General features: G+C 32.7%; 54 protein-coding genes (2 of these 54 cut by a window edge). 18 read left to right on the forward strand and 36 right to left on the reverse strand.

Translation table 11 applies throughout. The annotated features are described in order from the left end of the window. The 7 genes from AWE51_RS15745 to AWE51_RS15775 all read right to left on the reverse strand — a co-directional run. Positions 1-303, reverse strand: partial view of a DUF2480 family protein gene (locus AWE51_RS15745; protein ID WP_066315198.1) — the 5' portion only. 207 nt of this gene lie to the left of the window's left edge; only the first 303 of its 510 coding nucleotides appear in the window; it begins with the start codon at positions 301-303; its stop codon lies beyond the left edge, outside the window. 39 nt (positions 304-342) lie between these two features. Beyond that, on the reverse strand, positions 343-669 hold the full coding sequence (locus AWE51_RS15750) for a DUF59 domain-containing protein (protein ID WP_066315201.1): 327 nt from the start codon (positions 667-669) through the stop codon (positions 343-345). Positions 670-726: 57 nt separating this feature from the next. Then, on the reverse strand, positions 727-1,149 hold the full coding sequence (locus AWE51_RS15755; protein ID WP_066315204.1) for a SufE family protein: 423 nt from the start codon (positions 1,147-1,149) through the stop codon (positions 727-729). A 38-nt stretch (positions 1,150-1,187) separates the two neighbouring features. Continuing rightward, on the reverse strand, positions 1,188-1,901 hold the full coding sequence (locus AWE51_RS15760) for a DUF4377 domain-containing protein (RefSeq protein WP_066315206.1): 714 nt from the start codon (positions 1,899-1,901) through the stop codon (positions 1,188-1,190). Positions 1,902-1,959: 58 nt separating this feature from the next. After that, complete coding sequence (locus AWE51_RS15765) at positions 1,960-2,964, reverse strand: zinc metalloprotease (protein ID WP_066315210.1); 1,005 nt, start codon at positions 2,962-2,964, stop codon at positions 1,960-1,962. A gap of 412 nt (positions 2,965-3,376) precedes the next feature. Then, entirely contained in the window at positions 3,377-4,372 is a 996-nt protein-coding gene (locus AWE51_RS15770; RefSeq protein WP_066315212.1) for a zinc metalloprotease, read from the reverse strand. A 220-nt stretch (positions 4,373-4,592) separates the two neighbouring features. Then, a complete protein-coding gene (locus AWE51_RS15775; RefSeq protein WP_066315218.1) occupies positions 4,593-5,807 on the reverse strand; it encodes an aminotransferase class V-fold PLP-dependent enzyme in 1,215 nt (404 codons plus the stop codon). Between the two features lie 100 nt (positions 5,808-5,907). On the opposite strand from AWE51_RS15775, the gene AWE51_RS15780 reads away from it, so the two are divergent. After that, on the forward strand, positions 5,908-7,260 hold the full coding sequence (locus tag AWE51_RS15780; RefSeq protein WP_066315222.1) for a serine hydrolase domain-containing protein: 1,353 nt from the start codon (positions 5,908-5,910) through the stop codon (positions 7,258-7,260). Between the two features lie 74 nt (positions 7,261-7,334). Here AWE51_RS15780 and sufD read toward each other — a convergent pair whose 3' ends face one another. From sufD to AWE51_RS15835, 11 genes are all read right to left on the reverse strand, one after another. Then, positions 7,335-8,648: a Fe-S cluster assembly protein SufD gene (gene sufD / locus AWE51_RS15785; protein WP_066315225.1), complete on the reverse strand. Its 1,314-nt coding sequence runs from the start codon at positions 8,646-8,648 to the stop codon at positions 7,335-7,337. Between the two features lie 57 nt (positions 8,649-8,705). Continuing rightward, the gene (gene sufC / locus AWE51_RS15790) at positions 8,706-9,458 is read right to left on the reverse strand and encodes a Fe-S cluster assembly ATPase SufC (protein ID WP_066315226.1); all 753 of its coding nucleotides are present in this window, start codon (positions 9,456-9,458) and stop codon (positions 8,706-8,708) included. A gap of 6 nt (positions 9,459-9,464) precedes the next feature. After that, positions 9,465-10,343, reverse strand: a complete 879-nt coding sequence (locus AWE51_RS15795) for an N-acyl homoserine lactonase family protein (protein ID WP_066315229.1) — start codon at positions 10,341-10,343, stop codon at positions 9,465-9,467. Positions 10,344-10,411: 68 nt separating this feature from the next. Continuing rightward, a complete protein-coding gene (locus AWE51_RS15800; RefSeq protein ID WP_066315231.1) occupies positions 10,412-10,813 on the reverse strand; it encodes a hypothetical protein in 402 nt (133 codons plus the stop codon). Positions 10,814-10,840: 27 nt separating this feature from the next. Further along, positions 10,841-12,286 carry a Fe-S cluster assembly protein SufB gene (gene sufB, locus AWE51_RS15805; protein ID WP_066315233.1) on the reverse strand — a complete coding sequence of 482 codons (1,446 nt, stop codon included), beginning with the start codon at positions 12,284-12,286 and terminating at the stop codon, positions 10,841-10,843. A 42-nt stretch (positions 12,287-12,328) separates the two neighbouring features. Next, positions 12,329-12,658 (reverse strand): HesB/IscA family protein, encoded by a 330-nt coding sequence (locus tag AWE51_RS15810; RefSeq protein ID WP_066315235.1) that lies wholly within the window; start codon positions 12,656-12,658, stop codon positions 12,329-12,331. Between the two features lie 133 nt (positions 12,659-12,791). Next, complete coding sequence (locus AWE51_RS15815; RefSeq protein ID WP_066315238.1) at positions 12,792-13,844, reverse strand: cytochrome-c peroxidase; 1,053 nt, start codon at positions 13,842-13,844, stop codon at positions 12,792-12,794. Between the two features lie 8 nt (positions 13,845-13,852). After that, the gene (locus tag AWE51_RS15820; protein ID WP_066315241.1) at positions 13,853-14,611 is read right to left on the reverse strand and encodes an MbnP family protein; all 759 of its coding nucleotides are present in this window, start codon (positions 14,609-14,611) and stop codon (positions 13,853-13,855) included. A gap of 60 nt (positions 14,612-14,671) precedes the next feature. Continuing rightward, positions 14,672-16,048 carry a hypothetical protein gene (locus AWE51_RS15825; RefSeq protein ID WP_066315243.1) on the reverse strand — a complete coding sequence of 459 codons (1,377 nt, stop codon included), beginning with the start codon at positions 16,046-16,048 and terminating at the stop codon, positions 14,672-14,674. Between the two features lie 23 nt (positions 16,049-16,071). Next, the gene (locus AWE51_RS27195; protein ID WP_066315246.1) at positions 16,072-18,879 is read right to left on the reverse strand and encodes a choice-of-anchor B family protein; all 2,808 of its coding nucleotides are present in this window, start codon (positions 18,877-18,879) and stop codon (positions 16,072-16,074) included. A 350-nt stretch (positions 18,880-19,229) separates the two neighbouring features. Next, entirely contained in the window at positions 19,230-20,471 is a 1,242-nt protein-coding gene (locus AWE51_RS15835; protein WP_066315248.1) for a choice-of-anchor B family protein, read from the reverse strand. A 167-nt stretch (positions 20,472-20,638) separates the two neighbouring features. Between AWE51_RS15835 and thiL the strand changes: the two genes are divergently transcribed. Then, on the forward strand, positions 20,639-21,685 hold the full coding sequence (gene thiL / locus AWE51_RS15840) for a thiamine-phosphate kinase (protein ID WP_066315250.1): 1,047 nt from the start codon (positions 20,639-20,641) through the stop codon (positions 21,683-21,685). Between the two features lie 10 nt (positions 21,686-21,695). On the opposite strand, the gene AWE51_RS15845 is transcribed toward thiL, so the two are convergent. Together AWE51_RS15845 and AWE51_RS15850 are read right to left on the reverse strand one after the other, a co-directional pair. Then, positions 21,696-21,962, reverse strand: a complete 267-nt coding sequence (locus AWE51_RS15845) for a hypothetical protein (protein WP_066315251.1) — start codon at positions 21,960-21,962, stop codon at positions 21,696-21,698. A 219-nt stretch (positions 21,963-22,181) separates the two neighbouring features. Continuing rightward, on the reverse strand, positions 22,182-22,961 hold the full coding sequence (locus AWE51_RS15850; protein ID WP_066315252.1) for an alpha/beta fold hydrolase: 780 nt from the start codon (positions 22,959-22,961) through the stop codon (positions 22,182-22,184). A gap of 37 nt (positions 22,962-22,998) precedes the next feature. Between AWE51_RS15850 and brnQ the strand changes: the two genes are divergently transcribed. Both brnQ and AWE51_RS15860 read left to right on the forward strand, forming a co-directional pair. After that, a complete protein-coding gene (gene brnQ, locus AWE51_RS15855; protein ID WP_066315255.1) occupies positions 22,999-24,279 on the forward strand; it encodes a branched-chain amino acid transport system II carrier protein in 1,281 nt (426 codons plus the stop codon). A gap of 407 nt (positions 24,280-24,686) precedes the next feature. Next, positions 24,687-26,072, forward strand: coding sequence for a cytochrome-c peroxidase (locus AWE51_RS15860; RefSeq protein ID WP_082832475.1), 1,386 nt, complete (start codon positions 24,687-24,689; stop codon positions 26,070-26,072). Here AWE51_RS15860 and AWE51_RS15865 read toward each other — a convergent pair. From AWE51_RS15865 to AWE51_RS15900, 8 genes are all read right to left on the reverse strand, one after another. Then, complete coding sequence (locus tag AWE51_RS15865) at positions 26,069-26,443, reverse strand: VOC family protein (RefSeq protein ID WP_082832476.1); 375 nt, start codon at positions 26,441-26,443, stop codon at positions 26,069-26,071. The genes AWE51_RS15860 and AWE51_RS15865 overlap by 4 nt on opposite strands. A gap of 197 nt (positions 26,444-26,640) precedes the next feature. Then, a complete protein-coding gene (locus AWE51_RS15870; protein ID WP_066315262.1) occupies positions 26,641-27,282 on the reverse strand; it encodes a hypothetical protein in 642 nt (213 codons plus the stop codon). Positions 27,283-27,335: 53 nt separating this feature from the next. After that, positions 27,336-29,192, reverse strand: a complete 1,857-nt coding sequence (locus AWE51_RS15875) for a hypothetical protein (RefSeq protein ID WP_066315263.1) — start codon at positions 29,190-29,192, stop codon at positions 27,336-27,338. Between the two features lie 33 nt (positions 29,193-29,225). Continuing rightward, positions 29,226-31,121, reverse strand: coding sequence for a hypothetical protein (locus AWE51_RS15880; protein ID WP_066315264.1), 1,896 nt, complete (start codon positions 31,119-31,121; stop codon positions 29,226-29,228). Positions 31,122-31,179: 58 nt separating this feature from the next. Then, a complete protein-coding gene (locus AWE51_RS15885; RefSeq protein ID WP_066315266.1) occupies positions 31,180-32,628 on the reverse strand; it encodes a hypothetical protein in 1,449 nt (482 codons plus the stop codon). A gap of 119 nt (positions 32,629-32,747) precedes the next feature. After that, complete coding sequence (locus AWE51_RS15890; RefSeq protein ID WP_066315268.1) at positions 32,748-33,050, reverse strand: hypothetical protein; 303 nt, start codon at positions 33,048-33,050, stop codon at positions 32,748-32,750. Between the two features lie 95 nt (positions 33,051-33,145). Beyond that, entirely contained in the window at positions 33,146-34,807 is a 1,662-nt protein-coding gene (locus AWE51_RS15895) for an AraC family transcriptional regulator (protein ID WP_066315269.1), read from the reverse strand. A 157-nt stretch (positions 34,808-34,964) separates the two neighbouring features. Further along, entirely contained in the window at positions 34,965-36,257 is a 1,293-nt protein-coding gene (locus AWE51_RS15900) for an aminopeptidase P family protein (protein WP_066315270.1), read from the reverse strand. A 269-nt stretch (positions 36,258-36,526) separates the two neighbouring features. Between AWE51_RS15900 and AWE51_RS15905 the strand changes: the two genes are divergently transcribed. Next, entirely contained in the window at positions 36,527-39,376 is a 2,850-nt protein-coding gene (locus AWE51_RS15905) for a WD40/YVTN/BNR-like repeat-containing protein (RefSeq protein WP_066315272.1), read from the forward strand. Positions 39,377-39,469: 93 nt separating this feature from the next. On the opposite strand, the gene AWE51_RS15910 is transcribed toward AWE51_RS15905, so the two are convergent. Together AWE51_RS15910 and AWE51_RS15915 are read right to left on the reverse strand one after the other, a co-directional pair. Next, entirely contained in the window at positions 39,470-39,670 is a 201-nt protein-coding gene (locus tag AWE51_RS15910; RefSeq protein ID WP_066315275.1) for a hypothetical protein, read from the reverse strand. A 145-nt stretch (positions 39,671-39,815) separates the two neighbouring features. Further along, the gene (locus AWE51_RS15915; protein ID WP_066315277.1) at positions 39,816-41,546 is read right to left on the reverse strand and encodes an AraC family transcriptional regulator; all 1,731 of its coding nucleotides are present in this window, start codon (positions 41,544-41,546) and stop codon (positions 39,816-39,818) included. 203 nt (positions 41,547-41,749) lie between these two features. On the opposite strand from AWE51_RS15915, the gene AWE51_RS15920 reads away from it, so the two are divergent. The 6 genes from AWE51_RS15920 to AWE51_RS15945 all read left to right on the forward strand — a co-directional run bounded on the left by AWE51_RS15920 (position 41,750) and on the right by AWE51_RS15945 (position 47,768). Continuing rightward, positions 41,750-42,688 (forward strand): helix-turn-helix domain-containing protein, encoded by a 939-nt coding sequence (locus tag AWE51_RS15920; protein ID WP_066315279.1) that lies wholly within the window; start codon positions 41,750-41,752, stop codon positions 42,686-42,688. A 165-nt stretch (positions 42,689-42,853) separates the two neighbouring features. Continuing rightward, on the forward strand, positions 42,854-44,413 hold the full coding sequence (locus AWE51_RS15925) for a fibronectin type III domain-containing protein (RefSeq protein ID WP_066315281.1): 1,560 nt from the start codon (positions 42,854-42,856) through the stop codon (positions 44,411-44,413). A 286-nt stretch (positions 44,414-44,699) separates the two neighbouring features. After that, the gene (locus AWE51_RS15930) at positions 44,700-45,269 is read left to right on the forward strand and encodes a collagen-like triple helix repeat-containing protein (protein ID WP_066315282.1); all 570 of its coding nucleotides are present in this window, start codon (positions 44,700-44,702) and stop codon (positions 45,267-45,269) included. 164 nt (positions 45,270-45,433) lie between these two features. Continuing rightward, positions 45,434-45,829, forward strand: a complete 396-nt coding sequence (locus AWE51_RS15935) for a DUF2721 domain-containing protein (protein ID WP_066315284.1) — start codon at positions 45,434-45,436, stop codon at positions 45,827-45,829. A 44-nt stretch (positions 45,830-45,873) separates the two neighbouring features. After that, entirely contained in the window at positions 45,874-47,325 is a 1,452-nt protein-coding gene (locus AWE51_RS15940; protein ID WP_066316320.1) for a sensor histidine kinase, read from the forward strand. A 29-nt stretch (positions 47,326-47,354) separates the two neighbouring features. Then, positions 47,355-47,768, forward strand: a complete 414-nt coding sequence (locus AWE51_RS15945) for a response regulator (protein WP_066315285.1) — start codon at positions 47,355-47,357, stop codon at positions 47,766-47,768. Between the two features lie 58 nt (positions 47,769-47,826). Here AWE51_RS15945 and pyk read toward each other — a convergent pair whose 3' ends face one another. From pyk to AWE51_RS15970, 5 genes are all read right to left on the reverse strand, one after another. Next, complete coding sequence (gene pyk / locus AWE51_RS15950) at positions 47,827-49,254, reverse strand: pyruvate kinase (protein WP_066315287.1); 1,428 nt, start codon at positions 49,252-49,254, stop codon at positions 47,827-47,829. Next, on the reverse strand, positions 49,254-49,745 hold the full coding sequence (locus AWE51_RS15955) for an IPExxxVDY family protein (protein WP_066315289.1): 492 nt from the start codon (positions 49,743-49,745) through the stop codon (positions 49,254-49,256). Before AWE51_RS15955 ends, pyk begins: the two co-directional genes overlap by 1 nt. A gap of 305 nt (positions 49,746-50,050) precedes the next feature. Next, the gene (gene rnc / locus AWE51_RS15960; protein WP_066315291.1) at positions 50,051-50,785 is read right to left on the reverse strand and encodes a ribonuclease III; all 735 of its coding nucleotides are present in this window, start codon (positions 50,783-50,785) and stop codon (positions 50,051-50,053) included. A gap of 2 nt (positions 50,786-50,787) precedes the next feature. Next, entirely contained in the window at positions 50,788-52,041 is a 1,254-nt protein-coding gene (gene fabF, locus AWE51_RS15965) for a beta-ketoacyl-ACP synthase II (protein WP_066315293.1), read from the reverse strand. 18 nt (positions 52,042-52,059) lie between these two features. After that, a complete protein-coding gene (locus AWE51_RS15970; RefSeq protein WP_024768509.1) occupies positions 52,060-52,293 on the reverse strand; it encodes an acyl carrier protein in 234 nt (77 codons plus the stop codon). Between the two features lie 183 nt (positions 52,294-52,476). On the opposite strand from AWE51_RS15970, the gene purN reads away from it, so the two are divergent. The 7 genes from purN to gwsS all read left to right on the forward strand — a co-directional run bounded on the left by purN (position 52,477) and on the right by gwsS (position 57,227). Further along, complete coding sequence (gene purN, locus AWE51_RS15975) at positions 52,477-53,070, forward strand: phosphoribosylglycinamide formyltransferase (protein ID WP_066315295.1); 594 nt, start codon at positions 52,477-52,479, stop codon at positions 53,068-53,070. A 16-nt stretch (positions 53,071-53,086) separates the two neighbouring features. Beyond that, entirely contained in the window at positions 53,087-53,722 is a 636-nt protein-coding gene (locus AWE51_RS15980; protein ID WP_066315296.1) for a ribonuclease H1 domain-containing protein, read from the forward strand. A gap of 456 nt (positions 53,723-54,178) precedes the next feature. Further along, positions 54,179-54,316 (forward strand): hypothetical protein, encoded by a 138-nt coding sequence (locus AWE51_RS26560; protein ID WP_157766132.1) that lies wholly within the window; start codon positions 54,179-54,181, stop codon positions 54,314-54,316. Between the two features lie 81 nt (positions 54,317-54,397). Further along, positions 54,398-54,967 (forward strand): hypothetical protein, encoded by a 570-nt coding sequence (locus tag AWE51_RS15985; protein WP_066315297.1) that lies wholly within the window; start codon positions 54,398-54,400, stop codon positions 54,965-54,967. 17 nt (positions 54,968-54,984) lie between these two features. Beyond that, complete coding sequence (gene gwsG, locus AWE51_RS15990; protein WP_066315298.1) at positions 54,985-55,965, forward strand: grasp-with-spasm system ATP-grasp peptide maturase; 981 nt, start codon at positions 54,985-54,987, stop codon at positions 55,963-55,965. Beyond that, positions 55,955-56,170: a hypothetical protein gene (locus AWE51_RS15995; RefSeq protein WP_066315300.1), complete on the forward strand. Its 216-nt coding sequence runs from the start codon at positions 55,955-55,957 to the stop codon at positions 56,168-56,170. The genes gwsG and AWE51_RS15995 overlap by 11 nt, the downstream gene beginning before the upstream one ends. After that, the gene (gene gwsS / locus AWE51_RS16000) at positions 56,151-57,227 is read left to right on the forward strand and encodes a grasp-with-spasm system SPASM domain peptide maturase (protein WP_066315301.1); all 1,077 of its coding nucleotides are present in this window, start codon (positions 56,151-56,153) and stop codon (positions 57,225-57,227) included. Before AWE51_RS15995 ends, gwsS begins: the two co-directional genes overlap by 20 nt. Positions 57,228-57,387: 160 nt before the next feature. On the opposite strand, the gene AWE51_RS16005 is transcribed toward gwsS, so the two are convergent. Next, positions 57,388-57,671: the end of a T9SS type A sorting domain-containing protein gene (locus AWE51_RS16005; RefSeq protein WP_066315302.1), read on the reverse strand. The gene runs 2,218 nt beyond the window's last position; 284 of the gene's 2,502 nt are visible here — the last part of the coding sequence; its start codon lies beyond the right edge, outside the window; it ends in the stop codon at positions 57,388-57,390.

Below are 57,671 nucleotides of genomic sequence, written 5' to 3' on the forward strand. Positions count from 1 at the left end.
TTCTAATGAGCCTACAACAACTCTCTTGACATGTGGTATTAATGCACTAGTTAGTAAAAGGTAGGCCCATCCCGGGATAATAGCATCTGTAGAACATGTTAAAGCTACATAAGATTCTTTATACTGACTCCAGTCATGATCGGCAACATGTTTTCTAAAGTCCTTTTCTCGTAAAATTAGCCCTTCAAAAAGCCAATCCTTGATGTCAAATAAAACCCGTCTTCCATTTGGGTAGTATTCTTCGAGATCAAAAGTGATTAGATTTTGATTATTTGCTACTCTATTTACGATTTCTTCTGCCATTGTAGTTTTATGTTGTCGCTGTATATTAGGTTTAGACTTTTAAAGCATTCCCAGCTCTAATTTAGCTTCTTCGCTCATTAGGTCTTGTGACCATGGTGGGTCAAAAGTAAGTTCCATTTCTACATCATTTACAGCATTAAGAGATTTTACTTTTTCTCTAATTTCTTCTGGTAATGATTCGGCTACTGGACAATTAGGCGAAGTAAGCGTCATAAGAATTTTAACATCATAATCTTCATTAACAAATACATCATAAATTAAACCTAACTCATATATATCTACTGGAATTTCAGGATCATAAATTGTTTTAAGAACTCCAACAATTTTTTCTCCTAGTTCATTCGTATCTATAGTTGTTTCGCTCATCTTTATTACTTTTTAATCAATTGTTACTGGTGTAACCAGACAAAGGAGGTAAATACTTTAGTTTAATTGTGTTTGATATGCAATAGCATACATTTTTAATTGTTTAATCATGCTTACAAGACCATTTGCACGTGTTGGTGATAAATGTTCTTTTAAACCAATTTCATCAATAAAATCAGTATCCGCATCGATAATGTCTTTTGGGTGTTGTCCAGAAAAAGCGCGAATTAAAATTGCAATTATTCCTTTTGTGATAATGGCATCACTATCTGCTGTAAAATCGATTTTATCATCTTTCATTTCGGCATGAACCCAAACTTTACTTTGGCACCCTTTGATAATATTGCTATCTGTTTTATATTTTTCTTCAACAAGGGGAAGTGATTTGCCTAGCTCGATCATATATTCATATCGTTGCATCCAATCATCAAACATACTAAACTCGTCTACAATCTCTTCCTGAATATCTTTTATGGACATCGCTTAATTTTTGTACAAAAGTACAACAACAATTGTTGCTATTCAATACTTTCTGACAATGATAGTATAGTCTTAACTAATTGTTTTATTTCTGAAGGAGGGTGGCCATGGTCAAAACTATTTGAAGTAAATGTATTTTTATCTGAAGTAATCTTTAAAATACTGTGTGGAGCTCCATCAAAAAGACGTTTTTCTGTTGGGGCTTCCAATTCGCTAATAGTTTTGATACTGAGATCTTTTAATAAACCAACAATGGTATTCCAGTCTTCTTTTGAACATTGTTTTGAGGAAATATTCTGTAGGTTCCTGTCTTTAGTTTTCTGGATAAGCTTTTTATCAATTTTTATGTTTAGAAATGAACCTCTTGATGCCGCTTGATATTCAACAGTAATAATGTTTTCTTGAGGTTTTGATATTTTATTGGGAGTATGCTGTGCTATCGTATTGTTTTGTTTTTCTTTTGATAATACCTTAACTAGGGTGTATTGTATTGCAGAAGCATCTGCAAGTGGTTTATCTACTTTTTTTACTAGAACCTCGAGCTGGTAAGAGAAACCTTCTTCATACTTAAAACCATCTATCTGATCGTAAAAATATGACCACTCATCACTACTATTTTCTTTGTAAAGCATACATTTTTGAGGGGCTACTCCTTGGCAATCTATTAGATGATCGGCTATATATACCTTTTTGGTTTCTTGACAAGAAGATAAGAAGAAAAATGTGCTAAAAATGAGCATTATTGTTTTCATATTATTACTTTTTTTAAAAGTATTAAAAAATGAAATCAAGAAAAAATTGTTTAGATGTCTATTTGATAAAACTTTGCCTTGGACCTCCCTCGGCAAATACAGCTCGCATTCTATCCTTTTGACCTTTAGAAAACATATACATACATGTATCATCTACATAATCCATATAGTTCATACTCATATCATTTGTATTACAACTAAGTACTGGATATTCTGGACAACCATAATTTGGTTGATCGGCAGATGGAGTATCATCTACATAATCATCTTTCATACAACGCCCATCTCCCCAGATATGTCTTAAGTTAAGCCAATGACCCACTTCATGTGTAGCGGTTCTACCACGATCAAAAGGAGATAAGACATACCCTTCTGAACCAAAATATTGAGGTGATATTACAATGCCATCTGTTAATGGGTTATCTCCAGGAAATTGTGCATATCCCAGAGCTTCTTCTCCGATATTACAAACCCATATGTTTAAATGACTTTGGGGGGTAACAACGTTTGACCCACCACTAGAAGAAAATTTCATTTCATCTCCAGTTCCCCATTCTGTTCTTTCAGAAGAAACGCGTATTACTTTTTCAAGATTAAAATTAATTTGAATGTTCGCTGCAAGAGGCAAAAATTCTTGCGGAACCTGATCACGATCAAGGTTTGTTTTGGTAAAATCTTGATTTAGAATATCAATCTGGGATTTTATTTGTGTATCGCTTATATTTTCGTTTTCATTGTTATAGATAACATGTACTATTATTGGTATTGATATGGTATTTAAGTCTTTTGTTTCACCACTTTTTCTTGATTTGATAAATGCTTCACATTGCTTTTCTATAGTTATCATTTTTGCTCGTAAATCAGGAGTCTCGGTCAAATGCTTTTTAAGAATATCCATAGTACTACATGTTCTTGTAGGGCGTTTTCTGGTTTGATCTACGGCTGCAATTTCCTTAAGATTATTCGCTTCTTCATCATCTTCTTTTTTGGAATCTATGCAACTAATAGTTAGTACGCTAATTAGTAATGCAATAAAAGCATTAATAGGGGTTTTTGGTATCATTATTACGGGGTTTGATAGTATACTAAGATGCGATTGTGTTACTTTTCTTAATTTAATAACGAAAAAATAATTTAGTTGTTTCTTTTTTAACAAAAATTTTCACTATTTCATTTTTTGGTGTTTTCTAGTTTTAAAGGGTTACTAATAAAACAGTTTAGCGTTAGAATACCCTACCCATTTTCTAGTCTTTTGTACGATTTAAGTTAAGTCAAACAAATAAAAATAATTATAAAACACTGATAATGAGATTTTTATTTTTTATGAATGCAAAGTATAAAACGGGTATGTATAAATAGATAATTATAGTTTTAAGGGAAAGAACTTTGGCAAAATAGCAGATATAAATAGTGTTGTATCTAAAACCCTATGTTAAAAAATGGCTTTTTTTTAACAATATACTCAAGATAACAGACTAAAGAAACGATTCTCTAGGTCCTCCATTAGCAAAAGTTGCTCGCATTCTATTTTTTTGCCCATTGGTAAACATATACATACAATTATCATCAACATAATCCATATAATTCATGGTCATGTTATTTGATTCGCATCGTATTGTAGGATAGTCAGGGCAACCAAAATTTGGACCATCAGAAGAAGGGGTGTCTTCAACAAAATCGTCTACAGCACAGTTACCATCACCCCATATATGTCTTAGGTTTAGCCAATGGCCAACTTCATGAGTGGCTGTTCTACCTTTATCAAAAGGAGGTGAAATAAACCCTTCGGTTCCAAAAAATTGTGGAGAAATTACAATACCATCGGTAGCAATTGCATCTCCAGGAAACTGAGCATATCCCAAAATTCCATTACCGATATTGCATACCCAAATGTTGAGATGTTTTGTAGGGTCAATTCCATCAGAACCCCCATTAGATGAAAATTTCATTGAATCTCCAGTTCCCCATTCTGTTCTTGTAGAAGAGACGCGTATAATACTGTCAAGACTAAAACGGATGTTTATATCACTTGCACTATTTTTAAATTCTTGAGGTATTTGATCGATATCTTTATTTGTTTTTGAAAAATCTTGATTTAAAACTTCAACCTGCGAGAGAATTTGTTGATTACAAATATTTTCCTCCGTCTTACTGTAAATCACATGCACAACTATAGGAATTGTGATAGTATCTAAATCGGTTATTTTGCCACTTTTACTTAAAGCGATAAAGGCTTGACACTGTTTTTCGATAGTGTCCATTTTTGATTTTAATTTTGTGTTTTTGATAAGATGTTTTTCAAGAAGATTCATGGTGCCACATCTTTTGATAGAATCTTTACCGGTTAGTTTATATAGACTTCTGGATTTTTCGGTATCCATACATTGTGGATCATCTACTTTTTTGTCGGCAGGACAGCCTAAGAAAAAAAATGATAAGAGGATTATACCAGAAATTGCTAACTTTTTCATTTTAAGAGTATTACATACAACAAATGAAAAGATAGTTCTTTTTTCTAAAATATATAGAAGCTTTTGTTAATTTAACAAACTGATAGTCAAATATTTATAACTAAATTAACATCTTTTTTATACAATCTAAAAAAAGCATATTATGCACTTGCACATAAAAAAAGAATAATCTAAAAACTTGAGTGCGTAAAAAAATGGCAAAAATGATTCTTGAGTAATACTAACTTAACATCATTTGAGCTTTTTTAACAGCTTCAACAAGAGCATCGATTTCTTCTTTGGTATTATAAAATGAAAAAGAGGCGCGTATAGTTCCTGGAATTTTATAAAAATCCATTATTGGCTGCGCACAATGATGGCCTGTTCGAACAGCTATTCCAAGTTTATCTACTATGGATCCTATATCATACGGGTGTATATTTTCTAAATTGAAAGATATAACCGAGGTTTTGTTTTTAGAAGTACCATAAATTTTTAACCCATCAATTTCTAATAGTTTTTGAGTTCCGTAATCAAGTAATTCATTTTCATAAGCTGCAATAGCGTCAAAACCGATACTATTCATATAATCTAGAGCCACACCAAATGCAATACCACCGCAGATATTAGGAGTTCCTGCTTCAAACTTATGAGGAAGACCGGCATAGGTCGTTTTCTCGAAAGTTACCTGGTCTATCATTTCACCACCACCTTGATAAGGAGGAAGTTTATTAAGCCATTCTTCTTTTCCATAAAGAAGACCAACACCAGTAGGTCCGCAAAGTTTATGTGCTGAAGCTACATAAAAATCAACATCCAGATCTTGTACGTCTGGTTTAATATGCGGGCAGGATTGTGCTCCATCTATAAGGACTGCTGCTCCTACTTTATGAGCTTTAGTAATAATTTCTTCAATAGGATTAATAGTTCCTAATGCATTAGAGATGTGATTAGTGAAAACCAGTTTAGTTTTGTCAGAAAGTAACTCATCATAAATATCCATTCGTAATTCTCCTTCTAAATTCATAGGAATTACTTTAAGAAAAGCACCTGTACGTTCACACAGCATTTGCCATGGTACAATGTTAGAGTGATGCTCTAGTGCCGAAACAATGATTTCATCCCCCTTAGAAAGAAAACTAGTAAATCCAGTAGCTACAATATTAATACTATGCGTAGTTCCTGAAGTTAAAATAATCTCATGAGCATGTTTTGCATTAAAATGGTGTTGTATTTTTTTTCTTGCAACCTCATAAGCATCTGTTGCTTCTTGAGATAATGTATGTACACCTCGATGTATATTGGCATTATAGTTACTATAATAGTCTACAATGGCATCGATAACTATTTGTGGCGTTTGAGAAGTAGCCGCATTATCAAAATACACCAAAGGTTTTCCGTTTACTTCTCTATTAAGAATAGGGAAATCTTTTCGGACTTTCTGTACATCAAGCATAACAATTTCTTTTTGCAAAAATAATAATACCAAATGTTATATTGGTGATTTTCTAATCAGGATTGCTTATTTTTAGATAGACTATAACTCTTTATATCCTATGAAACGATTTAAAAAAATTTTTGGCATTGCACTTCTTCTATTAGTAGTACTGGTTTGTGGTGCTGCAGTAGTTAATTATCCAAAACTTGAAATTATTTCGGGCTTTTCTGCAAAAAACATGAGTTCTTCTGTTTTTCTTGGAAATAGAAGTCTTGAGTATACTGATAAGACTGATCATAATGTTCCGATGGTAAAATTGGCAACTGATGAAATTGATCTAGATAAAAAGTATGCGATAGCTAATGTATACGGACTCAAAGAGCGTAAAGCAATATACAGAGAAGGATTAGGAAGTATTTTAGTCGATGAAGATTTTGATGAAGACAAACCTTTTTTGGCACCAAACAGGACATTTTCTAAAATAGACGAGCCTTATCCCTATGGTGCTTTACCTCAAAAAGATACAGTTTTTGAACAATTAGATTATAAAAAGATAGAAAGTACGGTAGCCTCTATATTTGATACTAATGGAGTAGAAGAAAAGAAAACACGAGCAGTTTTAGTGTTGTATAAAGATCAAATTATTAGTGAACGATATATAGACGGTTTTGACAAAAACTCTAAGTTATTAGGTTGGTCTATGACAAAAAGTATTCTGAGTACGATGTATGGCGTGTTACAATCTCAAGGTAAAATTGATATTAATAGTAAAGCACCTATTGCCGAATGGCAAAATGACGAAAGAAAAGAGATCACGATAAATAATTTGTTACAAATGAATAGTGGTCTTGAATGGGATGAAGATTACGGTTCTATATCTGATGTTACAAAAATGTTGTATATCGATAAGGATATGACCACTCCTCAGATTCATAAAAAAGCAATTCATAAACCCAATGAAAACTGGTATTATTCTTCTGGTACATCTAATTTATTATCTGGTATTTTAAGAAAACAATTTAATACCTATCAAGAGTATCTTGATTTTCCGTATCGTGAATTTATAGATAAGATAGGTATGCATTCTATGCTCATAGAAACTGATATGGCCGGGAACTATGTGGGATCATCTTATGGTTGGGCAACCGTTAGAGATTGGGCCAAGTTTGGGTCACTATATCTTCATAGAGGAAATTGGAACGGAACTCAAATTTTTGACCCTTCTTGGGTAGATTATGTAACTACGCCAAGTCCCACTTCTGATGGAGATTACGGGGGTCATTTTTGGTTAAATTCAGGAGGATTCTACCCTGATGCTCCGAAAGACATGTTCTCTGCAAATGGATATCAAGGACAGCGTGTTTTTATTATTCCGTCTAAAGATTTAGTTATTGTGCGATTTGGGCTTATAGGAGATGCTGGAGTTGACTTCAATAATTTCTTAAAAGAAATGGTTAGTGCAGTAAAATAAATTCAAAAAACTAAAGCCTATTCTTGAATATGAATAGGCTTTATATGTATAATTGTTTGATTTGAATCTACTGTTTACAAATCAAAACCAAGATTAACTCCAAGTTTTGTGGCAATTAACTTGTTGATTCTAGTTTTTAGCTGAGGTATTTTTACACTTTCTAGTACGTTATTTGCAAAAGCATACATAAGTAGTGCTTTGGCTTCTTTTTCTGCAATACCTCTCGAACGCATATAGAATAAAGCATTATCGTCTAGCTGTCCTATTGTGCACCCATGCGAGCATTTTACATCATCTGCAAAAATTTCTAGTTGTGGTTTTGAGTTTATTGTTGCCTTATCACTTAGTAAGATATTATTGTTAGATTGAAAAGCATTAGTTTTTTGAGCTTCCTTGTTTACAATAATTTTTCCGTTAAAAACTCCTGTTGCTTTTTCATCAAAAATACCTTTGTAATCCTGATGACTTTCACAATTAGGTTCTGTATGATGTACTAGTGTATTGTGGTCTACATGCTGTTTTCCTTCGATAATAGTTACTCCATTAAGGATAGAGTCTATTCCTTCACCTTTCTGATAAAAGTTTAAATTATTTCTGGTGATGTTTCCTCCAAAAGCAAAAGTGTGAACAGATGCTATACTTTGGGCATGTTGATCTATATATGTATTGTCTATTAAAGAAGCATTTTGATTATCATTTTGGATTTTATAGTAATCTACAATTGCTCTTTTATCAGCAAAAATCTCTGTAACCGAATTTGTTAACACAGGGTTGTCTGTGAGACTTTGATGACGTTCTATAATTTGAACATGAGAATTTTCTTCTACAACAATTAAATTTCGAGGTTGCAACATTTGTGCAGCTTCTTTTCCTGTAGAAAAATGTATAATCTGGATTGGCTTATCGGCCAATTTGTTTTTTGGAATATAAATATATGCTCCTTCTCTAGAAAATGCTGTATTTAATGATGTAAGACCATCTTGCTTTGCTATTTTATTAAAATAGTTGTCGATAACAACCTTATATTTATCATTAGAAAGTGCAGAAGACATCAAACACACGTCAATTTTATCATGAGTAGTCTCAGACAAGTGCGAAGAATATTTACCATCTATAAACACAATTTTATAGGTGTCAAGATCATTAATAAAGAATCTTTTGACATCTTTAAATTCTAATGCATTCTCCTCATCAGGAAAAATACTATAATCGTGTTTTAATATAGCATTTAGAGAAGTGTATTTCCACGCTTCTTCTTTTTTGGTAGGAAACCCTTTTTCTTCAAAGCTTTTTATTGCCTGGCTTCTAATATCATGTATAGGCGCGTCTACGTCTACTGTATTTTCAAAAGCCAAAAAAGAAGATACTAATTTATCTTTCAATTCCATATTCTCGTTCCTTGTTATCTGCTAAGTATTGTTATTTACTAATGAACACTTAACTTATTATGCGTTTATTTCTTCTTTAATCCAATCGTATCCTTTTTCTTCAAGCTCTAGAGCAAGTTCTTTGGTTCCAGATTTTACAATCTTTCCATCATATAGTACGTGTACAAAATCAGGAACGATATAATCAAGAAGTCTTTGGTAATGTGTAATTACGACAATAGCATTATCGTTACTTTTTAGTTTGTTAACACCATTAGCAACAATTCGTAATGCGTCAATGTCTAATCCAGAATCTGTTTCATCAAGGATGGCTAATTTAGGTTCCATCATTGCCATCTGAAAAATTTCATTTCTTTTTTTCTCTCCACCAGAGAATCCTTCGTTTAGAGATCGTGATAAGAATTTACGATCGATCTCTAGCAATTCAGATTTTTCGCGAATCTTTTTCAGCATATCTTTTGCAGGCATTTCTTCAAGCCCCTGCGCTTTTCTGGTTTCGTTGATTGCAGTTTTCATGAAGTTAGTTACTGTTACTCCAGGAATCTCTACAGGATATTGAAAAGATAAGAAAACACCTTTGTGAGCGCGTTCTTCTGTAGCTAATTCTTCAATGTCTTCTCCATTTAAAAGAATTTCTCCATCAGTTACTTCGTATTCTTCTTTTCCTGCAACGATATTGGCCAAAGTACTTTTTCCTGCACCATTAGGTCCCATTATAGCATGAATTTCTCCAGCCTTAACTTCTAAGTTAAGTCCTTTTAAAATTTCTTTCCCTTCCACGCTTGCGTGTAAATCTTTTATTTTCAGCATCTTCTCTTAATTTAAATATTTAGGTGCTTTTGGCAATTTATTAAAATCTTCTTTTTGGTGTTGTAAGTAAACTTTTGCTTTATTTTCTTCAGCAAAAGCTTCAAATTTGTCCATACTTTCTAAAGTTTGATCTACATCAAAATTGAAAATAGGGATTCTTTTATGTTCTCTATTTTCATATAAATGGTACAAGTCTCCTGATAATAAAAGAGGACCATGTTCTGCTAAGTCAAGATATAGAACCTGATGACCAGGAGTATGGCCTGGCATTGATTTGATAACAACACTACCATCACCAAAAACATCAAAATCACCATTAAGTTTTTTAGTGGTGGTTAGTTCTTTTATGGCATTGTAGTTATCGGCATTTATTTTTTGACTTGTAGGACTTGTTATAGAATCATATTCTGTTTTCTGCACTAACCATGTAGAATTCTTGAAAGTATTGGCATGTCCTGTATGATCAAAATGTGTATGCGATAACGCAATATATTTGATATCTTGAACAGTCATTCCTATCGATTTTAACTGATTAACTACAGAATCTTTTCTTGATACAGTGAACGCTCCACTTGGGTCTGTAAAAGGTTCTGGTAGACCAATTAGAGTCTCTGGTAAGCCTGCATCCCACATCAAATTACCCTTTGGGTGACTAACTACATAAAAAGCATCGGCAAATTCTTTGCTTTGACCATGATAAGTAGTGTCTTGAGAAAAAAGCTCTAAATTATTTACCAATACTTTACCACCGCTAAATGTATATAGCTTAACTTCCGGTTTTTTAATTTCTTCTGAAACGACTGTGGTTTCGGATTTTTCTTTTTTAGTCTCTTTACACGCAAAGAGAACAACGGTAAGAAATAATAAGGCTATATATTTTTTCACTTTTTAGTTTTACTTAATTGCTTAAAAGTTCTAAGAACCATATAAGCGTATAATTGATATTAATTTTTTTATTCTGTACTATCAGTAGTGGCTTGTGTATTTTCTAATGATTTAATTTTGGCGGGCAACTCTGAAGTTGGCGCACTTACCCCAATAATTTCGGTTATTTCTACAATTTCTTCCCAGCCTTGATCAGGATTAGGTTTTATAACACCTTTAACCACAACAGGAACCATATCATATTCTTCTCTTTGAAGGGGTTCAACTTTTTGGGCTAGTTCTTTGGTGGCGTCGTTAATTACTACTCCATAAATAAAATCATTACCCTTAATTACTGCGGCACCATCAATCAGTATAAATTCACCGCGAATGAGGTTGGCTTCGCTATCTGATTCTGATGTTTTTGATTTTTCATTCTTACAAGATAAAACTAGAATGCTAAGTACAATTAAAGAAATTACGTTTTTCATTAATGAGGATTTGATGGTTAATAAGATTTACCCTACAGAACCTTCTAGAGATATTTCCAGAAGTTTTTGAGCTTCTACTGCAAATTCCATAGGTAATTTATTAAGAACTTCTTTACTAAAACCATTAACGATTAATGCGATTGCCTTTTCGGTATCAATTCCTCGTTGATTACAGTAAAAAATCTGATCTTCACCTATTTTACTTGTAGTCGCTTCATGTTCTATTTGAGCGGTTTTGTTGTTTGCTTCTATATAAGGAAACGTATGAGCGCCACATTCATTGCCCATCAATAATGAATCACATTGTGAAAAGTTTCGTGCATTAGTGGCTCTACTGTTTATTTGTACTAATCCTCTGTAGCTATTTTGGGATTTTCCTGCAGAGATACCTTTTGAAATAATAGTACTTTTAGTGTTTTTACCTAAATGAATCATTTTGGTACCTGTATCGGCTTGCTGAAAATTATTGGTTACAGCAATTGAGTAAAATTCTCCTACTGAATTATCTCCTTTAAGAATACAAGAAGGATATTTCCAGGTTACTGCAGAACCAGTTTCTACTTGTGTCCAAGAGATTTTAGCGTTGTTTTCACAAATCCCTCTTTTGGTTACAAAATTATAAACACCACCTTTTCCTTCTGCATTTCCTGGGTACCAGTTTTGTACTGTAGAATACTTTATTTCGGCATCATCTAAAGCGATTAATTCTACAACTGCAGCGTGCAATTGGTTCTCATCTCTAGAGGGAGCAGTACAGCCTTCTAGGTAGCTTACATAACTACCTTCATCTGCAATGACCAATGTACGCTCAAATTGTCCTGTTCCTGCTTGATTAATTCTAAAATACGTAGACAATTCCATAGGGCAACGAACGCCTTTAGGAATATAACAAAAAGAACCATCGCTAAATACCGCAGAGTTTAGAGCTGCATAGAAATTGTCTTTTTGAGGTACAACAGAGCCAATATGTTTCTTTACTAATTCTGGATGTTCTTTTATTGCTTCAGAAATTGAGCAAAAAATTATTCCTTTTTCTGCAAGTGTTTCTTTGAAAGTTGTAGCAACAGATACCGAATCCATTACAATATCAACTGCTACTCCAGCTAGTTTCTTTTGTTCATCCAGAGATATTCCGAGCTTTTTAAAAGTTTCAAGTAATTCTGGATCTACTTCATCAATACTGTTGTATTTTGGTTTTTTATTAGGAGCAGAATAATAAGATATGCTTTGAAAATTTGGTTTTTCATAGTTTACATTAGCCCATTCTGGCTCTTCCATTTTCTCCCAAACGCGGTAGGCCTCTAATCTCCATTCAGTCATCCATTCTGGCTCTTCTTTCTTCTTAGAAATTGCACGAACGATATCTTCATTTAATCCTATCGGAAAAGTATCTGATTCTATATCAGTATAAAATCCATACTCATATTCCTTAGTCTCTAATTCTTTTTTTAAGTCGTCTTCAGTATACGCCATCTTCTATTCCCTGATTTTGATTCAGGATCTTTCTTTAAAAATTTATAATGAAAAACTTTCTCCACAACCACATGTTCTACTTGCGTTGGGATTGTTAAATACGAAGCCGGTTCCATTTAAACCGCCAGAATACTCTAAAGTTGTTCCTATCAGATATAGAAAACTCTTTTTGTCAACAATAATTTTTACACCATTATCTTCAAAAACTTTGTCTCCTTCTTCTTGTGCCTTATCAAACTTTAAGTCGTACGATAAACCTGAGCATCCTCCACTTTTTACACCTACACGAACATAGTCGGTAGTTGCATTGTATCCATCCTCAGTCATTAATTCGACAACTTTGTTTTTAGCTATGTCAGATACTTTAATCATACTTCTTTATAAATAGATTAATTCTAAATGAATTGCAAATATAGTACATAAGTAGATTTTATTGGCAAAACCTAACATTTATCTAACATATATTAAAATAAGGAAAAGTTATAGTAGTAATTTATAGATGGTATTAAAACTCTGAAAAACGATCATCATTTAAGAAATTGTCGTCTGTTAGGGTTTTTAGAAAGGCAATTATTTGTTGTTTCTCTTCTGTCGTCATTGGGATTCCAAGAGTTCCACTTTGATTTTTAAACAGTGGTTCTAACGTTTCAGAATCAACTACGCCATCACTATAATGATTTAATACATCATCTAATGTCTTTAATCGACCATCGTGCATGTATGGAAAAGTGAGTTCAACATTTCTTAGTGTAGGCACTTTAAACTTGTGCATGTCTTCTGCAAGTCCTGTAACTCTGTTTCTACCTATATCATTATATAACGGGTCGACAGCTAAGCCATTATTGCGATAGGATTGATCTGTGAATAATGTTCCTGCATGACATGAAGCACATTTAGATTTAAAAAGCTCAAAACCGGCGGCTTCATTATCTGTAAATACAGAACCTTCGTTTCTTTCTATTTTGTCATACTTAGAATTTGAAGAGATCATCATAATCATAAATTGAGAAAGAGCCTTAAGGATATTTTCTGAATTGATTTTTTGGTTTTCAAAAGCTGCTGCAAAAAGTTGTACGTATTCTGGCTTTTCTTCTAATTTTTTAATGATACTGCTAAATGTTTCATTCATTTCGACTTCTGCAGTAATCGGTATGATAGGTTGTAGGTCCAAATGCCTTGCAGCACCATCCCAAGTAAATTCTTTCATAAACGCCAGATTATGTAAGGGTTGCGCATTACGCGTACCCAAAGCCCCATCGACTCCATGACTTACAATATGGGTGTGATGTGTAAATGCGAAATCTTGAATATGACAAAAACCGCAAGAGATTACACCATCAGAAGATAAACGACCATCATAAAATAGTTTTTTTCCGAGCTCAAATCCTTTTTCGGTTGGAGGATTAAGAGATACGTTATAACTAGGGTTGGGGAAATTTGCTGGTATTGTAAATTCTAGTTTTTTGTTTTCGGGCACAATAGGTACATAATCATCCTTTTCGGAACTACAGGCAGTTCCGAAAAGGATAATGATGATATAATAGGATAGTAGTTTCAATTTAATTTTTAGTTCGTTACACTTGTTACGCTAAACATAGTACTTATATTTTCGGCAATTTGCGGGGCAAGAACAGGGTCGACCTGTACATCACTTTTAGTAACTAAAGAGTGCGTATTTGTACTGTCAAATATTTTTGCAATATCAGCATTTACTGCAACTTCTTGTGATTTTGATGCCGAAATAGTTAATGTGCTAGGCAAATCAAGTGTTACTTCTTTATAATTGTCTAATGCTGTACCATGACTTCCTACATGAATCAAGAATGGAGAGTCTGAAGTGCCAAAAGTACCTTCAAATTTAATAAATTTATATCCGGCAGACCAACTCCATAACATACCGCTTTCTTCTGCTGTAGGTATAAAATTTGCCATACCATTAAGAGGATATTTTGATTGATCTACACCAATACCAAACTTGATTTTAGTGTATTCTCCCGATGGGATATCTGCAAGAGAGATATTTTTACTATCTACAACTTCTTCATTAATTAAAAAATACCCTTCGTCTACAGGATACTTGAACTCTTCTCCATTAGCTTTGATAAGTACAACATTACTAATAATATATTTTAATTCTGAGATTTTGTAGATTTCACCACTTCCATTGGTATAAATATCTGTGGTTAATTCAATACCATTATTATCAATAGTATTTTTAAAATCTAATGTAATATTTCCAAATGTCGGTTCGCTTGAGCCACCATCATCATTTTTACAAGAAGCGACAAGTAAAAAAGTGAATATGATTATTGTGAATTTTTTCATGTGTTTTACGATGTTTGTTGTTTTGTATTTAAATAAAATCTTTACTTAGTAATTAAGATTTTATTCTTCTATTTTGTATTTTATTATGATTGCATCTTTAGAACCTTTGTTAGCTGGTACATCAAAATCATTACTTTCTGAATTACCTACAACAACAATTCTTTGGTCCGTAGTTTCTAAACAATCCTCTCCAAATTCGGCTTTAGTACCCCCTGCAGTGGCGTTCCATTTAATTTCTCCTGAGGTATTTATCATGATGTTCCAAATATCGCTTTCTCCCTTATTTTCAGACAGATTAACGTCATTACTTCTTGAGTTTCCGGTAATTATAAAGCCATCATTTCTCATTTTCTGAATTCCTCTTCCTGTATCAAAAGCTGTTCCTCCTAGAGATTTTTGCCAAAGAAGGTTTCCGTTACCATCGATTTGTATCATCCATAAATCGGCATTTCCTTTAGCCTCTGAGATATCGCCATTTTCACTTCTAGAGTCACCTACAATTACATAGGTTCCATTTCCTGTTGCGGCCATGGCGTACGCTACGTCAATTTCGGTACCACCAAATGATTTTTGCCATAACTTAGTACCTTCTGAGTTTATTTTTACAACCCAAAAATCATAGCTTCCTTTACTATTAGTAATGTCAAAATCTATACTTTCTGAAGACCCTATCATTAAGAAACCATTATCTTCTGTTTGAAGAGTGTCATAGCTGCGATCATTATTTGATCCGCCAAAGAAACGTCTCCATTCTTTTTCTCCAGAAGCATCAAGTTTGATACCCCAAAATTCTCCCACACCGTGTTTTGTGTTGGCACTTTTATCATCATTACCATCTCCTTCACTAGCAGTAACATCAAGAAATCCAGTCATAAAGTAACCACCGTCATTAGTCTGAACTACAGAGAAAGCTCTATCGATACCAGCAAATCCAAAACTTTTTTGCCATTGTACATCGCCAGAGGCATTTAATTTAACAATCCAATAATCTTGTAAGCCAGCATTTTCGGTTACATCCTGATCACTACTACGACTATATCCAACTATTGCATAGCCACCATCTAAGGTGGTTATTATTTTTTCTGCTCGATCTTCACCAGAACCTCCATAGGTTTTTGACCATACAATATCTCCGGCTTTAGATAATTTTAGTATCCAGTAATCGCTATCTGTTGCTGTTTTATCGGTAATATCTCCATCGGCACTTTGTGTATATCCGGCAAGAACATAACTCCCATCAGCAGCTTCTACTACTGATAGGATGTTATCTTCTTTGGTTCCTCCAAATGTTTTGACCCATTCTATAGTGCCTTTGATATCTTGCCCAGAAGTATCAGGCTGCATGTCACCACTATCATCACTGCTACTGCATCCTGAGGTATGTAACAGTATCATAGTGAAAACTGAAATGTAACTTAAGAATTTGAGGTAATTCATTTGTTAATATTTTTTTTGAGTATTTAGTTTTTTAGGAAACGTTTCATAAGAATATTGCCATCTGGTGTAGCTACTTGTAAAAAGTAAACACCTGATCTTAAGCTAGAAACGTCTATTGTACTTATAACGGTTCCTTTCCGTACTAATTGCCCTATAAAATTTTTGATCTCGAACTCATAAGCGTTGCTTGAATCAATTTTATTGTTCATTAGGATGTTAAGTTCTGCTCCTATTACTGGATTAGGAAAAACAGAGAGCGTTATGTCCTTATTTGTAGCTGATGCATTGGATCTAGCAGTGCTGGCAGTAATCGATATGTTATCTATAGCGATATCAGCTTGCCAAGTGCTACCTGTTACTCTATTAAATCTAAGTTGAATACCACTTCCTGCATAGGATGAAAGGTTGATATTGGCAGTATTCCAAGCATTACCTTGGTTTCCTGTTTGATTCCATATACTTGTCCAAGAACCTCCTTCATCTGTACTAACTTCTAAGTCTATGCTACCCATATCTGCAGCTCCAAACATATGATACGCAAATGAAAATGAAGCCGTACTCGCTGCGCTAAGATCTATACAAGGAGAATTTAAAATCGCACTTTTATTAGGATATCCTGTTCCATTTCCTGAGGCTTCAACATAAATATAAAAAGTTCCTTGATTTGCGCTAGAAGGTCCAGTACTTCTTGATGGTGTTCCGTTAGAATCTACTGTCCAGTCTATATCATCTGCAGCAGATTGTGTCCAAGCGCCAAGAGTATTTTCAAAACTTTCATTGTATGGGAAAGAAGAAATTCCAGATGTACATCCACTAGGTCCAGTATTGCCATTTTGGATTGTTATGATGTCAAGAGCGATATCACTTTGCCATCCTTGATTACCATCACCAGTTACTACATTAAATCGTATTTGTACACTGTTTTCGCCTGCATATGCTGAAAGATCTACATCGGCAAGATTCCAATCACTTCCTTGTGTGCCGGCTCTACTAAATATACTTGTCCAGTTTCCGGTGTTGTTTGTTCTGGCTTCTACCGTTAAGGTTTCTACTGCACTTCCTAACATATGATATTGAAAGCTAAGACTAGGAGTGGTTAATGCGCTAAAGTCTAAACAAGGAGAGTTAAGAATTGCTCTTTTGTTAGGGAAACCAGTTCCATTTCCAGATGCTTCAACGTAAATATATGTATTACCATCTACTGCACTGCTTGGCCCTGTACCATTAGATGGGGTGCCTCCTGAGTTTCTAGTCCAATTTAGGTCATCACCTGAGGTGGCATCACTCCACTGTCCAAGATTAGTTTCAAAACTTTCAGTAAACGGAAAAGAAGAAATTGTGTTTGAACAATTATTTGGTGGATTTCCTCCTGTCGTGGTGAAGGTTGTAGAGCTACTATATTGTGACGTACTTCCGTCAGGACATTTACTTCTTACCTGAGCTTCATATTGCGTAGATGCGGATAAGCCTGAAATAGTGGATGATGTTGCAGAAACTGCTGTTGTTGTCCAGGCAGAAGAACCTGCTACGCGATATCGTAAATCATATGTAGTTCCTGATACGCTGCTCCAGTTTAGCAAAGCAGAGCTAGAGCTAATATTTGAAGCAGATAATGAAGAGGGTGTAGTGGCATTACATACGGCTGGACTACTTTTTTTGACTAAGAAGAAACCTCCTTCGATATCACTAATAACGATATTTCCACTATTAAAATAGGGGTATACATTCCATACACCATTAAAAGCAGCGCCATTACTAGAAGTATAGGTGTCAAAAAAGCCAATTTCTGTCATATTTTTATTTCCGATGTCAGAAATATCGATTACTCTAATACCTGCTCTATAGTTTGCAAGATAGAATTTATCTCCTTTTACATATCCGTTGTGGTCAATTGCTGCGGTAGGGCCAGTATAGATTAAGTGTTCTTTTGGGTTATCAAGATCAAGAAAATCAAAAACTATAGTTCTGGTATTAAACCCAACACCTTGTTCGTCGGTTTCATCTCCCAAGATAAAATATCTCATATCTTCTGTAAACCATCCTTGATGAGTGTATCCTACATCAGGGTATTTTATAGTAGATAAAGTAACAGGATTTGCTTTGTCGGTAATATCGGCAATAACAACTTCTATTTCATTACTACCAATTAAGATTTCTCTTCCTGCGTATGTTGCATCTGGACCATTGTAGGTTACCACTTGCGCATCATGAGTATATGCTCGTTGTCCTCCTGATAAGAATCCCCCAGCGTTAATTGGGTTTTTTGGATCTTGAATGTTAATAAAAAGTGGTCCCCCTCTGTAGGGCCCAGAATTTCTTTGTGCTCCTACAACATATGCGTATCCAGAATCTTCATTAATAACGATGTTATGAGCGTTTCCAAATTGGGTATATCGTGTATCTGCATTAAAATTTTGTGGTGGATTTGATACATTTCGTAGACGTGTCAAATCAAAAACTTGCATCCCATGATTAGAGGCTTCACTTACGATAAAAGCATGGTTTTTATATACTTTTACATCTCTCCATGAGCTATTGCTAGTTGCTGTTGGTAGCTTGCCCAGATAAACTGGATTTGTAGGATTAGAAATATCGATAAATGCGGTTCCGTTATTGAGACCGATAATTGCGTATTCTTTTCCGTTAGAAGGGTCTGTCCAACCCCAACTATCGTTACCTGCTCCGGCACTCATTGTTGCTAAAGAGATGCGAGACATGAGATCATAATCTTTGCAGGGATATGAGCCAGCTAAACCATTTTGACATGGTGTCTGACCATAGGAAAGAACTGCTGTAAATATCAGCAGAAAAGTAATTTTTAGATTTTTCATTGAGTTTGTGTTTTAAGAGTTAGTTTGCACTAAATATTTATGTCATGTAGTAATGGTTTAAAATTCAAATAATTACCTAATTTATCGATTTTATTCGTGCTTATTTGTGAATTCTCTATAATGTTTTGAATATTTTAACTTTTATTAACTGTATTTAACACTAAAATCGTGTTAAAAGGTAAGGATTATATTAAAATAGCACGATTACCTTATTTATTATATAAAATTAAGCCTTTTAAAACAAGAAATTTTAAGGTTCTGATTATTATAATGTTATGAAATAAGTTGGTCGTTTTTATATACACCTATTAAGAGTTGCAGAAGCACTACTGACTATACGTAATTAGATTTTAAGGTGTGCTTTTGTGAATTAATAAGAACCCTCTTTCAATATCACTAATTACAATATTTTCACTGTCAAAATATGGATATACGTTCCAGGCACCATTAAAGCTAGCATTATCATTTACAGGGTATGTATCAAAAAAGCCTGTTTCAGTGATGTTTTTATTTCCAATATCCGAAATATCAATCATTCTTATTCCTGATCTATAATTGGCCAAATAAAATGTATTCCCTTTTACATATCCATTATGATCAATAGCTGAGGTAGGTCCTGTATAGGTCATATGAAATTTTGGGTTGTCAAGATCTTCAAAATCAAAAATAAGTGTTCTAGTATTAAACCCAACACCTTGTTCATCAGTTTCATCACCTAAAATGAAATATCTCATATCTTCAGTAAACCACCCTTGATGGGTATATCCTACATCGGTATATTTTATTGTAGATATAGTGATAGGGTTATCTTTATCTGTAATGTCGGCAAGTACAACTTCTACTTCATTGCTTCCGATAAGTATTTCTCTACCTGTATAATCCGAGTCAGGTCCGCTATAGGTGATGGCTTGCGCATCATGGCTATATGCTCTTTCACCCGAAGAAAGAAAACCTCCAGCTGCAATAGGATTTTTAGGATCCTGAATATTAATAAATACAGGCCCACCTCTAAATGGCCCTGCTCTACTCGTGCCAACAGCATATGCAAACCCAGAGTCTTCATTAATAACAATATTGTGAGCACTTCCAAAATCTTCAAAACGTGTATCTGCGGTGAATGTTTCTGGTGGGTTGGAGACACTGCGTAATCTTGTAAGATCAAAAACTTGCATTCCATGATCTGGCGCTTCACTTACAATAAACGCGTGATTTTGATATACTTTAACATCTCTCCATGAGCTACTAACTGTAGCTGTTGGTAGTTTGCCCAAATAAATAGGTGCACTGGCAGTAGAAATATCAATAAATGCAGTACCATTATCTAAACCAATTAGTGCATATTCTTTTCCGGTAGAGGGATCTGTCCATCCCCAGCTATCATTACCACCCTGCGCTCCCATTTCTATTAGAGGTATAGAAGAAATTAAATCATAACCATTACATGGGTATAATCCTCCTACAGAGCCATTTTCACATGGTCCAGATTTTACATTAGCATTTGGATTAGTACTTCCTCCGTTGTCATCTTGACTGCAATTGGTAAGGCCAAAGACAAGAATAATAAAAGAAAAGACAAAGAAGTAATTTTTCATAGGGATAGCTATTTTAGTAAATATACAAAAGTATGATGTTAAAATATTAACGATTATAAATTAAAATAATTATAAATCAAGGTGTTATCTGTATTTAAAGTATTGTCTTTTTTATAAAACATATAAAATATAGTAACACTCAAAACATTGTTGATTAAATTTGCAGCATGATTGAAGATAAAAACACACCTAGAACATCATTGTCTGAGTTAGGAGAATTTGGACTTATACGTCATTTGACAAAGAATTTTGAAATCAAACAAGAAACAACGCACTTGGGAATCGGAGATGATGCAGCGGTTTTGGATTTTGATGGTAAAAAGTGTGTGTTAACAACGGATTTGTTGATCGAGGGTGTGCATTTTGACCTTACCTATATGCCTTTGAAACATCTTGGATACAAAGCTGTTGTTGTAAACCTATCAGATGTATATGCTATGAATGCTAAGGCGACCCAGATTACTGTTTCGATTGCAGTGTCAAACAGGTTTCCATTAGAAGCTTTGGAAGAATTGTATGCAGGAATTGAAACTGCTGCTAAAATTTATAATGTAGATGTCGTAGGAGGAGATACAACTTCATCGACTACAGGATTGTTAATAAGTATAACGGCTGTTGGACATGCAGATCAGGAAGTACTAACCTATAGATCTGGAGCCAAAGAGAATGACCTTTTAGTCGTAACGGGGGATTTAGGAGCTGCTTATATGGGACTTCAGGTTTTAGAGAGAGAAAAACAAGTGTTTGAGGTAAATCCAAATTCGCAACCAGATTTAGACCAATATACTTACCTTATAGAACGACAATTAAAACCCGAAGCACGTAAAGACATTGCAGAGCTTTTAAAAGCACTAGATGTACAACCAACAAGTATGATTGATATAAGTGATGGTTTATCTTCTGAGGTTATTCATCTTTGTACACAATCTAAAGTAGGTGCCAATGTGTATGAAGAAAAAATACCACTAGATCCAGCTGTAATTTCTATTTGTGAAGAATTTAAATTGAATAGTACTACCGTTGCCCTTAATGGAGGTGAAGATTATGAATTATTATTTACTATAAAACAAGAAGACTTTCCAAAAATAAAAGCAAATCCCAACCTAACAGTAATAGGTCATATTGTCGATGAGAAAAGTGGAATAGGTTTAGTTACCAGAGCAAATGAAAAAATTGCATTGCAAGCTCAAGGATGGAATCCTATTAAAGAATGATATTAAAAAATTATGATGCTGCCTGAAATGTGGTCTCAGATTTTCTTTTTGCTTTTTTAGCGTGTACAGAAGCTAAAGCGTTATTAATCTCTTTTAACTTAGGAGTCATTACCTCTAATCTGCCTCTACTATTTGTTGTTGCTTGTTCATTACAATGTGAGCAGGAATATTCTTTAATGTGATGTGTTACATCTTTACTTAAAACGTAATCGTGACCGAATAGGGAACAGTATATTTTAGAGAAGGAAAATGTAGGAGTTGGGGTAGATTTTTTCATATTTCTAGGGGTATTAATACATGTAAAGGGGATTATAGGTTCATTATCAATACAATAATAATAAAAAAAAAGTTATTAACAAGTTGTTTGTAAGAATTTTTTGATTCAAATAAGGATTTTTTAACTAAAATTCCTATTTTATACGGTTATTAGACCGAATAATACGTATTTCGTCTATAAGAAGTGTTGAAAAGATTATAGTATTTTGTTAATTTCTTGTCAATAGGATTCTAAAAAACTTTTTAATTCACTTAAAAACTCTTTCTTGTTTTCGAGGTAAGACATATGGCCTCCATTAAAACTAATGTGATCAATGTTACACAGTTTTGTTTCTTTTTGGTTTTGTGCATATGAAAGAACAGGATCATATTGTCCAGAAAAAATTACTTTTGATCCTTTAAATCTTAACAAGGTTTTTGTATAATCTTTTCTTATTTTCATTCCTTCAAGAGCCGATATAATTCCTTGTAATGAAGTTTTTGATGCTTGGTTTTTAATTTCTTCTATTTCTTTAAGAAAGTTTTTTCTGTTTTTTTCTGCGAATAAATTTGCAATAGCCATACTGGTATATGCATTCGGATTTTTTTTAACAATTTGAATTGCTCGTGTGCGATTAACTTTTCGTTCGGCACTATCAGGAAAAGAAGTTGAGTTAAGTAAAACCAATCCAGAGAATAAGTCAGAAAACTGATCGATACATGCCAATGCAACATACCCTCCCATAGAGTGCCCTATTATGGTAGCTTTAGAAATTTTTAAATGATCTAAAACAGAACGAACGGCCATTGCCATAGCATCCATTGTATGAACGTAGCCAAGAGACCCGGTATCACCATGACCAAGTAAATCAATAGTGATACATTTATAATGTTTTGAAAAAAAGAGAATGGTGTCTTTCCACATTGTAGAATTTTCTAGAAAACCATGTAAAAACACAAGGGGTCTTCCATTTCCTTCAGAATTATAATTTATTTTAATGCCTTTATATGCTAATATCATTTTGAAATTTTATTTTTAGGCACATAAACGTAATTAAATGAGATTTAATAAAGAAACTTTCGTTGCAGGATTTGCATTATTTTCTATGTTTTTTGGAGCAGGTAACCTAATGCTTCCTCCGTTATTAGGATACAAGGCAGGTGATATGTGGTCTTTAGTAACGATAGGATTTGTTATTTCTGCTGTAATCATACCTTTACTTGGTATTGTTGCTCATGCTAAATTACAGGGTACAATGCTGGATTTTGCTAAAAAAGTGTCTCCACAATTTAGCTTTGTATATTGTCTATTGGTGTATGTAATATCAATCACGTTGCCATCGCCAAGAACGGCTTCGGTAACTCATGAAATGGCAATACAACCATTTTTTGATGTTAGTTCCTGGTTAACAAGTACAGTTTATTTTGCTCTAGTTTTGATTTTTGTTCTAAATAGATCCAAAATTTTAGGACTACTGGGTAAGTTTCTTTCTCCTGTAATTTTTATCGTTATTTTAAGTATTATTTGTATTTCATTTTTTTCGACACAAGCATCTATTGCCCCATCAGATTTTCAAACTCCTATTATAAGTGGTTTATTAGAGGGGTATCAGACTTTTGATGCTATTGGAGCTGTTGTGGTTGGTGGCGTAATTATAATTTCGCTTAATCTTAAGGGGAAACAAGATTTTCAATCTAATAAAAAATTGATCATTAAATCTGGAATTGTTGCTGGAATTGGACTTTTAATTATCTATTCAGGAATGATCTATAATGGGGCCTTGTTTAATACCGATTTTGACGCAACGATCTCTAGAACAGAATTGTTGTCGGGTATAAGTTTTAAAACTTTAGGAAGTATCGGTAAAGTTTTTCTTAGCATTTTAGTAGGTCTTGCTTGTTTTACAACAGCGGTTGGTATCGTAACAGGAACTGCAGATTTTATGAAAGGTATATTTGATAATTCTCAAAAAGCCTATCTCATAACGGCTATTATTGGTTGTGTGCTGGGAGTACTTATGGGGCAATTTGATGTGCACTATATTATAACAGTAGCAGTGCCTGCATTAATGGTTATCTATCCTATCACAATTATTTTAATACTCTTAAATGTAGTACCAGAAAAATTTACGAAACCAAAAGTTTTTAGATCAGTAGTTGTCGTAACTATTATTTTTAGTATTCCGGATTTTTTGGCTTCAATAGGATTAAAAAATAGCGTTGCACCTATTTTAGAACACCTTCCTTTTGGAAAATATAGCTTAGCTTGGTTGTTGCCTGCAATACTTATTTTTTTGATAATGAACAGTTATTTGTTGTTACAAAAAAAGCAAGATTAAATTTTATGAATTCTTAAGTAAGTTATTTCTTACTATTTTATCGTTTAGAATTATACTGTGCTTACTACCTAGGTAGTACTATTGTTTTTCTTCTTGTTTAAGCTTTTTATGAACTTTTACAGTATTTGTTTACCTAATTTAGGTACTTATGGTGTTTTTTGATTTTGTGACTTAAATCATTCGAACACAATTAGTACAGTGTGAATAACCAGTATATCTTTTTCTTGAGCCGAGAAGTATCAACTATTTTTACGCAAACTTTTTACGGTTAGTCCTTTTAAGGTGTATTTTATCGATTTTTTAATATATATTTAAGAAATTATTTAGTCAGAAGGGGCTTAGAGGCCTAGCAATATAGTACATCGTCATTCAGTGTGAATTTTAGTGTTTAATTTAAATGTATTTCGATGAGAAAAAGCTATTTTTTTATCCTGGTTTTAGTTTTAATGTCTTGCGAAAAAGATGATTATGTTGCTATAGAATCAAATGATATAATAGACATTTCTAAAACAGGTCCACCATCAGGAGCAATAGGATTAGATAAGCAAGTTTTAGATGCTTTAGACAGTGTCTCTAACGGCGTAGGAGCATCATTTTTTATGTTGCCAGAAAGTAATGATTACCCCAATATACCTCAAGACCCTTTGAACCCTATTACTGATGCTAAGGTAACACTCGGAAAATTGCTGTTTCATGAAACAGCAACAGGAGGAAACCCTAAAGTATCTGCTAATCTAGAGACGTATTCATGCGCTTCTTGTCATCATGCCGCTGCTGGATTTGGTGCTGGCCTTAGACAGGGTTTGGGAGAAGGAGGAGCTGGATTTAGTCCTAATGGTAGTGGAAGAATAATAAATTCGATAACTCCTTTAAATCTAGTAGATATACAACCACTTAAATCTCCTACTATATTAAACTCGGCTTATCAGGATATAATGTTGTGGAACGGACAATTTGGAGGAACAGGAACAAATGCTGGTACAGAGGCAAGTTGGACTAACATTCCTGAGAATTTTACGGGACTTCAGGGAGTAGAAGTTCAAGCGATCAAAGGGCAAAATGTTCATAGATTATTGATAAATGAAAATTTTGTAATCACTTTTGATTATAAAGAAATGTTTGATAATGCGTTCCCTAATGTACTGGAAAGCGAAAGGTATTCTGCAAATAATGCGGCTTTAGCAATTGCCGCATATGAACGAACAGTTTTACCTAATCTTTCGCCATGGCAACGATGGTTAAAAGGTGATTATAATGCTTTAAGCAAGGAAGAAAAAAGAGGTGCTAAAGTATTTTTTGGCAAAGGAAAATGTTATGAGTGCCATACTGGTCCTGCTTTAAATGATAAAAAATTCTATGCTTTTGGGATGGGCGATTTTGATAATTCAAGTCAGGCAATAGTATTAGCTGGAGTAAATTTTGATGATGTTAAAAAGGGACGAGGTGGGTTTACTAAAAAGACAAAAGATGAGTATAAGTTTAAAACACCAACACTTTATAATTTAGTCGATAATGGATTTTTTGGTCATGGCGGTACCTTTACTTCGGTTAGAGATGTGATTGAATATAAAAGTAATGGTGTACCACAAAGTAATGAAGTACCAATAGAAAACTTAGCAATTCAATTCGGAAACATAAACTTAAGTAATAAGCAAATGGATAATCTCACATTGTTTATTGAAAATGGATTAAGAGACCCAAATTTGGATCGATATGTCCCGGCGGCTGTAAATTCAGGATTCTGTTTTCCAAACAATGACCCTACATCAAAAGTGGATTTAGGATGTAACTAATTTAAAGTTGCAATCCACCAAGTGTTACCGAAAGGATCTTTGAAACCCGCTCCTCTGGCACCATGGTCTTCTTCCATGGGTTCCATAAGAGGAGTAGCACCTGCATCCAGTGCTTCGTAATAGGTATGGTCTGTGTCTTTTACATATACATACATTGATCCTGGGTGAGAAGGGTAATTTATTGATGCTTCGGTAAGCAAAATGGTACTATCCCCTATTTTAATTTCAGAATGCTGTATGCGATTATCGACATCAAGAGTACGGATCATTTCTTGTGCTTGAAATATTTTTCTAATAAAATCGATAAAATCTTCGGCTTTTTCGACGACTAAATAGGGCATGGCTTGCTGATGGCCAGCTGTAATTTTCATTCGTTGCATAGACTACAATAGAGCGGTTTTTATATTCAACGAAGAAAAGGGTAAAAATATTCTATTTACTAACAAAAATAAAGCTTGAAAACCAATTGATTTTCAAGCTTTATTTTTGTGAATACTTCACTCTTAAAGTCGCTAAAGAATCTTTTCTGCAGTTCCTTGACAGGTATAGTACAAAGTATCGTTTAGATTTAATTATCCAATACATTAAGAATCATATCAGTATTTGAGATAATCCCAGTGATAAATTTAGATCTAGAGATTTTAAGTTTTGATCCGGTAAAAGAGGATTCGGGATACGATTCATTAGTTAATCCATTAGAAAAGTTTCCTTCGTTTACAGGATTTTTACTTTCAATTAAAACAAGATTCTCATCATCTATAGACTGTATTTTATAGACCTTATTCATAGTGGATACCAAATCCCCAATAGCTAACTTTTGTAAAATGAGCTCCTTTTGTTTATTATTTTGTGCCATAAAGGATTTCTGATAATCTGCATTGCTATTAATTTCTGAATAGAAACCAATAGAAACAGCAAGAAGAAGGGCTAAAGCAATTGTACCTAAACTCCAATATCCCCACATCGGAACTTTTAGCTTTTTCCTCATTTCTTCTGCTGTTGTTTCTATAGTTGTATTCCAGAAGGCTTTTTTTATTTTTTTTCCAGTATCATGGCAAATTACTTGTGTAACTTTTTTAGGAAAAAGAAAGAAAGAAACTCTAACATCTCGACGAATCAATTGTAAGATCACCTTACCAGATTTGCAATTGTTAGTTTTTAATTCAAATACTTCTTCATCTACAATATGTTCTTTAACAGATATCCACATAATTATATATTTTGTTTTTTCATTTCGATTATATCTACAATTAAAACATAATGCTACCTAATAGATATACTATTTCCATTTGCAACTAGTGTATCTCTGTCTGTTATTGCTTGTGCGGATAACACACCTTTGATTCTAATACTTTTTCCTGTTATAGCGGGTGTTATACTTACTAATTGGTTTAGTACACTTTCTACAGCTGCATTAGAAAGACTACCCGGACTATCAAGTTCTAATCTAAAAAAATCTTGCGCAGAGGATATGTTTACCGAAGTTAGAATAGCAGTAGAATCTACATCTAAGATGTTAAAAGTAACAAGCTTTGTAAAGTTTAACATCTCCAGAACATTCTCTCGAATACTTATTTCTCGTATATTCTTATTTACAAGTTCAAGATTTGGAAAAGTAATACTGGTGACGGTGTTATCTGAAATTATAAAACTATTAGCAATATCATTTCCTACAGAAGTTAGTAGCGGGAAAACTATTGTAGATAACGCATTATTAGAACTGACCACAAAAGATCCATTTACGGTTACTAAATTAGGAAAATCAAGGTTATTTAATAATGTATTACTGAAAACAGAAAAGCTAGACCTTATTTCTGGGTTATCTCCACCTGTTGATGATAATAAAGGAAACGATAATGTTTCAAGAGCAGTATTAAGGCCGATAGATAAACTGTTATTTATGGACGTCAAATTGGGAAAAATAATAGTTTTTAAATTTTCATTATCACTAATGGTAAGACTTCCTTCTATAGTTTCTAAAGCATCAAAACTGATACTACTTACTATTTTATTTTCTGAAATTGTGATCCTATCGATTTTAGTCAAACTAGAAAATCCTAGTGCTTCTAATTTTTCGTTTTCTTCGATACTTATAAATGATATTTCTTGTAATGCATCAAAATTTATATTTAGCAAATTACTTTGAGAAATTGTAAGAGATGGAATACTTACTAACTTAGGAAGTGAAAAAGAACTTAGATTTTCATTATTGCTTAAGGTAAATCTATTTGTAATAGCTACCAGCTCATTTGCCTCAAAAAGAGATAAATTTTGATTGTTGCTAATAGTAAACCGTTCAATTTTGTCTAGATTTCCAAGATTTATTGTTGTAAGATTAGTATTGCTTTGAATGGAAATATCTGCGCCATCCTCAGAACTATTTGCTAGTAAAGGAATAGCTACCGAAATCATATCTTCATTACTAGACAATGATAAACTACTACTTAAAGTGGTTAACTTAGGCAAAATAAAAGAGGACATTTTAGTACTTGTAAGACTTATGCTTCCGGCTGTTTCTAGAGTATTCAAATCTAAGTTTGATAAATTAGGCAATGATCGCAACCTAAGAAAGTTTATTTCTTTTAAGACAGGAAAAGCAAGTGTTTCTAGAAGTTGATTTCCTCTAAACTGAATGCCTGATATTCCCGAAAGTGCATTCAGGTTTACATTTGTTAATGTAGCATTGTTTTCTATGTCTATACGACTTACGTTACTTAACGCTTCTAAATTAATACTTGCTAATACATCATTAGAGTATATATCAATATCTTGAGTAACAGAAGTCAAATTTGGAATCGCAATACTTTGCAAGGTTTTATTGTCTTTTACTTCTAGTCTAACAAGAGATGTAATGTCTGGAAGCTCCAGAGATGTTAATTCTGTAGTATTAATAACTAAAAGAGTATGCGTATTTTTTCCAAAATTTTCTGCTATAATTTGGGTAGCTTCTTCATTAGTTACATCTCCGGCAAATACTAAAAACTCTAATCCATCATTACTGCCATTAACACCATCAACACCATCTTCGCCATTGATACCATCCATACCATCTTCGCCTTCACATGAAAGAACAGTTATAGCTAATGTTATTAGTAAAAATCTAAGAAATATATATTTCATAATTAAATGATTTAGTTTTATGTGTTTTTAAAATTATTCTCTAATACTAACCGTATTGTTATTAGTTCTAAGTGTTTCAATATCAAGTAAGGCCTGATCAGATGCTACTCCTGTAATTGAAATTCTTTTCTGAGTAATTGCGGGAGTTATATTTACTAGCCTTGTGATGATATTATTTATTACTGAGGTAGATAATCTACCAGGGCTGTTTAAGTCTAATCTTGAAAATTGTTGAATAGAAGAAAGATTTACTTGTGTTAATAATACAGTAGAATCTATATTTAAAAATAATAAAGTACTGAGGCTACTAAAATCTAAAGTCTCAAGAGCATTTTCAGAAATATCGATAGTTCGAATAGATTTTACTGTGATAAGGCTTGGAAATGAGATGTTCTTTACGAGATTATTATTCCTTATCCTAAGATCCGAAGTAATGTCATTACCAACAGAAGTTAATAATGGAAACGATATAGAAGTCAACGCACTATTATTTGAAATAGTAAGCCCTCCGAGTTCGATTTTCTGCAGTGCTGGGAAAGTAAGCTCATTTATCAAAGGATTATTTTCTATATTGAAATTAGAACGTCTTTGATCACCTACTAAAGCTAACATAGGAAATGATATTTCTGATAATACATCATTATTTGCTATAGAGAAGGAGGATTCAGAAGTTTTTAAATTCGGAAAAGAAATAATCGAAAGTTTTGGGTTTGTACCCATAGATAAACTTCCTTCATTATTTTCTAGAGCAGAAAAATCAATATTAATCAGTTCTTCGTTTCCAGAAATACTAATTCCATCACTACTATTTAATTTAGAAAAATCAATACTTGTAAGCACTGGATTTTGTGAAAACTGAATGCTTCTGGTACTTTGGGTTACATTAGAAAATACAATACTTGTTAATTGTTGATTTTCAGAAATAAATGCACCATTACAGCTGGTCATATTAGGAAATGAAATTGTTTGTACTTTAGGATTGGCACTAAAAGAAATACGCCCTGCTGATATAATGGCATCTGTATTAAGTGAGGTTAAATTTTCATTATTTCTAATAGATATATCACCAAAATTAGTAAGAGCACTAAGGTTAATTGTAGTAAGGCTTGAATTACTTATCAAAGAAACCTCACTATCATCCTCTTCATCAAAAACAGAGTTACTGTTATATGTATTTGAAGCAGTTAGTGCAGGTAGGTTTACCGTTTCTAAACCAGGATTACTAGTAATATCAATTCGTTCAGAAGTTGATAACTTAGGAAAATCAATAGTAGTTAGTTTTTCATTATTTCTCACTCTTAAAAAATCAATTGTTTCTAGAGATGCCGCATTTATTGAGGTTAGATTTTGAAGTGATTGTAGTGTTAGAAAATCTATATTTTGAATGTTTTGTAAGTTTAAGCTTTCTAACAAAGGAACTTCTTCAATTCTAAGGCCTGTAAGTGTATTTAAGTTAGTAAAATTGATAGTAGTTAAGACAGTATTGTCAATGATACTAAAACTCCCGAAACTACCATCTAATTTGGCTAAATCAATAATTTCTAATGTCTTATTAGAGCGAATGTTTACTTCTTCGAAAGCAGATTCTAGATTGGGTAGCGATAATCGTTGTAGGTTTTCGTTTCCAATCACCTCAAGATTCACTAAAGTGGTAATTTCGGGTAGCTCTATGCTTGTTAGGTTGGTTGTATTTTTGATAAGTAAGGTATGTGTGTTTTTACCTGCAGTTTCTGCTGCCAATGCTATGGCTTCTTCATTTGTGATATCTCCAGAAAAGACAAGATATCCAAATCCATTATCTGTTCCATCTGTTCCGTTTACACCATCAATACCATTGGTACCATCTATACCATCTTCTCCATCAGAACTACAAGAAAAGGTGGTTATCAATATGGTTATTAATAAAAATTTAAAGGATATATATTTCATAATTAATGAGTCTATGTTTTGTTTCTTTTATACTATTACAAACTATGTTTTGATACGGTTAATCTCTAATACTAATAGTATTTCCATTAGTTCTTAAAGTTTCTATATCTGTTATTGCTTGAGAGGATGCAGTACCTCTTAAAGAAATTCTTTTTCCGGTAAGGAGAGGAGTTATATTTACCAATCGTGTGATTAAACCATCAATTTCAGTACTTGCAAGTCGACTAAGACTTATAGAATCAAAATCTTGAATAGAAGATAAGTTTGCGGTTGTTAATGTTGTAGTTGAAAACAGTCTAAAGTCAGTAACAACAGCTAATTTGTTTAAATCAATAGATTCTAGAGTATTAGCTCGAATATCAATACTTGAAGATGAAATTTGGCCTAAAGTCTCTAGATTAGGGAAAGAAATAGTATTTAGAAGATCGTTATCTCTCATAGTAATACGACCTCTAAACTCGTCTCCTACCAATGTTAGTAAAGGAAAAGATAGTGCTTGCAACGCAGCGTTATCTATTATGGAAATAGTACTATTAACCTGTTGCAATGCATCAAAGTTAATACTGGCTAATGCTTCATTACGAGATATGTCAATGGAGAGCGTGTTTTGTAAACTAGCAAAAGAAACAGTATTTAATAAGATATTACTAGTAATTCTAATAGAAGAATTTGCCGATACCAAGTCATCTAGTATCAATGAAGTCAAATTAGGATTTGATCCTATAGAAATACGACCTGCATTGGATATGTTTGTCAATACAATAGTTTTTAGAGCTTGATTACCATTAATAGAGAAAGAACCAAGGTTCTCAGGATCAGTTGTGATTGATTCTGGCAAACTAAATTCTTCGATCATATCATTATTAGAAAAACTAAATGATGATATTTCCATTAGGTTGGGAAACGTTAGATTCGTCAGGTTTTCTTGATTTGAAATAGTTAATAGACCTACTTTGGACAATAAGGGTAGATCAATATTTTCTAGTGCCATATTATTAGAAATAGAAATCCTTTGTGCATCAATAATGTTATTTAAATTAATAGTGTTAAGCATATTATTATTGCTAATCGAAAAATTTCCTAATGAAGTTTTTAAGTTTTCAAAATTGATATTTTCAAGTACAGGGTTGCTATTTATAGTTGCCGACTCTATAATAGATTCTAGATTGGATAATGAAATACTTTGTAATTTTTCATTATTAAAGACATTTAAGATTACCAAGTTCGAGATCGAGGATACATCTAAGGTTGTTAAATTAGTGGTATTGGTAACTATTATGGTATGTGTATTTTTTCCGGCATTTTCGGCAATGATAGAGGCGGCTTCCTCATTAGTGACGTCTGCAGAGAATGCAATAATTCCTAATCCGTTGCTTGTTCCATCTGCGCCATTTGTTCCATCGATTCCATCAATACCGTTAGTTCCATCTTCCCCATCTTCAGGGCTACAGGAAAAAATGGTTATGGCTAGTGTTGCCAAAAGAAATCTAATAAAAGTATTTTTCATAACTAATAAAATCTAGGTTTTGTTTTCCAAATTATTTTGCTCAAATGTAGTAGAGTAGTATTGGAAAAGCGTACCAGATTATAATATGGCACACGTAGTTTTTGCGAATAATCAGAGTATTACCAAAAACCTAGTGTTGGAAGAAATGTCAGAGCCAAAGCTATATACACAGCTATAATAGAACTTAGTGTTGCAATAAAAAATCGAGTACCGTTATTACTTTTAGGAAACAGAATAATAGATAGAATACTAATGATGCTTACAAGGCAGATTAAAAATAATCCACCACAAATAATAGCCATAAAAAAACCGCCTAACCCATCTGCACCATGATCTGCAAAATGAACAAAATAGATGTACAATCCTAAAAAAAGAAGAGCAAATGTAGCAAGTATACTTAAAAGCACTTTTAGTAAGTTCATGCTTAATTTATTTAATATTAGATTTGAAAAGTAATATTAAATACTGTTTAAACCGTTTCAACTTATAAAATGAGGCGTATACTTTCCTGTTGTATTTAAAGAGAGTTTGAGTGTTTTTTTTGATATTCTGTAGGAGTAAGCCCTACTAGATTTTTAAAAACCCGGTTAAAAGAAGTCTTGCTAGGAAACCCTGCTTCATATCCAATAGCTAAAATCTTGTAATGTTTATATCTTGGATTTTTCATCAATTGTTTTGCTTGATCAACTCGATACAAATTGATAAAACTATTAAAGTTTTTTTTGAAACAAGCATTAAGAACCTCAGAGAAAAGATGAACGCTCATATCTAAATTTTTGGCAATATCAGATTGTTTAATTTCATGATCTAGATATGGTTTTTTTTCTTCCATATATTCCAAAACATTCTTCATATGCTTTTCTTGCTCTTGAAGTGAAAATGAGGTTTTTTTAAACTCTTTAGATTGTGAATTTTGTTCAGAGATTTTTTGTTTATGATTGGTAAGAGCAATCGTATTTAATTTGTCTTTTAAAACCTCGTTTTCACTTTTTAGTAATAGTTTATCTCCCTGAAGTTGAATTGATTCTTCTTTTAATTTTCTACGTCTATTCCAATAAATTATTGAAGACACAATGAATAAAATAACTAAAACTACTCCGGCAAAAATAGATAATTGTTTTTCTTTACTAAGAAATACAATGGATTCTTGTTGTTGAGATATAATATCAGATTTGATTTCAGATTCTTTTTCAACTTTGAGTCGTTGTGCTTTAGATAAAGTTTTAAAATATTGATCTCTGGTTTGAGTATATGCCTTTTGTTCTCCTAAAGATTTTTTTAGCTTACCCAAAGACTCATAGACTTGTGCCAAATAGTTATGAGCATCCATCTTAATTTTCAGAAACCCTCCAGAAACCCCAATGTCTTTGGCTTCTTCTAGAGGAGTTAGCGCTTTTGCGTATTTTTCTAGACCAATATATGCTGCACCAATAGTTATTTGGGTTAAGGCTTTACTTTCTATAGATTCTTTATTGGTAATTAACTCTAATACTTCTGAACTATTTTTAATGACGTCTTCGTATTTTTTTTCCTTTAGATAACACTCGGATATATTGATCATTGTTCTAATCAAATTATCATCACGATTCATTTTAATCGCCAGTTTTTTAGATAGTTTCATGTACGTCAAGGCTTCATGAAACTTTTTTTGATTTAAATATGCTGTACCCAATACGCTATATGCAACGTTTTCAAACTCTTCAGTATTATCATGATCTTTGGATAGTTCAAGAGCCTTTTTCATAGCCAAAATCGCTAACTCAGAATTACCTAATGAATTGTGTAGATTCCCTAAATTAGTTTCAATAAGGATTTTTAAATAAGAACCATTAGGTAGTACAGTAACTAGCTTTTCAGCTTCAAGGTATGACTCTAACGATTTTTCGTATTGATCTGTTTGTTGATAATAAATAGCAATGTTTACCAAAGATCTAACCCTAATTTCTTCTAAATCATTGGCAATTGCAATTGCCAAAACAATATCACTGTACGTTTTAAAAGTATTTAGATCACCAACTCTATAGGCTTCTCTAGATAGGTTTTTATATTTAGTAATACTATCTTGAGGTGAGTTTACTACTTTGTTATATAATGAAAAATCAATATCCAAAGAGTCTTGCGCAAAGACAGATATGATATTAATACAGAGTACAAAGATGGTATATAGGACTTTCTGCATTTTGACGGAGGCTATAAGAATACTTTTTAATAAGTAAACTATTTTTCAAAGATATTGCTTTTATTGACTTTTATGATAAAAAGCATTCCTAATAAATACAAAAAGAACTCTGAAAATTTCAAAGTTCTTTTAAATAATCGTTTCTAATTAACACTTATTATTGATTCATTAACGATTCAATTTCTTCGGCTTCAATAGGAATGTTTTGCATAAGATTAATGGGCTCTCCTTTTTCTTGTATCACAACATCATCCTCGATACGAACCCCAAATCCTTCATCAGGGATATATATGCCGGGTTCGACGGTAAATACCATGTTAGCTTGCATAGGCTCGGTAAGGATTCCGTAATCATGTGTGTCTAATCCAATATGATGAGAAGTACCATGCATTAGATATTTTTTATAGGCTGGCCATTCAGGGTTTTCTTTTTGAACATCAGCTTTGTCAAGGAGTCCAAGACCAAGTAGTTCTGAAGTCATAATTTTTCCTACTTCAACATGGTAATCAGCCCATATAGTTCCTGGGACTAGCATTTTGGTAGCTTCTTTCTTAACTCTGAGAACGGCGTCATAAACAGCTCTTTGACGTTTGGTATATGTTCCTGATACAGGAATTGTTCTAGAAAGGTCACTAGAATAATTGGCATATTCTGCAGCTACATCCATCAAGATTAAATCCCCAGCTTTACATTGTTGATTGTTCTCTATATAATGCAATACATTTGCATTTTTACCACTAGCTATAATTGGAGTGTATGCAAAACCTTTAGATCTGTTATTGATGAATTCGTGCAATAATTCTGCTTCAATATTATACTCCCAAACATCAGGCTTTACGAAGCTTAAAAGTCTACGAAATCCTTTTTCAGTAATGTTACAAGCAGTCTGCATTAGATCAATTTCTATTGGATCTTTTACAGAACGTAGTCGTTGTAAAATAGGATTGCTTTTAGCTACAGAGTGAGCGGGGTATTTATTTTTCCACCATTTTGTAAAACGGTCTTCTCGTGTTTCGGTTTCTACATGAGATCGGTAATGTTCATTCGTATTAACATATACAGTATCACATTGCGTCATGATTTCAAAAAAAACCTTTTCTAAATCCTGAAGCCAGTATACTGTTTTAATTCCTGAAACTTCAAAGGCATGTTCTTTAGTCAGTTTTTCGCCTTCCCAAATTGCAATATGCTCATTAGTTTCCTTTAAAAATAAGATTTCGCGATGCTTAGCAGCTGGAGCATCAGGAAAAAGCACTAAAATACTTTCTTCTTGATCAACACCACTTAGATAAAAAATATCTCTATGCTGCTCAAAAGGCATCATACTATCTGCACTAATAGGGTAAATATCATTACTGTTAAAGACAGCAATGCTACTAGGTTTCATTTGTGCAGCAAAATTTTTACGATTTTTAATAAAGAGGTTTGAATCTATTTGGTGGTATTTCATCTGTTTATATATTACTTTTAAGAAGTATGATAAAATGCGCTATAAAAACATTTTATTTTATATAGCCTTTAAGGATTTCCAAAAATACTAAAGCCAAAAGAATGTATTGTTAAACAATATGTAAAAATTTTGAGGTTGTATTAACAAAAGTTACTTTCATCTGCTTAAATTTATTACAAAAGTAGCTAAGTCGGAATCTGCAATACTAAAAAGATAATTTTTTGATTTTGGAGTCATAGCCTATTTCGACGCACTAAATTTCCATCAAAATGAAAATATTTACATCATCATTAGCACTCTTCTTTATTTCTATTTCTATTTTTTCACAAGAAGCTACCAATGCAGAACTTGTTAAAAAGGGATTGTTACAAAAACAAAAAATAGAAAAAGAGTCTTTAGTCAAGAACATACCATTTCATAATATAGGGCCATCGGTGATGAGTGGTCGGGTAGTAGATATAGATGTAAACCCAGATAATACTACAGAGTTTTATGTTGGGTATGCTTCTGGTGGACTATGGTATACAACTAATAACGGAACCACTTTTGCACCTGTATTGGATACTGCAGAGACGATTAATGTTGGAGATATTGCAGTAGATTGGAAGAATGATATTCTTTGGGTTGGAACAGGAGAAAACAACTCTTCTAGATCATCTTATGCTGGAGTTGGAATTTTAAAATCGACTGATAAAGGTAAAACATGGAAAAATGTTGGACTACCAGATTCACATCATATAGGAAGAATTATTATTAATCCAAACAATGCTGATGAGGTTATTGTAGGGGTTACGGGACATTTATACTCATCGAACGAATCACGAGGAATTTACAAAACTACAGACGGAGGGAGTAGTTGGAAAAAGACATTGTTTATAAACAATCAAACAGGAATTATTGATTTAGCCTATGCACCTAATAATTTTAAAACAATGTATGCTGCTGCATGGGATAAAGATCGAAAAGCATGGAATTTTAGAGGAAATGGTACTGGGTCAGGAATATATAAAAGTATGGATGCTGGTAGTACATGGCAAAAGATTTCTTTAGAAAATAGTGGCTTTCCTACCGGAGATGGAGTTGGAAGAATAGGGTTAGCCGTTTTTGATGAGAACACAGTATATGCCGTACATGATAATCAATTTAGAAGAAAGAAAAATAATGAAGAAAAGAATGGAGATAGATTGACTAAAGAGAATTTTAAAACTATGTCCACAGATACTTTTTTAAATCTAGAGGATAAAAAACTAAATGCATTTCTTAAGACTAATGGCTTTCAGGAAAAATACAGAGCAGATAACTTAAAACAACTAGTTAGAGGAGGTACTGTAAAACCTGTAGATCTCGCCAAATATTTAGAAGATGCCAACGCATTGTTATTTGACACCCCTGTCGTAGGAGCAGAAGTATATCGCACAGATGATGGAGGAACATCTTGGAAAAAAACACATACAGACTTTTTAGATGATATTTTTTATAGTTATGGATATTATTTTGCTCAGATACAAGTAAATCCATCAAATAAAGATCACATATACATTTCGGGAGTACCTGTATTAAAATCTAAAGATGCAGGAAAAACATTTACAAGTATAAATGGTAAAAACGTTCATGCTGACCACCATGCTTTATGGATTAACCCAAAAAACCCAAATCATTTAGTAAATGGTAATGATGGAGGAGTGAATATTTCTTATGATGATGGTGCAAATTGGATCAAAGCTAATCAACCTATTGTAGGTCAGTTTTATTATATAAATGTAGATAACGAAACTCCCTATAATATTTATGGGGGACTTCAGGATAATGGTGTTTGGATGGGACCAAATACAGTGCAAGAAGATGATTCATGGCATCAAAGTGGGCGTTACCCCTGGCAAAGCATAATGGGAGGCGACGGTATGCAAGTGCAAATAGATACTCGAGATGCTAATATAGTATATACAGGATTTCAGTTCGGAAATTATTTTAGACTAGATCGTTCAAAAAATAAGCAAACTTATATACAACCTAAACATGAGTTAGGAGAATCACCTTACCGATTTAACTGGCAAACGCCAATACTATTATCGCCACATAATCAGGATATTTTATATATGGGTGCTAATAAGTTAATGAGGTCAATGAACCAAGGAGATGATTGGACAGCAATTTCTAATGACTTAACTAAAGGTGGCAAGAAAGGGAATGTAGCATACGGTACTTTAGCTACAATTTCAGAGTCACCATTTCAGTTTGGACTTATATACACGGGCAGTGATGATGGATTGGTTTATGTAACAAAAAACGGAGGGGGTAATTGGACTAAAATTTCAGATACATTTCCGAAGAATTTATGGGTATCCAGAGTCGTAGCTTCTTCACATAAAAAAGAAAGAGTATATGTAACGCTAAACGGTTATCGATGGGATGATTTTAAAACCTATGTATATGTAAGTGAAAATTATGGGCAAACTTGGAAAAATATTGGAGAAACCATTCCTATGTCTCCTGTAAATGTGATCAAAGAAGATCCAGATAACGAGAATGTAATTTATTTAGGAACAGATAACGGGGCGTATGTTTCGTTAAACAAAGGACAAAAATGGCATGCTTTCTCTAAAGGACTTCCTAACGTTGCAATTCATGATCTTGTAATCCAACCCAAAGCAAAAGATTTAATATTAGGTACGCATGGACGAAGTATTTATAAGACAAATATTGAAGCCATACAATTGCTTGATTCAGAAATCATGAAAAAAGAACTTCATGTTTTTGAAATGTCAAGGATAAAATGGTCAGAGCAATGGGGAGTATCATGGAGCAAATGGTTAAAACCAGATGAACCATCTTCAACTATCCAGTTTTATACAACTACAGCAGGAAGTTTTTCAGTTCAAATTACTACAGAAAGTGGTAAAGTGTTACAAGAACTATCTGTAAAGGCCGATAAAGGATTTAATTATGTGAACTACGACCTAACGATTACCGAAAAGGGAAAAGATGTACTACAAAAAGAATTTCCTGATGACGAAGTTTCTAAAAGAAAAAATGGAAAGTATTATTTACCAATAGGAAATTATGCGGTTAAGATTTCTAGCAAAAGCATAAGTGAAAAAAAACTGTTCGAGGTTCAATAAACTTGATGAGTATGCGGTATAGCATTAAAACAAAAAAGGTCATTGATACGTTTCAATGACCTTTTTTGTTTAAGTGTTTTTTGATGTATTTAATTAAGCACCAATTATTGTTGGACTTGTGCAGTTTATTGCTTTTGTCTTACAAGTTTTAGTATAAATGTAAAATACTTGGTCAGGACCGCAAGTTGGCCTATCACTCATACGGTGGTGTCCTGCTTTAATCACAGACATATTATTCAATTTTGCGATACTTAATTTTTGCAAGCTTAACTTTTTGCTCTTTGCTTTTTTCATGATTGTTGATTTTTCGATTACTTTTTATTTCCCGAAGTAAATATACTACGAAAATTATTGAAGCACCTGTAAAGCAGAGAGTTGTTGTTCGAAATTCCGTGAATTTCGATAAAATTATACCAGTAATTTCAAATAGTAAATGGTATTATAAGGTGTCTATGGCACTTAATTTTTTTATAAAGTAAGAGGTTTTAATACCAGTTGTTTTCTTAAAAGCAGACGAAAAAGACTCTGCTGTATTAAACCCCATTTCTTCAGCGATTCCTTGTATGGTATAGTTTTTTAAAGTAGGATTAGTCTTAAGTTGATGAACAGCATAGTTAATCCTTAAATCATTAATATAATTGGCAAAATTTTTCTGCTTAAAGTGATTAACTACTTTAGAAAGATATTTTGTATTGGTTTTTATATCCTTTGCCAAAGAAGTTGTGCTGATGTTTTTTTTGAGGAAATGTTTTTTTTCTTCAAATGAAGAAAGTTTGAGTAAGATTTCTTCGACCACTTCTTTAGGAACTCCGATATCATCTTTTGATTTTTGTTTGTTAATTTTTGGTGTGTTTTTTTGGTCAATAAGATGTTCAAACTTTTCTTGATATGATTTCCTTTTCTGGTATTGCCAAAATAGAAAAGCGCCAATGACAGTTGTGATAAATAATAATATGAAAACGGTGAGGTTAAGATTTTTATTATTTCCTTTAAGCTCATTGATAAGTCGTTCCTTTTCTTTAAGTAATGCAGGAGTATCGAATTCTTTAAATAGTGTAGTAGCGACAGAAGAAGCTTCGCGATTAAAGATACTATCAAATCGAAGCAGTTTACCTATGTATTCAAGTTGTGTTTCTTTTTGGTTACTTTCTTTATAAAAGGTAATCATGTGCTCGTATCCTTCCCTTACTTCAAAAGGAGTAATAATTTCATGTTGTAAAATTGAGTCTGTCTTTTTAAAATAATTTTGAGCAGCTGCTTTATTGTCTTTCAATAACTGAAGTTTACCAAGGTAAAATGAAGCTAGGATCAAAGTTTTTTTATTTTCGGCTGTTTGCGTATTTAATAATTTTAACCCATTTTCAATACTATCTTGGGCTACATTGTATTTTTTTTTGAAAAAGAGATTTATCCCTTCGTTAATACTAATCCTTCCCTGGAACCTGTTAAAATTATATTCAGATTTAGCTACTTCTTGAGTGGCTTTATAATTTATAGTAGTGGCAGAATCTAATTTAAAATTGTATCGATATGATTCTGCAAGTGCAATAGACGATCTTATATATCGTCTGTCATTAATAGGGGACTTTGAACTATTATGATCAAAATTTTCTTTAAAAAGAGGAAGTGCTTCTTTATGTTTTTCGATCGCGGTTTTGACACGTGCAATATTATATTTGGTGATATAGGTGTATTCTGTATCTTCGAATTTTTCTGAAATAGCAAGTGCTTTAAGGTAATCATCTAGGGCTAATGTATATCTACCTTTTTTTAGATAATGTCCCGCTTTAAAAGAATAGGCTTGCATTGGGTATTTTTTGTCACCAAGTCCTTTACTTAAAACAATAGAAAGATCTAGAAATCGTAATTTTTCAGATTCTTTTTCGCAGTAATGAGATAGTAAGCAATAAGCTTGTGCCATTTTTATTTGGCTATTTTCTAGTTGAGCCTTTTTTAGATAGGTATGTAAATATATTTTTGACGTTAAGGTATCTGACCAAGTACTACTAAAGTCATTATATAAATCATCAAAACTTGATTGTTGTAACGAATCAGGAATCGTAAAACTATTAATTAAATTTTGTCCAAAACTAGTATAGCAATTTAGTATAGTAAATACTAATACGATGGTAGTTAATAAACGATATGTTGGTTTAATTCTTAACAACATTTTGAGGTAATACGTATCAAATATAAGCTATAAAGATATGATTTTCTGGATTTTCTGAATTTTCACACACAATGACAATAAGAATCTGATAATCAGTTATTTGAATTGTATTTTATTATCTGGAATTCTACGAATTTCGATAAGTTTGATTTGTTTTTGAAGGGATTAGCGATCTATATTTGGCTTGGATAAAAAAGTCAATCATGTCAAAAACAAAACAAAATAAAGTAGGGCATTTGGATATATTGGATCGCGATTTTGTCTTTTCTCAAGATCACTGGATGACTCAATATGCAACTAGAGAGACAATCACTGTGCTTAATTATTTTGCAACCTCATTATTTAAAAAAAACAATCTTGACGATATTCTCTGGGATATTGTAGAGAACTGCATTTCACAGCTTAAATTAGAGGATTGCGTGATCTATATGATCGATAAAAACAACGAGTTTTTAATTCAAAAAGCAGCTTATGGATATAAAAATAATGGGCAAAAAAAAGTAGTAAGTCCTATTAAGATCCACGTTGGTACGGGAATGGTAGGGCGAGTAGTCAAAACAGGAAGATATTTGTGCATAGCAGATGTTACACAATACCCTAATTATATTGTAGACGATGGGTATCGAATGTCAGAACTATCAGTTCCTATTATTGTCAATGATACCGTAGTAGGAGTTCTGGATTCTGAGCATTCAAAGAAAAACTTTTTTAATAAAAATCATATATTTTTATTTAGACTTGTAGCACAACTATTGAGTAAAAAATTGGAGCAGATTTATGGCAAAGGAAGCTTTGTTATCAACAAAGAGAATGAATATTTTAAAGAACTTGATTTTTTAATGAAAGAAGCAAAAATGTATCGAGATCCAAATATAGGATTGGATAGTATGGCCAAGAAACTAAAAATTAGTGGTAATTATCTATCCCAGTTGGTTAACAAACTTAGCGGTTATAATTTTGCAGATTATGTAAATCGATTTAGAATCGAGGATGCAAAACGCAAATTAAAAAACCCAAATTTTGTACATTATACCATCATCTCTATTGCCTTAGAATCCGGATTTAATTCAAAATCTACTTTTTATAGCGCTTTCAAAAAACTAACAGGCATTTCTCCAAAAGAATATAGAGTATCAGCTTAAAAAAAGTCCGAATTCTTTGAAATTCAAAATTTCTGGATACTTCTCCTTACAACCCTAATTACCTTTATTTTAAGATTACCTCAATAAGGATATTCAACGCTCATAAGGGTATTATGAATATCCTTATGAGGGTTGAATTACTTCAGAAAATAAAATAAGAATAAGATGAAAAAGAATGATTTTTTATATGCGTTTATACTTATAAGCTTAACAATTATTGGATGCAATAATGATGATGAAACAATAGCTGCGCCACAAAATCAAAGCCCTAAAGATTTTTTGGTAGAAGTGAGTCAAACCACTACTAATAGTGCGTTATTAAAATGGAGTGAAGCAATAGACCCTGATGGCGACCCTGTTACATACACAGTTATCTTAGAAGGAAATGAAATAGTTACTTCAATTACTAAAACCGAATACCTCTTAAAAGAACTTTTGCCTAAAACTAAGTACACAGGCTCTGTAATCGCATTGGATGGTAAAAATGGAGAGTCAAAAAATGAATTTACAGTGACTACTAACGAAATAGTGGATACTGGTATAACTACCGCATGGCAAAAATCCCTCGGAGGAAGCTCAGATGATGACGGATATGTGGTGATTCAAACGAATGACGGAGGATATCTAATAGGCGGTACATCTGAGTCTACAGATGGTAATGTTACCAGTAATAATGGTCAAAAAGATTGTTGGGTGGTCAAATTGGATGAATCTGGTAACATAATTTGGAATGTTAATTTTGGAGGTAGTGGTAATGAAACGATTCATGATCTTAAACAAACCACAGATGGAGGGTATATTGTTGGTGCATTTTCTTCATCTACAGACCAGGATGTTTCTGGAAATAATGGAATGCGTGATTTTTGGATTGTAAAATTAGATGTTTCTGGAAATATAAGTTGGGAGACCAATGTAGGAGGAAATAAAGATGATATTTTAGAAGCTATTATTGAAACATCAACAGGAGAATACGTCGCGGTAGGGTTTACAAGTTCGGATCAATTTGATGTGAATGGACAATCTGATGCATGGATCGTAAAATTAGATCAACTAGGAAATGTTTCGTGGGAGACAAATTTAGGTGGTCCACAAAGAGACTTAGCTTTTGCAATAGATCAGACTACAGATCAAGGGTACATTATTGCTGGTCACACAGAAACCGGCGATAATAAAAGAGATATATGGATAGCAAAACTTAATGATGAAGGTGGTCTTGACTGGGAAAAAACATATAGTGGTTCTGAGAATGAAGAGGCCACGTCTGTGCAACAAACCATAGACGGCGGGTATATCGTTGCTGGGTATTCTATGTCTAGTGATGGAGATTTTTTAGAAAACAATGGGGGTAGAGATGGCGTACTTATCAAAACCAATAACGCTGGAGATATGCAATGGAAAAAAAATATTGGTGGTTCTGGTTCTGATGGAATAAATGATATTAAAGAAACCACAGATGGAGGTTATATAGCCGTAGGAAGCTCTAACTCGTCAGATCTTGATGTACAAGAGAATAACGGGGCTTTTGATTTTTTGATTTTACGATTACAATCTAACGGAGAAATTATTTGGCAAAAGAATCTAGGTGGCGAAGGAAATGATTATGCATTTTCTATAGAACAAACTTTAGATGATGGTTTTATAACGGCGGGTACAATATCTAATATTATGGGTGTTGGAGAGGGAACCGTTACTGATTTTAACTATTGGGTATTAAAGCTGGAATGAGTAAACACAACTTTGGAAATATGTAATGATTGAGTTTTTTGTCCAATTGCTTTTCATTACCCGCGAATCCTCATTACCTAACATTAACATATCGGTAATGGGGATTCTTTTTATGAAGCATATCATACCAAAACTTAATAGATAACACTTCTGGATAGTCAAAAACCAAAATAGGACTAAAGATTTTGCCTTAAATATGTCCTAATTCTTTGAAATTCAAAATTCTCGGATATTTCAAGTTACTACTCTAGTTAGGTTTGTATCATTAACTTTTAAAAATTAAAAAATGAAAGCAATAAAAAGTTTGATGAAAATCATGATGATTGTAATGGTATCAAGTTTAATCTTTTCATGTTCTGATGGAGAAGATGGTGCGATCGGACCACAAGGAGAACAGGGAGCTCCTGGTGCTGATGGACAAGATGGAGCAGACGGCGCTCCAGGAACTGCAAATGTTATGTATTCTAGTTGGATTCCTGTAGACTATTTGGTCGATGGGGCTCAAACAACTAATCTTATGGGGTTAGAAGTATTTAATGCTTCAGAGCTTAATCCTGAGACCGATGTGGTTCTGGTATACGGGCAAAGGACTACTGCTAGCCCAAATGAAGGGATATATCAATTACCATATCTCTTTTCTTCTCAAAACGAGTATTATACATATGGGTTGTTTGATACAACAGGAGGAACCGGATTACAAATAAGAGTAAACACAACCGATGGAGGTACTAATTTATTTACTTTTTTTCAGAATTATAGATATGTAATTATTCCAGGAGGTATAGCAAAAACATCTGTAGACTATGCAACTATGAGTTATGAAGAAATTATAGCATTATTCAAAATCCCAGAGTAGAAGTATTCCACTCATTTTTAAAGCCCTTCAGGTCCATTGTTTTTTTGGATTGAAGGGCTTTTTTGATAATCCTATTCAACCAATCACCTTATGCAATACATTTATACATGAGATAGATAATAATAATATCTTATCTTCATTATTTTAAGATTAAATAGAGAATTATGACACTTACCATGAGCATTCCTGCTTTATTATTTCCCGCAATATCATTAACGATGTTGGCATATAATGCAAGATATTTAGCTATTGCGTCCTTAATTAGGCAATTGTACAATGAATATTTAGATATGCCTTCAGAAAATACTGTGCTACAAATTAAGAACTTAAGAAAGCGATTATGGCTTATCAGGAATATGCAAGCAATTGCTATTGTAAGTTTTTTAACAAGTGTAATCACGATGTTTTTATTATATATCGACTATATAAATTGGGCTAATGTGGTTTTTGGAGTGAGTTTATTTTCACTCATGCTTTCGCTTTTTTTGTCATTTATCGAAGTGCAAATTTCTACTAAAGCGTTGGCTATAAGGCTAGACAGAATCGAAGAAAATAGATAAGAAATTCTTATCTTGTTGATTGTAATTTGTCAAATAAGTTTTTAGTGCTAAAGAATGAACTTTTTAATAATGTAATACAAGACTTCAATACTGGATATTGGGAGTTACATTTAGATCCAAATAAGGAAATTTGGTCAGAAAAGTTTTACGAAAACACAGGATATACGGTTAATGATGTCGAGTCTACTATAGATTATTTTTTAGATCATCTGCTTCACAAAGAGGATGTAGATGTGTTTAGAGATAACTTCCTCAATTATAGGCGTAATAGCATTAATTTTAAGCAGCATATTAAAATTCTGACTAAAGAAGGCAACTATAAATTATTTAGATGCGCTACCAATGATGAGTTGCCGGTAGATATTAAAGCAAATATCAACCTTATATTTTTCTTTGAGATAAAGTTAGAACCAGAACAAAATATTTCTAAAGATAACTTCTATTACAAAGAAACTGCCCAGATGACAGAAACAGGTAGTTGGTATGTAGATTTCGAAAAAAGAAAAAGTTATTGGGATTTTGAGACAAAACGAATTTTAGAGTATGCAGATGATTATATTCCGTCGTTAAAAGATTCTGCAAGCTACTATGCAGAAGACTCACAACAACAGGCTGCCGATTGTTTCTTTAATTGTGCAATGGCAGGAACACCTTTTAATACAGAGATTAAAATGGTGACTGCTAATAAGCGAATATTTTGGGTTCGAGCTATAGGAAAACCGGTGTATAATGAAGCAAAAGAAATAATCGGGATTAGAGGGGTTTTTCAAGATATAGATGAGATTAAAAGAAAAGAATTACGATTAGAGAAATCAATTGATATTATTGCCTCTCAAAATTCTAGACTATTTAATTTTGCACATATTGTATCTCATAATCTTAGATCACATACTAGTAACTTATCTCTATTAGTTCAATTAATTGAAGATATTGATGATCCTCTAGAAAAAATTAACCTGATAAAAGAGATTAAACAAATTTCCTTTAGCCTAAATACTACGATTGAACATCTAAATGAGATTGTAGCAATTCATACTAATAAAGATCAAGAAAAGAAACCGGTTAAGTTTCAGGATTCTTTAAACTTAGTGACTAATGGTATAGGGCAGATGATCGCTATAAGCAAGACAAAAATAAAATCTCATTTTAAAGATTTAAATGAGATCGATTATATCCCTGCTTATTTAGAAAGTATTTTATTAAACTTAATTACTAATGCAATAAAATATAAACATTCGGATAGAGACCCTATTATAGATATCAAAAGCTATATCAAGAATGGAAATAAGTATTTAAAAGTTACAGATAATGGAAGAGGTATAGACATGAAATTATTCAAAGACAAGATTTTTGGGATGTACAAAACCTTTCATTACAATAAGGATGCAGTTGGTATAGGCTTGTTTTTAACCAAAAATCAAGTTGAATCATTAAATGGAAAAATAACTGTAGAAAGCGAGGTAGACACAGGAACTACCTTTATTATTGAATTTTAGAAAACCAATCACGATATTTTCTTTTAACTATGAGTGAAAAAATAGGATTAGCTTGTATTATCGACGACGATAGCATGTATGTAAATCTTGTAAAAAGGATTGTAGAAGCAAAAAATCTTTGTGAAAACCTAATGGTGTTTAAAAATGGGAAAGATGCTCTTAACTATTTTGAGGTGCTTTTGAATAATTTGGACAAGAAAATGATTCCAGAAATAATCTTTCTAGATTTAAATATGCCGATAATGGATGGATGGGAGTTTTTAGATAATTTTACTAAGATTAAAAATAAGCTAGAAAAAACAATTACACTTTACATTGTTAGCTCTTCAATTAATCCTGTTGATATAGAAAAAGCTAAAAGTATTAATACGGTTAAAGACTATCTTATAAAACCGGTTACTATTGAAGATTTAGAAGCTATCTTTTTGAAACAAACATTATAAAAAAACAGGGTTTCTTTTTAAAAAGAAACCCTGTTTTTAGTTTTTTAAAGTATGTATATTAAATCTGGGAAACCCTTAGTGTGTTAACCATTCCTTTTGCTGTAATTGGCATTGCAGCAAGGTTGATCAACATGTCTCCTTGCTCAACAAAACCACGGTCTTTTGCAATTTTGTTGATATCTTCGACTGTTTCATCAGTACTAACAAATTTGTCATAAAACAAAGCCTTAACACCCCATAAAAGACTAAGTTGTGATAGTATTCTTTGATTACTAGTAAATACTAAGATATGTGCATCAGGTCTCCATGCAGATATTTGAAACGCAGTATAGCCACTATTCGTTAGCGTGCAAATTGCTTTTGCCTCAATATCATTAGCCATATGCGCAGCGTGGTAACAAATAGATTTGGTAATAAATCTGTTTGTTCTAATATGTGGTGGACTTTGTGGGACAGAGATTAATTCAGAGCCTTCTACACTACTTATAATCTTGGTCATAGTTTCTATAACTTGAACCGGATACTTTCCTACAGAAGTTTCTCCAGAAAGCATTACAGCATCTGCACCATCCATTACCGAGTTTGCAACGTCATTTACTTCTGCTCGAGTCGGAGTAAGACTGTCAATCATAGTCTCCATCATTTGAGTAGCAATAATAACAGGTATCCTTGCAGTCTTCGCTTTAAGAACTAGTTTTTTCTGAATTAAAGGAACTTCTTCTGCTGGGATTTCTACTCCAAGATCCCCTCTAGCTACCATTAAACCATCACAGTATGCAACAATTTTATCAATATTATCTACCCCTTCTGGTTTTTCGATTTTGGCAATAATAGGAATTTTGTGATTACTATTTTTCTTGATTAAATCTTGAAGCTCCATTAAATCTTGAGCATGACGCACAAAAGATAGTGCAATCCAATCCACACCTTGCTCACAAGCAAAAACAGCGTCTTTTACATCTTTTTCTGTAAGAGCGGGTAAAGAAATTTTAGTATTCGGAAGATTAACACCTTTCTTAGATTTTAGAGGACCTCCTTGTATTACTTTAGCTTTAACAGTATCTTTTTTGTTAGAAGAAACGACTTCAAAAATTAGTTTTCCGTCGTCTAACAATATACGTTCACCAGCTTTTACATCTTTAGGAAAATCTTGATAATTCATATATACTTGTGATGAACTACCTTCAAATGGTTTACCGGTAACAAAATTGATATGATCTCCATCATGAACAATGATATCACCTTTCATAACGCCGACTCTTAATTTAGGACCTTGTAAGTCTCCAAGTATTGCAGCATTAAAACCGTATTGCTTATTAAGTTCGCGTATCATTTTAATACGCTCTTTTACGCCATCATAATCAGCATGAGAGAAATTTATTCTAAAAACATTTACTCCAGCCTCCAGCATTTTTTTTAAGATCTCTTTGGTGCTCGTTGCGGGGCCTAGCGTAGCAACGATTTTGGTTTTTTTACTTTTTGGCATTATTCAAATATTAAATTGTTCTTTGATTTAAGTGTTGGGTATTCCACTGTATATGCAGTCATAACCTGCGAAATGGTAAGTATGTCGGTTAATAATGCTGAACTAGAAAATGTAGAGGTTTCGGTATCTATTTTTAAGAAATAATCTACATTCTTTAATTCAGGAATTAAATATTTTATAACATAAGTATTAGTTGGTGTATCAAATAATCCTTTAGCTATAGGTTCTTCTTGTTGTACTTGCGCGCTAAACTTATTTCCTATAAGAGTATATGAACTATATTGAAAATGATCATCATACTGATATAAAGGAAAACTTGCTAAAAGATCATCATACTTAAAATTGATATCTTCCTTTTTTCTGAAAAGTTTTAAATTCAAATATTTGTTCAATAAAAAAGCCAACCTATATGGAGCTAATGAACAATGAATAGCAATTAATTCATAAGTATCATCTTCAAGGGTGTCTAAAACTAGTTTTTGGATAGCCACTTTGAAATAATTTTGTTTCAGAATTAACGCGAAATATACAAATAAAATACCCCAACCAGTTTAATTGTATATAAAGATATTTAACGAAAACGATTGAGTTAGTATCTTTTATTTAAGAACTTATTTACTTTTTTGTTAATAAAGTGCTTTTTTGATTTTTACAGGTGTTAAGGTTGTTTGTACAATAGTAAATTTGTTGTTTAAGATATTATAAAATTTGCACTTCTATAAAGGGATATAAATGATCTATATAAATAAGGTGTATTTTTAAAACTGCAGAATAAATAACTATATAAGTTTAGAGCTTAGGTGTTTATCTTAGTTTGGAATGCAAAATATCCTCTTTTTGAGGCTTTTTCTTCGGCTTTTTTCTTTGAAGTAGCACGCGCCTTTGCTACCACCTTATCATCTATCCATAGTTTTACAGCAAAATGTTTCATCTCATCTTTTCCTGTATCCTCATAGATCTCATAATTAAATGGCTTTTTTTCTTTTTGACACCATTCTATTAATAAGCTTTTGTAACTAATAACCTGACCTTCTAGACTCTCAATATCAACATAGGGGTTAATTACAGCTTCTTGAATAAATCGTTCGCAATACATGAAACCTCTGTCTAGATATATAGCTCCTATTAAGGCTTCAAAAAGGTTTCCATGGATATTCACTCCAAATTGAGATTTTGGAATATTGGTCCTTACTAGATCGATTAACTTAAGGTCTTTGCCTAGTTCGTTGAGGTGTTTTCTACTTACGACCTTAGCTCTCATTTTAGTGAGATAGCCTTCATTACCTTCTGGAACCTCTTTAAATAAATGTGAAGCGATAACACTACTTAACATTGCATCTCCTAGAAACTCTAATCGTTCATAATTTACAGCATTTCCTTTACTGTCTTTTAGATTTAATGATCGATGCGTAAATGCTTTTTCGTAAGGTCTAATGTTTTTAGGCTTGAAACCCAGTATTTTTTGAATTTTTGAAAAAAAATTCCCGTTCTTTTCAGAGCGGGAATTTAATATGTTGCGAATAACATTCATAATTATTCGTTCAATTTTTTAAATAACACACAAGCGTTATGACCACCAAAACCAAACGTATTACTCATTGAGAAAGTAATGTCACGTTTTTGTGCTTTGTTTAATGTTAAATTCAATTTAGAATCTATATTTTCATCCACAGTAGTGTGATTGATAGTAGGAGGCACTATACCTTTTTGCATTGCTAATATCGAAGCGATAGCCTCAATAGCTCCTGCAGCACCAAGTAAGTGTCCAGTCATAGATTTAGTTGAATTTATATTGATGTTTGGTGTATGATCTCCAAAAACTTTAGTAATTGCTTTTAATTCTGCAACATCTCCTAATGGTGTGGAGGTACCGTGTGTATTAATAGCTTCTACTTCTTCTGGTGCTACACCTGCATCTCGTAAACAATTAAGCATTACGCGTTCTACACCTATTCCGTCAGGATGTGGAGCTGTCATATGATAAGCATCACTAGACATACCACCTCCAACAACTTCGGCATAGATTTTAGCGCCACGTGCTTTTGCATGTTCATACTCTTCAAGAATAAGAGCTCCACCGCCTTCGCCTAATACAAACCCATCTCTGGTAGCATCAAATGGCCTTGAAGCAGTTTCTGGGCTTTCATTTCTTGTTGATAGCGCATGCATTGCATTAAATCCTCCCATACCAGCAGCGGTAACTGCCGCTTCGCTTCCTCCTGTAATGATGATATCACAATGTCCTAAACGAATATAGTTTAAGGCATCTATCATTGCATTAGCCGAAGAGGCGCATGCAGAAACTGTGGTATAGTTTGGTCCCATAAAACCATTTCTAATAGAGATGTGTCCCGGAGCAATATCTGCTATCATCTTTGGAATAAAGAAGGGGTTAAAACGAGGGGTTCCATCACCTTCTGCGTAATTAACTACTTCTTGTTGAAATGTTTCTATTCCTCCGATACCGGCACCCCAAATTACGCCAACTCTAAATTTGTCGACCTTCTCAAGGTCTATGGCAGCATCTTTTATAGCTTCTTCAGAAGATACAATAGCATACTGCGCAAATTTATCTAGTTTGCGTGCTTCTTTTCTATCAAAATAATCCGTGGGATTGTAATTCTTGACTTCGCAAGCAAATTTAGTCTTGAATTTTTCGGCATCAAAATGAGTGATGGGAGCGCAACCGCTCTTTCCGTTTACCAACCCATCCCAATACTCATTAATATTGTTACCAATGGGTGTTAACGCACCCAGTCCTGTGACTACAACTCGCTTAAGGCTCATACTCTGTTGTGAAGTTTGTTACTTTGCGTCTTCAATATAAGATATTGCTTGACCAACTGTTGCAATATTTTCAGCTTGATCATCTGGAATCTGAATATCGAATTCCTTTTCGAATTCCATAATCAATTCTACGGTGTCTAGAGAATCTGCTCCTAGATCGTTTGTGAAGCTTGCTTCATTTACAACCTCGTTTTCGTCTACACCTAATTTGTCAACGATTATCGCTTTTACTCTTGATGCAATGTCTGACATAATTTTTTAATTTTAATTTTTAATTTAGGAGGCAAAAATAAAAAACTTTATTTTAAAACCCCATAATCCCGCAAAAATGTATTTGTGTTTTTATCAAATATAGGGAAGTATTAGCTTTTTGCTGCCTAAAATTGAATAATAATTATTTTTTTTGTGCGCTCTAATTAACAACAATACCATACTATGAAACGTATTATAATCTTTGCTTCTGGCTCTGGAACCAATGCCGAAAATATAATTAAATATTTTCATAAACGTAAAATTGCAGAGGTGACACATGTGTTTTCTAACAACCTGCGTGCCAAAGTATTAAAACGAGCACATGACCTTGATGTACAGGCGTTACATTTTGACAAAGAGTCATTTTATGACACAAATGAGGTTTTTAATATCCTAAAAGATGTCAACCCTGACATGATAGTACTTGCAGGATTCTTATGGATTTTTCCGAAAAAAATTATTGAAGCATTCCCAAATAAGGTTATAAATATTCATCCGGCATTATTACCAAAATACGGAGGAAAAGGTATGTATGGGCACCATGTTCATGAAGCTGTTATCAGAAATAAAGAAAAAGAAAGTGGTATTACGATTCATTATGTAAACGAGAATTATGATGAAGGAGCAGTTATTTTTCAGGCTAAAACAGCAATTAAGTCAGATTTTTGTGCCGAAGATGTAGCCAAAGCTATTCATGATTTAGAATATAAACATTTTCCTGTCGTTATAGAAGAACTTCTGTTTGGGAACGAAAAAAGTGATAAAAACACTAAATAAATTATCACAGTAAGAAATGGCAAAAAAGGAAAAATTTTATGTGGTTTGGGAAGGACACAAACCAGGGATTTATACAAAGTGGAATGATTGTAAAGCTGCTGTAAAAGGATATACAAGTGCTAAGTATAAATCTTTTGACTCCTTTGCAATGGCAAAAAAAGCTTTTAATGGAAGTTATGATGACTATAAAGGGAAGAGTAAGCCTAAAAAAACACTTACTGCTGCGCAATTATCAAAAATTGGTGAGCCTAATCTATATTCTATTGCGGTAGATGCGGCTTCTAGCGGTAATCCAGGTAAAATGGAATATCGTGGTGTAGATACGCAAACCGAGAAACAATTGTTTCATCAAGGTCCTTTTCCTCAAGGAACGAATAATATTGGTGAATTTTTAGCCTTGGTACACGGATTGGCGTATTTGAAAAAGAAAAATAGTGACCGTATTATTTATTCGGATTCTAAAATTGCTATTGGATGGGTAAAACAAAAGACGTGTCGAACAAAATTATCACGTAATACCAAGAATGCAGCAATGTTTGAACTTGTGGATCGAGCCATTGTATGGTTAAAAGAAAACACCTATACTACAAAAATTGTGAAATGGGAAACCAAAGCCTGGGGAGAAATTCCAGCAGATTTTGGAAGGAAATAAGGCTTTGAGAACCTAATTTATTTATTCAATTAATTGATCTTTATCTCTTAGTCGAGATTCATATAATTCAATAATTTTATCTGTTTTTTCTTTATTTTCTTGATAAAGGTTTTCTATATGTTTTATTGATCCCGTAAATCTTAATTATTTTTATCTTAGAAGCTTTTGTACCTGAAAGTTTGTTCTTAGGAATCTCCAAAATTCCCGATAGTTTTTAATAAAAAACTTAGAAAACCTACCCTATTTTAAATTTCTATAAAAAAATCCACCAGTTCCGAAAAATGAAACTGGCTACTCATAATATTGTAATTCAAAACAAGAAGATTCTGAGTAGATTTCTTGTTGGCACTAAAATTTGTTGCGTAACAAATAGGCGGAAACCGAAAAGCCTTAATAGAGTAGGTGTCATGTATTAATATTAAATTTTCAATTATGAAAAAATTAAAAGATTTAAATTTGAATGTTATTGAAGACAAAAATTCATTAACAGTTAAAGGAGGGCACAGTTGTGATGGAACTATAACAACCAGACCTTATGCTGATCATGAAGTTTTTTATGAACTTGGAGATTGGAATGATGAGGGTTGCTGCTAAGTAGTCTAAAAATAATGACCAAAGAAATTAGAATTATCTCTTTGGTCATTTTCTAACGGAATGATTTAAAAAATTAGAAATATGATATTATATAGATTACTGTTGTTTCTATTTATTTCATGTATGTTATCATGCAAGGAGCAAGAGATTAAGAAAAATCAAATAAGTATTAATAATCAAATATTATCTCTTACAACACAAAAAACAAAAGAACAGTTTCTTGAGGGTTTATTTGATTCAGACCAAGCTGCTAGAAATAGCGGAGTTGAATTAGAAATCCTTAAAAGAAATAATTATGATCAAAAATCTGAAGAATATCAAGATTATATTAGAAAAATGATAAAAACAGATTCTATTAATTTTTTAAAATCAAAAAAATATTTAGAAGTATATGGGCATCCTAACACCAAAGATTTTAGCTCAAAAGCAAGCTATGCAGTAAAAACTATTTGTTTGCACCAAACATATAAAAAGCAGTTAGAATTATTCCCATATATGTATGAGGGCTATACAAAAGGTTATTTAACCAACGAATCGTTTTCTTTTCTATTAAATAGATTACATATTAATAAGTACGGTACAAGTTATCCACAAGCCATAAATGATGAAGAAAACATTAAGCAATTACTTGAAAAATTAAAACTTAACTAAAAAATAATCCAAGTATTATGATACTTATCTGTAAAAGTCATGACGAGAATAATGAAAGCCATGAAGATGTAATTGATTGGCTGTCCTATCATAACGCTAAATTTGATTTTCTTTCTGGGCATGACTATTATGAGAATGGTAATGACTGGAGTATAGAACTATCGAATTCAAAGAACGAATCTAGCTTCTTTTCTCAAGAATATCAAAGTATTTGGTTTAGAGGATTTATGAGATATCGTTCTCATTTTAAAGAGACTATTAATAGTTTGGATAGCACAAATGATAATATTGCCGAGCTTAGATGGCGATTGGGGCAAGAGACGGCAAAAACAAATTCCCAGATATTTAAAAGTTTTGAGGATTCGTATCAATTGCCAAATCCAAAATCGACCAAAGTTGATAAGTTTAGTATACTGAGGCTTGCAGAAAAAATAGGGCTTCAAATACCTATTTCTATGATATCAAATTCTCGAAAAAAGCTTTTGGAGTTTTATAAAAAGCACGGAGATGTTATTACAAAACCATTGTATGAAACGGTCTATTTTAGAGATGAGTCATCTGCTATATTTTTCAAAACAGATAAAATAACAGAAGAATCTATTAAATCATTACCCGAAAAGTTTTTCCCATCTTTTTTTCAGAGATATGTAGAAAAAGATATAGAATTAAGATCTTTTTATTTAGAAGGGAAATTTTATACTATGGCAATATTTTCACAATTGGATCCACAAACTAAAACTGATTTTAGAAACTATAATACTGAAAAGCCTAATAGAAATGTACCTTATTTACTACCTAAGGAAATAGAAACTAAATTAAGAAATTTGATGAAAGAATTGAATCTTAATACAGGTTCTATTGATTTAATAAAGACACCAGACAAAAGATATGTTTTCTTAGAGGTGAACCCTACAGGTCAATTTGGTTTTGTATCTAAGCCGTGCAACTATTATTTAGAAGACGAAATAGCAAAAACATTAATACAACATGACCAATAAAAAAGAAGTATTTTTCAAAGATTTTTTAGATAAACTCCCCTTTTTCTTTAGAAATCATCAAATACAAGACTTACAGATTTCTGACAATAAAGAAATTAATTTTTCTGATCAAATGCCAATTTATCATTCAGAGTTTGTAGAATGTAAATTGTCACAAAAACCAATTTCTAAAATACTAACATTCGATGAACAAAAAAACTTTTAGATTATTTGCGAATTGTAAGCTTGTTAAAGGTGCATCATTAGCAACAATTTGTGATCTTCATCGAGGTAAAGTGTATTCTGTACCATTATCTTTAGCAGAATTTCTTGAAAAAACGAAAAACGAAGATACTCTAGAAGGTATTGACTCTTTTTCTTCAGAAGACCAAGAAACTGTTCTTGAGTACATTGATTTTTTACAAGAAAATGAATTAGGGTTTTGGACAGATGAATCAGAAAGATTTCCAGAATTAAATATGCAGTGGAAATCTCCCGAACATATTAATAATTCGATTATAGAAATGGATCAATTAGATCAAAGAGATCTAAAAAAAATAACTACTGCACTTACTAGTCTACTTTGCAAATTTGTTGAGCTGCGATTTTATAAAACAATAAATTTAGATAAGCTTGATTTTTTTGCCAAAAACTGTTCTGATTCGGTTATCAGAAGTATCACCGTCTTTATACCATATACTTCTAGTTTTAATATTAAAGATATAGAAAGTCTTTCTGTCAAATATCCTAGAATAGTTCTTTTTGTTCTACATTCAGTAAAAGAAAAAGATATTTCAAGTAAGTCTGAAAATCCTAAAATCAAATTTATTTCCAAAAGCATAAATAATCAAAGTCATTGTGGCATTATTGACCCTAAATTATTTTCGATTAAAATTCCTGTATTCACAGAGTCCTTGAAATTTAACTCTTGTTTGAATAAAAAACTAGGAATAGATAATGAGGGTAATATTAAAAATTGTCCTTCAATGTCTCAAAGTTATGGAAATATTAAAACCGACGATATTGAGGAAGTGGTTCAATCAAAGCAATTTCAAAAGCCTTGGGGGATTCATAAAGATTTAATAGATACCTGTAAAGATTGTGAGTATAGGAGAGTATGTACTGATTGTCGGGCATATGTAGAATATCCTGAAAATAAATTTTCTAAACCTTTGAAATGTGGATATGATCCACATACAAATCAATGGCAAGATTGGAGTAAAAACCCTTTAAAACAAGAAGCAATAAAATATTATAGTTTCCATGAATTTGTGAAAAGTTAGAGGTAATGATAAAATAGAAAACCAAAGCCTGGGGAGAAATTCCAGCAGATTTTGGAAGGAAGTAAGTAGTGATTTGATCCCAGAAAGTCTAATGTATAAAGAACGAGGGGCTTGTTTAATTTTTTAAACAAGCCCCTCGAATATAAATAAGTTTATTAGATTACTTTACAATTAACTTATGGGCTTTATTGCCATTTATTACTATTAGGTATACTCCAGAAGTTATATTATCAATACTCATTACTGTGATAATCGAGTTTGATACTTCTTTTTTTATTAATTTACCATCTAAGTTAAAGACTTCTATAGTATTGTTGTTTTTAGTGTCAGAAGTTATAGTGATAGCATCCCCTGTATTGATAATGTTGGGGTGTACGGTTATATTTTTTTCTTTTCGGAAATTTACAGATTTGTTGTTAGATACGATTTCCCAATTAAAAGTTT

Source organism: Aquimarina aggregata, from assembly GCF_001632745.1.
Classification (GTDB): domain Bacteria; phylum Bacteroidota; class Bacteroidia; order Flavobacteriales; family Flavobacteriaceae; genus Aquimarina; species Aquimarina aggregata.

What these genes read in the sequence shown, in the direction of transcription:
- AWE51_RS15910 (WP_066315275.1), bottom strand. Translation starts at nt 39,670, where the DNA reads ATGAAAAAAGCAAAGAGCAAAAAGTTAAGCTTGCAAAAATTAAGTATC.
- AWE51_RS15810 (WP_066315235.1), bottom strand. Translation starts at nt 12,658, where the DNA reads ATGATTAAAGTATCTGACATAGCTAAAAACAAAGTTGTCGAATTAATG.
- AWE51_RS15930 (WP_066315282.1), top strand. Translation starts at nt 44,700, where the DNA reads ATGAAAGCAATAAAAAGTTTGATGAAAATCATGATGATTGTAATGGTA.
- AWE51_RS15770 (WP_066315212.1), bottom strand. Translation starts at nt 4,372, where the DNA reads ATGAAAAAGTTAGCAATTTCTGGTATAATCCTCTTATCATTTTTTTTC.
- AWE51_RS15945 (WP_066315285.1), top strand. Translation starts at nt 47,355, where the DNA reads ATGAGTGAAAAAATAGGATTAGCTTGTATTATCGACGACGATAGCATG.
- AWE51_RS15895 (WP_066315269.1), bottom strand. Translation starts at nt 34,807, where the DNA reads ATGCAGAAAGTCCTATATACCATCTTTGTACTCTGTATTAATATCATA.
- AWE51_RS15995 (WP_066315300.1), top strand. Translation starts at nt 55,955, where the DNA reads ATGACCAATAAAAAAGAAGTATTTTTCAAAGATTTTTTAGATAAACTC.
- AWE51_RS15900 (WP_066315270.1), bottom strand. Translation starts at nt 36,257, where the DNA reads ATGAAATACCACCAAATAGATTCAAACCTCTTTATTAAAAATCGTAAA.
- brnQ (WP_066315255.1), top strand. Translation starts at nt 22,999, where the DNA reads ATGAGATTTAATAAAGAAACTTTCGTTGCAGGATTTGCATTATTTTCT.
- AWE51_RS15880 (WP_066315264.1), bottom strand. Translation starts at nt 31,121, where the DNA reads ATGAAATATATATCCTTTAAATTTTTATTAATAACCATATTGATAACC.
- AWE51_RS15860 (WP_082832475.1), top strand. Translation starts at nt 24,687, where the DNA reads ATGAGAAAAAGCTATTTTTTTATCCTGGTTTTAGTTTTAATGTCTTGC.
- AWE51_RS27195 (WP_066315246.1), bottom strand. Translation starts at nt 18,879, where the DNA reads ATGAAAAATCTAAAAATTACTTTTCTGCTGATATTTACAGCAGTTCTT.
- AWE51_RS15890 (WP_066315268.1), bottom strand. Translation starts at nt 33,050, where the DNA reads ATGAACTTACTAAAAGTGCTTTTAAGTATACTTGCTACATTTGCTCTT.
- sufD (WP_066315225.1), bottom strand. Translation starts at nt 8,648, where the DNA reads ATGGAATTGAAAGATAAATTAGTATCTTCTTTTTTGGCTTTTGAAAAT.
- AWE51_RS15845 (WP_066315251.1), bottom strand. Translation starts at nt 21,962, where the DNA reads ATGAAAAAATCTACCCCAACTCCTACATTTTCCTTCTCTAAAATATAC.
- AWE51_RS15875 (WP_066315263.1), bottom strand. Translation starts at nt 29,192, where the DNA reads ATGAAATATATATTTCTTAGATTTTTACTAATAACATTAGCTATAACT.
- pyk (WP_066315287.1), bottom strand. Translation starts at nt 49,254, where the DNA reads ATGCCAAAAAGTAAAAAAACCAAAATCGTTGCTACGCTAGGCCCCGCA.
- AWE51_RS15820 (WP_066315241.1), bottom strand. Translation starts at nt 14,611, where the DNA reads ATGAAAAAATTCACAATAATCATATTCACTTTTTTACTTGTCGCTTCT.
- AWE51_RS15870 (WP_066315262.1), bottom strand. Translation starts at nt 27,282, where the DNA reads ATGTGGATATCTGTTAAAGAACATATTGTAGATGAAGAAGTATTTGAA.
- AWE51_RS15780 (WP_066315222.1), top strand. Translation starts at nt 5,908, where the DNA reads ATGAAACGATTTAAAAAAATTTTTGGCATTGCACTTCTTCTATTAGTA.
- AWE51_RS15800 (WP_066315231.1), bottom strand. Translation starts at nt 10,813, where the DNA reads ATGAAAAACGTAATTTCTTTAATTGTACTTAGCATTCTAGTTTTATCT.
- AWE51_RS15885 (WP_066315266.1), bottom strand. Translation starts at nt 32,628, where the DNA reads ATGAAAAATACTTTTATTAGATTTCTTTTGGCAACACTAGCCATAACC.
- AWE51_RS15905 (WP_066315272.1), top strand. Translation starts at nt 36,527, where the DNA reads ATGAAAATATTTACATCATCATTAGCACTCTTCTTTATTTCTATTTCT.
- AWE51_RS15970 (WP_024768509.1), bottom strand. Translation starts at nt 52,293, where the DNA reads ATGTCAGACATTGCATCAAGAGTAAAAGCGATAATCGTTGACAAATTA.
- AWE51_RS15980 (WP_066315296.1), top strand. Translation starts at nt 53,087, where the DNA reads ATGGCAAAAAAGGAAAAATTTTATGTGGTTTGGGAAGGACACAAACCA.
- purN (WP_066315295.1), top strand. Translation starts at nt 52,477, where the DNA reads ATGAAACGTATTATAATCTTTGCTTCTGGCTCTGGAACCAATGCCGAA.
- thiL (WP_066315250.1), top strand. Translation starts at nt 20,639, where the DNA reads ATGATTGAAGATAAAAACACACCTAGAACATCATTGTCTGAGTTAGGA.
- AWE51_RS15750 (WP_066315201.1), bottom strand. Translation starts at nt 669, where the DNA reads ATGAGCGAAACAACTATAGATACGAATGAACTAGGAGAAAAAATTGTT.
- AWE51_RS15765 (WP_066315210.1), bottom strand. Translation starts at nt 2,964, where the DNA reads ATGATACCAAAAACCCCTATTAATGCTTTTATTGCATTACTAATTAGC.
- AWE51_RS15920 (WP_066315279.1), top strand. Translation starts at nt 41,750, where the DNA reads ATGTCAAAAACAAAACAAAATAAAGTAGGGCATTTGGATATATTGGAT.
- AWE51_RS15925 (WP_066315281.1), top strand. Translation starts at nt 42,854, where the DNA reads ATGAAAAAGAATGATTTTTTATATGCGTTTATACTTATAAGCTTAACA.
- AWE51_RS15850 (WP_066315252.1), bottom strand. Translation starts at nt 22,961, where the DNA reads ATGATATTAGCATATAAAGGCATTAAAATAAATTATAATTCTGAAGGA.
- AWE51_RS15985 (WP_066315297.1), top strand. Translation starts at nt 54,398, where the DNA reads ATGATATTATATAGATTACTGTTGTTTCTATTTATTTCATGTATGTTA.
- gwsS (WP_066315301.1), top strand. Translation starts at nt 56,151, where the DNA reads ATGAACAAAAAAACTTTTAGATTATTTGCGAATTGTAAGCTTGTTAAA.
- AWE51_RS15835 (WP_066315248.1), bottom strand. Translation starts at nt 20,471, where the DNA reads ATGAAAAATTACTTCTTTGTCTTTTCTTTTATTATTCTTGTCTTTGGC.
- sufB (WP_066315233.1), bottom strand. Translation starts at nt 12,286, where the DNA reads ATGGCGTATACTGAAGACGACTTAAAAAAAGAATTAGAGACTAAGGAA.
- AWE51_RS15755 (WP_066315204.1), bottom strand. Translation starts at nt 1,149, where the DNA reads ATGTCCATAAAAGATATTCAGGAAGAGATTGTAGACGAGTTTAGTATG.
- AWE51_RS15915 (WP_066315277.1), bottom strand. Translation starts at nt 41,546, where the DNA reads ATGTTGTTAAGAATTAAACCAACATATCGTTTATTAACTACCATCGTA.
- rnc (WP_066315291.1), bottom strand. Translation starts at nt 50,785, where the DNA reads ATGAATGTTATTCGCAACATATTAAATTCCCGCTCTGAAAAGAACGGG.
- gwsG (WP_066315298.1), top strand. Translation starts at nt 54,985, where the DNA reads ATGATACTTATCTGTAAAAGTCATGACGAGAATAATGAAAGCCATGAA.
- fabF (WP_066315293.1), bottom strand. Translation starts at nt 52,041, where the DNA reads ATGAGCCTTAAGCGAGTTGTAGTCACAGGACTGGGTGCGTTAACACCC.
- AWE51_RS15935 (WP_066315284.1), top strand. Translation starts at nt 45,434, where the DNA reads ATGACACTTACCATGAGCATTCCTGCTTTATTATTTCCCGCAATATCA.
- AWE51_RS15760 (WP_066315206.1), bottom strand. Translation starts at nt 1,901, where the DNA reads ATGAAAACAATAATGCTCATTTTTAGCACATTTTTCTTCTTATCTTCT.
- AWE51_RS15775 (WP_066315218.1), bottom strand. Translation starts at nt 5,807, where the DNA reads ATGCTTGATGTACAGAAAGTCCGAAAAGATTTCCCTATTCTTAATAGA.
- sufC (WP_066315226.1), bottom strand. Translation starts at nt 9,458, where the DNA reads ATGCTGAAAATAAAAGATTTACACGCAAGCGTGGAAGGGAAAGAAATT.
- AWE51_RS15865 (WP_082832476.1), bottom strand. Translation starts at nt 26,443, where the DNA reads ATGAAAATTACAGCTGGCCATCAGCAAGCCATGCCCTATTTAGTCGTC.
- AWE51_RS15825 (WP_066315243.1), bottom strand. Translation starts at nt 16,048, where the DNA reads ATGAATTACCTCAAATTCTTAAGTTACATTTCAGTTTTCACTATGATA.